Origin of the sequence: Limnohabitans sp. 2KL-3 (assembly GCF_001269405.1) — a bacterium.
Taxonomy (GTDB): domain Bacteria; phylum Pseudomonadota; class Gammaproteobacteria; order Burkholderiales; family Burkholderiaceae_C; genus Limnohabitans_A.
On record NZ_CXON01000009.1, the window covers coordinates 1 to 57,671 of the forward strand.

The following is a 57,671-nucleotide window of genomic DNA, read 5'->3' on the forward strand; positions in this document are numbered from 1 at the left end:
AAGAATTGCGCGAGCTGATTTGGCACTCCTTCCTTTACGGGGGCGGTCCGGCCGCGCTGGACGCCTACAAGGCGGTGCGCGACAAATGGCCCTTRATCGAAGCAGCGAAAAAAGCGGCAAAAAAACKGSCCACCACGSMAAAAAAAAACCCCGCCAAAACAAAACCTGCCAAAAGTCCCGCCAAGGCCTCAACCAAATCGACAGCCAAGGCCAAATCAACATCCAAGATCAAGGCTTGACCGGTTTTTTGCTTCGCCCCTTGGCGGGTGCAATACCTGCCATGGCCGACATGACCTCGGCCGTCGACGCCGTGTCTTCCAGGGCCAGCCCCTGGGCCATGGCACTGGTGTAGATCGCGGCGCAGGTCGAGAACAAAGGGGTCGGACAATCCACCGACTTGGCCATGTCGCCAATGACCTGCATGTCTTTTTGCCAGACCTCAACCTTCATGGTGGGTGGGCTGTATTGGCGTTCCAGCATCATGGGCATGCGCAAGCGCATGACGCCTGTGCCCAGCACGGGACTGTTGCCAAAGAGATCCAGGACGTCCTGAGGGTTCAGCCCCATTTTGCGGGCCAGCGTCACGGATTCTGCATAAGCCACGTTGTAAATGGCCACCAAATGGTTGGCCGCAAACTTCATCTTGGTGCCGTTGCCGTAAGGCCCCACAAAAGACACCTTGTCCGTGAACACCTGCAGCACGGGCAAGACCTTTCGGTGCGCCGTTTCTTTGCCACTGACAAAAAACGTCCAGGCCCGCTCTTTGATGCGCACGGCGGTGCCGCTGATGGGCGCGTCCAAAGTGACGATGCCCAACTTGCCCAAGGCATTGGCACACGCGTCTTTGTCCGCCATGGGCAAGGTGCTGGTCTCGATGACGATGGGCTTGTGTGCCCATTGCGACTTGGGCAGGGCCGCGATCGATTGGGTCACTTGGGCCAAGGCTTGTGAGGTGGACAAGGAGACGATCACCACGTCCGACTGGCTGGCCACATCGGCCGCACTGCCCAGGCACTGACCACCGGCACGCTTGAGGCGTGCCAAGGCTTTCGCATTGATGTCGCAGCCACACACCGTGTAACCCTGCTGCAGCAAAGCTTCGGCCATGGTGCCGCCCATGATGCCCAGACCCACAACACCCACCCGAGGCAAAGCGGGCTTGGTTTTTCCTGCCGTGGCCATGGCCTCAACCCGCCACCAAGCCAGCGGCCTGAATGCCTGCGATGCAAATCAACTCATCCTCATCACCGGTGCCGCCACTGGCGCCTGCAGATCCCAAGATCTGGCCTTGGGCATCCTTGATGAGGACAGCGCCCGGTTGTGGCAAAAACTTGCCCTCTGCCGTGGCGGCCAAGGCCACAAAAAAGTTGGGGTTGTCTTTGGCCCGTTCGGCCAAAGCACGGCTGGACGAGCCCATGCCGACAGCGCCCCAGGCTTTGCCCCGGGCGATGTCAAAGCGGAACATGCTGGCACCATCTTCACGCGCAAAAGCCACCAACTGCCCGGAGGCATCAAGCACCACAATGCCCATGGGTTTGTAGGAGGCGGCTCGCGCAGCCGCGATGGCACCTTGCAAGATGAGGTTGGCTTGGTTCAAGGACAGAGTGTTCACAGCTAATTTCCTGATCAATGTGGCAAATCAACTCAGGCTATCAGAATCGCATTGAAAGCCTGTCGTGTGTTTGACATGGCAGCCACCAGGCGGCACGTCGCGACTAAACCAGCTTTTCCACACCGCGTGACCAGCAGACCTTCTTGTGGCTGAAGGCTTCATGCTGCTCTTCGACTTTGTCCAGCTCATAAAGGTAATTGACCATCAGCCCGGCCGATTGTTGCAGCCCCTTTGAGGACAGATCGGCAGCCCAATTGATCTGGTGCAGGGTGGCTCCGTTGCTCAAGTGAAATTTACCCACGGCGTCGCCTTGAGGCTCAGGGGTTTTGTGCATCAGGTACAGGGCACACAGACGCATGAGTGGCGTTTTTTCATGCGGATCGCTGCGCTCGGGATGCCAGCCATTTTTCAATCGTTCTGCCCAGCTCAGGCTGCCAATCGACAAGCTATTTTTAGCCTCATGCCATTTGCGCTGCTGAGCCGAACTGAGCTTTTCTTCGGGCAAGGCAGCGCCCGCATCCAGCCACTGGGTGAAACCCGGAATGGGCGAGAGGGTCGAGAACATTTTCAGGGTCGGGATGTCCTCAATCAGTTTTTGAGCCACCCGTTTGATCAGGAAGTTGCCCAAAGACACGCCCCTCAAACCTGGCTGGCAATTGCTGATGGAGTAAAAAATAGCCGCTTTGAAACTTTTGGGGTCGCCCACCGGGGCCTGCTTGTTGATCAAATCCGCCACATTTTTGGCCATGTGGGACACCAAGGCCACCTCGACAAAAATCAGCGGCTCGCCTGGCAGTTGGGGGTGAAAAAATGCAAAACACCGACGATCGGGTTGCAAACGGCGGCGCAAGTCGTCCCACCCGTCAATGGCGTGAACGGACTCGTGTTCGATGATTTTTTCGAGCAACTGCGCGGGTGAATTCCATGTGATCTGGTGCAGCTCCAAAAAACCGGGGTTGAACCAGGAACTCAGCAAATGGTGCAAGTCCGCGTCGGCAGCTTCGAACGCCGGATGCTCTTTGAGGCAAGACAAGAGGTTGCGGCGCATTTTCAACAAAGTGGCCGTGCCCGAAGGCGCCCTGTTCACACGACGCAGCAACTCTTGCCGAGGGGGCTCCACCACCTGACACAGCTGGATCAAGCTGGATTCGTTGCGTTCGGAGTGGTAGCGCTGGGCTGCGGCCAAGACCAAAGCCGGATCGGGATTGAATTGGCTCGACAGGTGGTGGAAAAAATCGGTCTGGCTGCGTGGATCGAGGTGCTCGTAACTCTCAATGAGTTTCATGGCCATGCTTTGGGCGTTGGCCTCACCTCGCGCACTCAACAATTTTTTGGCCGTCAATTTGGCGGCATCGAGTTTCTTGTTTTGGATGAAGCGTTCGAGCATGGTGCCCCCTTCAGGCGCGATGTGTGTGGCGGTGCAATCCGCGAGCTGCAACCGCTGTAGCCAAGCTTACACCTTCAAACCCGTCCTGTTCGGATAATGCAGCCTTTGCATTTGCGCACCCTCGCGCCCCGACACAGCACCTTCAGGAAAGACTCACCATGAAATTGTTTCGTTACGTGCAGCATGGTCAAGCACGCGTGGGCGTCATGCCCTCGGGCACGTCCCACCAGTTCGTTGACTTGGCCATGCTCGATGCCACCGCTGCCCCCGAAATTTCCGCCTTGTTTGACCCGGTGGTGCGCGAACGCGTGGCACACAAGCTGAGCCAAACACCAGCCGATACCTTTCAGTCTTTGGCCCATGTGCAATTTGAAGTGCCGATCGCTCAACCGCCCAAAATTGTGTGCATGGGCTTGAATTACGCCGATCACGCCAAGGAAGGCGGCAACGCCCGTCCCGAATACCCCAGCTTTTTCATGCGCGTGGCCACCTCCATGACGCCGCACAACGGCCCCATCGTGCGCCCCAAAGTGTCCACCAAACTGGATTACGAAGCCGAATTGGCCGTCATCATTGGACAAAAAGCCCGCCACCTGCATGCCGACAATGCCCTGGACTGTGTGTTTGGTTACGCCTGCTTCAACGATGGCAGCCTGCGCGACTACCAACGCAAATCGGCGCAATGGACGATTGGCAAAAATTTCGATGCCACCGGAGGCTTTGGCCCTTGGATCGTCACACCCGATGAATTGCCTGTGGGTGCAGAGGGCTTGCGCATCCAAAGCCGCCTGAATGGCCAGGTCATGCAAGACGCCAACACGCGTGATTTTTTGTGGAACGTACGCGAGGCCCTGGTCATCATCACCGAATGCATGACGCTGGAGCCCGGTGACGTGATCATCACCGGCACCCCCGCTGGTGTGGGTTATGCCCGCACACCGCCTGTGTGGATGGTGCCGGGTGACGTGTGCGAGATTGAGATCGAGGGCATCGGCGTTTTGTCCAACACGATTGTTCAAGAAGTCTGAAGCGGGCCTCAGGCCTTCTGGAAGTCGCCTCGCTCCATCCACCAAGACACGGCAAAACCGGCCACCAGGCCCCAGAAGGCTGCACCAATGTTGAACAAGCCCAAGTCAGCCACTGTGACCAACAGGCTGACCAAGGCACCCAGTGAAAACTTGCCCGCTCCAAACGAGGCCACAAAAGCCCCCTGCAAGACCCGCAACATGGCCAAGCCCCCCAGCACCATGATGAATTCCTTGGGGCAGGCGAGCATCAAGTTGGTGAAGGTGGGGGCCATCAAACCAAACATCAAAGCCAAGACGCCAAACACCAAAGCACCGCTGTAATGGCGTTTTTTTTCACCGGTCGAGGTCAGCAAGCCGTTGGTGGGACCGGTCAGGCAAGTGCTGACGGCACCAAAAACCGCACTCACGGCCGCGCCCAGACCGCAGGCCACAGCAATCATGTTGACCGGCGGCTCGTGCCCCGCGTTTTTAAGCACCGCCACACCTTGACCGTTTTGCACCACCAGCACGGTGATGGTCAACGGCACCACCAACTCCAGCATGGCCGCCCATGACCAGACCGGCGCCTGAATGAGGGGCTGCGCCAGGCTCAACTGCCCCAGCGCCGAAGGGTCCAGTCTGCCCGACAAGCCCACCGCCACGGCCCCCACCAGCAAAGCGCCAATCACCGGCGGCAGACGCTTGCCCCAACTGGCCTGGGCCGAGAGCAGCAAAAACACGGCCACCATGGGGGCGGCAATGGCCACATCGCTGTGCAGCGCACGCACAATGTCGAGGCCAAATCGCAAAAACACCCCGGCCACCATGCCCATGACAATGGGCATGGGCAACACCGCCATGACCCGCTTGACCCAGCCACTCAGGCCCAGCAACAAGATCAGCACACTCGTGACGTAAAACGCCCCCATCACCTGCGGAAAACTCAGGTGTTGCAAGGCAGGCCCTACCAGCACCGTGCCTGGAATGGTCCAGCCAAATGCCAAAGGGGTGGCGTAGCGCCAGCTCATGAACAAGGTCACCCAACCGTTGACAAAAAACACACCAAACACCCAAGAGGCCAGCTCTTGTGGCGACAAACCACCCCGTGATCCGACCGACAAAATGATGGCCACCGGACCGGTGGTTGCAAAGATGAAGCCGATCAAGGCATTGCCAAAATAAGTTGCGCCAAAGTCGGCCTGAATTTGCCGCAGCGAACGCCAAGGACTCCCAGGTAATTCGAGGTGTTTGAACAAGATCAGATCCTTCCATCGTTCGCCCATTCAGAGCGGATCGGTAAATTGTCCCACCAGGCCTTCGCGGCCTTGTCACCCATGGCTCAGTTCGTCTTTTCCAAGGAAATCATCCAAAGACCATCGCGATAGACCCAATGCATGGTTTTTTGATCGATCAGCTTGACCTTTTCATCTTGGTAAATTTGGGTGAATTTGACCACCGCTGTTGAGGTGCTCATTTGAATGTCCAGATCGCGCATCTCGTGGCGGATGCTGCGTTTTTCCCTGATTCTTTGGGTTCGTGACTGCACCCAGGCGTCCCGACTGAAACCCGTTGAGGGCACAAACTCAGGGGTGTACATGTCCAAATACGCGGGGACGTCCTGCCGCTGCCATGCCTCACTCCACTGACGCAAGGTGGCTCTCAAGCCATGGGGCGGTACTTCACCATCGGCCAGTTCGCTTTTTTCATCGTCCGCACGGTTTTGCCCTTGCAATGCGGCCGATGTCAGCTCGGTCTGACCGTTTGTCACGATGACCGAGCCAGGCGGCTCCACAGGCGGCCCCCAGACGATGGGCCCGTGATCGCTTTTGGCCATCAAGTGCGTCAAGTGAAGCGCCAGCACCCAGATGCAGACGATGGAAAAAAAGTAACGGTTTCTGCGGGAAGACCCCTTCAAGGCCCGTCGTGTGAAGGGCCATGTCAGGCGCCATTGCGACCTGCCCCATTGGGGCCATGAAGTGTCAGACAACACCCATTTTTGAATGGATCCGATCGGGGAGGACATGGACAACTTCCTTGAAAACATCAAATACCAATTTTGTTGGTACTTTTTAAGCAATTGATGTTTTTATTGTATATCAAAGAAATATTAATAACAATGATTTTTTACAGTTTTAACAAATCAGAAAATCCAAGATGAAGCCCCCCTCTGCGCTCGGGCACCCAAAAAAAAACCGCCCGATGAACATCGGGCGGTTGAACTGGGCGGACCATGCCGCCGCAAAAAAAGATCAGATCACTTGCCTGGGATCTTGCCTTCCACGCCCTTGACGTAGAACATCACGCCACCCAGGAACTTGTCGTCAGCAACAGCGTCTTTGGCCAGCACTTCTTTACCGGCTTGGTCCACGATCGGGCCTTTCCAGATGGAGAAGCTGCCGTCTTTCAAACCGGCTTTGATCTCAGTGATTTTCTTTTGGGTGTCTTCTGGCACGTCAGCGGCCACGTTGACCATGTCGATCGCGCCTTCTTTCACGCCCCACCAGCTTTGGCCAGTGCTCCACTTGCCTTCCAGGGCTTCACCCACGGCTTTGACGTAGTAAGGGCCCCAGTTGATCACGGCCGAACCCAGGTGGGCCTTGGGGCCGTAGGCGGTCATGTCAGAGTCCCAGCCAAAGGCACGCTTGCCCATTTTTTCGGCAGTCTGCAACACAGCCGACGAGTCGGTGTTTTGCATCAGCACGTCCGCGCCGCCGTTGATCAGCGATGTCGCAGCTTCGGTTTCTTTCGGTGGGTTGAACCACTCGTTCACCCACACCACTTTGGTCTTGACCTTGGGGTTGACCGACTGCGCGCCCATGGTGAAGCTGTTGATGTTGCGCACCACTTCAGGGATTGGGATGGAGGCGACCACACCCAGGGTGTTGGTCTTGGTCATCTTGCCCGCGATCACGCCGGCCATGTACGCGCCTTCGTAGGTGCGGCTGTCGTAAGTGCGCAGGTTCTCGGCAGTTTTGTAGCCGGTGGCGTGCTCAAACTTCACGTCTTTGCTGTCGGCGGCCACTTTGAGCATGGGCTCCATGTAACCAAAAGTGGTCCCAAAAATCAGCTTGTTGCCTTGGCCCACCATGTCGCGGATCACGCGCTCGGCGTCAGCGCTTTCTGGCACTTTTTCAACGAAGGTGGTGACGACTTTGTCGCCGAAGGCTTTTTCGACTTCTTTGCGGCCGTTGTCGTGCGCAAAGGTCCAACCGCCGTCGCCCACAGGGCCGACGTAGGCAAACGCGATCTTCAGGGGCTCGGCCTTGGCAGGCGCAGCAGCCGGGGCTTCAGCCTTGGGGGCTTCTTCTTTTTTGCCACAGCCAACCAGTGCGGCGGCGGCCACAGCGGTCAGGGCCACCATCTTGACGATGGAGCGCTTGGAGAGGTCTGTCATGTCAGGTCCTTTGGAACAGGGTTACAGGGGTTGAAAAAACACAATTATGAACCGGGATAAAAGGGCTTACCCAGCGAGGCCGGCATGTTCACGCGAATCCAGGTCGGGTTGCGCGAAATCAATGCCAAGACCACGATGGTGGCGATGTAGGGCAGCGCCGTGAGCAACTGGCTGGGCACTTGCACGCCCACGCCCTGCAAATGGAACTGCAGCATGGTCACACCACCAAACAGGTAAGCACCCAGCAAGACCCGTGCCGGACGCCAGGTGGCAAAGGTGGTCAGCGCCAGCGCGATCCAGCCCTTACCCGCCACCATGCCCTCGACCCACAGAGGGGTATAACTCACCGAGATGTAGGCCCCGGCCAGCCCGCACAAAGCGCCACCAAGCACCACGGCCGCCAAACGGATGCGGCGCACCGGGTAGCCCAAAGCGTGGGCCGAAGCAGGCGACTCGCCCACCGCCCGCAGCACCAAACCGGTGCGGGTTTTGTACAAAAACCAGATCAGGACCAAGACCAGCGCCATCGCCCCATACACGAGTGGGTGCTGCTTGAACAAGGCCGGCCCCACCAGGGGGATGTCGGCCAAACCTGGAATGGCGTAGTTGGGGCGCTCGGGCAACTTCTCTTGCACATAGCCAATGCCCACAAAGGCCGAAAAACCCACGCCAAACAGACTCAACGCCAGCCCAGTGGCGTATTGGTTGGTGCCCAGCCAAATGACCAGCACCCCAAAAATGGCCGCCAGCACCGCGCCTGCGCCCATGCCCGCCGCAAAACCCAGCCAATCGTTGCCGGTGTGCACCACACAGGCAAAGCCTGCAATGGCGGCGCACAGCATCATGCCCTCGGCCCCCAAGTTGACCACGCCCGCTTTTTCGTTGATGAGCAAACCCAAAGCAGCCAGCGCCAACACCGTGCCCGCATTCAGGGTGGCTGCAATCAGCAATGCATACGACTCCATCACACGCCTCCTTTCTTGACCGCCACCCAGCGCAAACGGTAGGCCACCAGCGTGTCACACGCCAACAGACAAAACAGCAGCAAACCCTGGAACACACCCGTGATCGACTTGGGCAGACCCAAGCGCGACTGCGCGAGTTCGCCCCCGATGTAGAACATGCTCATCAGCACGGCCGACAGCACCATGCCCGCCGGGTGCAAGCGCCCGACAAAGGCCACGATGATGGCGGCAAAACCATAACCCGCTGGCACATAAGGCGTCAGCTGCCCGATGGGCCCCGCCACCTCCAAAGCACCGGCCAAACCCGCTGCCCCACCCGATGTGAGCAACGCCACCCACAGCGCTTTGCGCGAAGAAAAGCCCGCATAACGCGCCGCTGCTGGGGCCAGACCACCCACTTGCTGGGCAAAGCCCGCCCGCGTGCGGAACAAGAACACCCACAGCAAGCCGGCACCGACCAGCGCCAAGAGCAAGCCCACGCTCACGCGCGAACCGGCCATCAAACGCGGAATCTGCGTGACCACCTCAAAGGTTTTGGACTGCGGAAAATTGAAACCCGCCGGGTCTTTCCAAGGGCCATACACCAGATAGCTCAGCACCATGTCAGCCACGTACACCAGCATCAGGCTGACCAAAATCTCGCTGGCGTTGAAGCGGTCGCGCAGCAGCGCCGTGATGCCCGCCCACAACATGCCGCCGAGCACACCCGCCAGCAACACGGCCAACACGATCCAGCGGCCCGTGTCTTTGTCGGCCAAGAGCGCAACGCCCCCGGCGCACACCGCGCCAATGACAAACTGCCCCTCGGCCCCGATGTTCCAGACGTTGGACCGGAAGCACACCGACAAACCCAAAGCAATGACCAAGAGCGGTGTGGCCTTGACCATCAACTCGCCCAGCGCGTAGCTGGTTTTGATGGGCTCCCAAAAGAACATCTGCAGCCCGCGCACCGGGTCTTTGCCCAGCGCCATGAACAGCGCCACGCCCAGCAGCACGGTGAGCACCAGCGCCAGCAGGGGCGAGGCGTAAGTCCACAGGCGCGAGGCCTGGGGACGGGGTTCAAGCTTGAGCATGTTGCGCCTCCTGTACCTTGTCGTTCTGGGAGACAGGCCACAAGCCGCTCATCCACTCGCCAATGCGCTCCACCGTGGCATCGGCCCGCGCCACAGACGGCGACAAGCGCCCCTTGGCAATCACATGCAATCGGTCAGACAACTCGAACAATTCTTCCAACTCCTCACTCACCACCAGCACCGCACAACCTGCGTCGCGCAACGCCAAAATCTCGGCGCGAATCTGCGCCGCCGCGCCCACGTCCACACCCCAAGTGGGTTGCGAGACGATGAGCAACTTCGGGGCCGCGCTGATTTCGCGCCCCACAATGAACTTTTGCAAATTGCCGCCCGACAGCGACTGCGCGGCGGCATCGGGCCCAGAGGCCTTGACCTTGAAACGGTCGATGATGCTGCGCGCCTGATCGGCCAGCGCCCCCATGCGCACCCAGCCACCCGCGCCCACGGCCTCGCTGCGCGTGAGCAGCAGGTTTTGCGACAAGCTGAGCGAGGGCACGGCACCCCGACCCAATCGCTCTTCGGGCACAAAATGCAGGCCCATTTGCCTGCGCGGCACCGGCCCCAAAGCCGCCACCGCTTGACCAGACAGGCTCACACTGGCCACGCCACACTGCACGCCAGAGCGGGTGTCTTCACCCGACAAGGCCCACATCAATTCTTTCTGGCCATTGCCCGACACCCCGGCCAGGCCGACTACCTCGCCCGCACGCACCTGCAAGCTGATGCCGTCCAGGTCCACGCCAAACGGGTCTTGCCGCGTGAGGCTCAGGCCCTGCACCGACAACACCACCCCACCCGGCGCACGCGCCACATGCTGCAAAGCCGGGGGCTCGGCGCCAATCATCAAACGGCTGAGCGAAGCGTTCGTTTCTTCTCGCGGGTCACACACGCCCGTGAGCTTGCCGCCGCGCAGCACCGTGCAGGCACTGCACAGCGCCCGAATTTCGTGCAGCTTGTGCGAGATGTACAAAATGCTCACGCCCTGGCTGACCAGCTTGTGCAGCACCACAAACAACTTTTCAACCGCCTGCGGTGTCAGCACCGAAGTGGGCTCGTCCAAAATCAAGAGCTTGGGCTCGGTCAACAAGGCGCGGATGATCTCCACCCGCTGCATCTCGCCCACGCTCAGGGTGTGCACCGGGCGCTCGGGCTCCAGGTCCAAGCCATATTCGCTGGCCTTGGCCACAATGCGCTCGGTCACTTCGGCCAAGCTCAGCGACTTGTCCAGGCCCAGCCACACGTTTTCGGCCACGGTGAGCGTGTCAAACAGGCTGAAGTGCTGAAACACCATGCTGATGCCCAGCTTGCGGGCTTCTTGCGGGTTGCGGATATTGACCGGCTGACCGTTGAACACCACCTGGCCTTCGTCGGGTTTGACCGAGCCGTAGATGATTTTCATCAGGGTGGACTTGCCCGCGCCGTTCTCGCCCAGCACGGCATGGGCCTGGCCGGGCATCACGGTGAGCGACACGTCCTGGTTGGCCACCACGCCCGGGTAGCGCTTGGTGATGCCTTGCAAAGACAAAAGGGGTGTGGTCATGTCTGTGGGTGTTCTTGTTGGTTTTGTCGTCAGGAAGGTTCAGGCAGCTGTCGGGGGCGACAACTGCAAAGCGCTGATTTTCACCTGTTCTCGCAGCCACCGGGCCGCCTCGGCGTTGTGGCTGCGTTCGTGCCAAAGCTGGTAATAGACCATCTTGGGAAAAGGCACCGGGCATGGCAGCAAGGCCAAGCCCGAAGGCAGGTCGCCCTCGAGAAAGCGCTGGCAGTAGTGTCGCCCTGTGGTCAGCACAAGCAAACTCGATGCCACCATGCGCGGCATCAGGCCAAAGTGGGCGCAGCGTGCGGCAATGTGGCGCGACAGGTTCAGACGGTCCAGGTGTTCGTCGATCACGCCGCGCCAACCCGGATAGGCCGGCATGGGCGCAATGTGCTCGCAGGCCAACCAGTCTTCTTGCGTCCAGCCCCGGCGCACCGCCGGGTGTTTGATGCTGACCAGACACATGATGTCGTCTTCAAACAACTGGGCGCGGTGCAGCTCCTCGCTGGGCTGGGCCCAGTTGCCAATCACCACGTCGATCAGGCCTTGGCCCAGATCGTGCGCGTATTGCGCCTGCGCCGACAAGGCATGCACCTCGACCCGGCAGCCCGGCGCCAATGACTTGATGCGGGCCATGACGGACGGCAAAAACAAGGGGTCCAGCGTGTCGCTGGCGGCAATGCGAAATGTCTCTTGCGCGTGGGCCGGGTCGAAAGTCCGGGCAGGCGAAAACAGATTTTCGGCCGATTGCAAGATCTGTGTGACAGGCCCCAGCATGCGCAAGCCCACATCGGTGGGCACCATGCCGGTGCCCGAACGCACCAAAATCGGGTCGCCCGTCAGCTCGCGCAGGCGCTTGAGCGCCACCGACACAGCCGGCTGCTGCTGGCCCAGGCGCATGGCGGTTTTGGAGACACTGCGTTCGGTGAGCAAGGTGTGAAGGGTACGAATGAGTTGAAGGTCGATCTTGTCGAAAAGATGCGGCTGCTTCATATGAAAACCCAGATAGACCTTATGCCTTGGCGCACGGCAATTTCAGGGTTAACCCCGAAACTTTTGAATGCCGTACATGCTAGTAAATCGATCACACCCAAGCCTTTGTCTCTGTGTTTTTCTCAGTGAAGGTCTGCCCCGTGGTTGACCCGGGACTTTGATGGAATGCAGGCGAATGTAACACCAGCCATGGTGATGAATCCCAAGGCAAAAATGGGCGCATCTTCCAGCCCTTGAATGGCCAGGGCTTGCTGTCCTTTCCTTGAAAATCAAAGTCTCAAAAAAACCCAGCCTCAAATATTGACAAGCCCTGCGCATCGTTCGACAAACTTCCCCTTTTATGATGTGAAACATGACAGAAGACATCGACATCATCCACTCCCCACTGACACAGACCTACAGCGCAGACGGCCACAGCCTGCGCGTTCTGATTTACCGCCTCCCAGATACCCAGTGGAGCCTTGAAGTGGTGGATGAACAGGGCACCTCCACCGTGTGGGATGACCTGTTTGAAACGGACAATCAAGCGCTGCAAGAAGCCCTCATGGCCATCGAGACCGAAGGCATTGGCCACTTCATCACCAATGCCCACCACGAGGCCAAGGCCGCAGAACCGGCGTTGTTGAAAGCCCTGACACAGGCAAAATTTCAACCCACAAACCAAGAAGTGCAGGAGATGATGACGCCACTGTCCGACGCGGAACTTGAAGAGCTCAATCAGTTTTTGCTGAATGGCGTGGACAACGATGAAGCCATGACGCTGGACATTCTGGACGGGTATTTGCACGCCATCGCCATCGGGCCGCAAACCATCATGCCCAGTCAGTGGCTGCCCAAAGTCTGGGGCGAAGACAGCGCCATGATGCCGCCCATGGACAACATGGACCAACTCAACCACATCATGGGTCTGGTCATGCGGCATTACAACAGCATCATTTCTGGCTTTGAGCAAAAGCCACCGTTTGTGGTGCCCTACTGGGACATCTGCAAATACGAGACAGGCGTGTTCGAGGATACGGAAGGCTGGGCCTACGGTTTTACAGAGGGCGTGGCACTGAACCGTGCCGCTTGGAAGCCCTTGTTTGACAATCTCCAAGGCCAGCAGTGGTACAGGCCCATTGGCTTGCTGGGTGAAGACGAATTTTCTGCCGACCAGGACGAGCTGACCCAAACACCCGAGCTGAGACAAGAACTGGCCCATCAGATCGAAGACAGCTTGGTGAACATCCACGCCTTTTGGTTGCCACTGCGCAAGGCGATTCACGAGCGGGAAACGTCCCAACGCTTGCGCACCAAGGTTGGCCGCAACGAGCCCTGCCCTTGCGGCAGTGGCAAGAAGTTCAAAAAATGCTGTGGGTCAGCGGCTGAGTTACATTGACCGTTTTTCGCAGACACAAAAACCAGCTTAATCCGAACTAAATTCAGGGATAAATTCGGTCTCATTCAAGGAAGCACCATGCAATCCCGCGAACACATTCAGTCCATTTCATACCTCAAAAGCCACGCCGCGCAGATAGCGAAGACGTGGCAGCCAACGGTGCGCCTTACATCATCACGCAAAATGGCGAAGCCGCCATGGTGATTGAAGGCGTGAGGCAATACCAAGACAAAGAAGACCTGATCGCCCTGCTCAAACTGCTGGCCCTGGGCGAAAAAGACCGGCAAGCCGGACTGGGCCTGTCGGTGCAAGAGGCCCGCGCCCAACTGGCCCAGCGCCGCCAAGCTGCCCAAACCCAAGCATGACCATCGTCATGCTGCCCGATGCGCAGGCCGACCTGCTCGACTTGCAGGACTGCATGCTGGACCGCTGGACCGCTGGACGCATGATTTGTGGGCTGCCGCTGAAGAGGACATCTTTGCCCAGTTGGCGCGTGTGGACTCGGGCTTGATCACCGGCCCAGTGGTCCCCCTGCTGGGCAGCGTGGGCATCACGGACGACCGAACCGTGCTGTCCTCACACCACCGACTGCTGTACCGGCAAGTGGATGGCCACACTGATGTGTATGCCGTGGCCGGGCAAGCACAAGATTTTCAGGATCTATTGTTGCGGCGTTTGTTCAGGCGATAAGTCTGGTGGTCAGGCCAGCATTGCGTTGCAAGCACCACAAACCATGCTTGCACGCCCATATCGGGTATCTGAAATTTTGCATATGGACCAGAGGGGTTTGAACTAGCATGCAGCACGCACTGGACCATGCCCATGAACCGAATTCTTCACCCTTTTACAGAAGTCCCACTGCGCTTTTGGCACCGCGATGCGGTGGTGGAGCGCCATCACGTTCCCCCCGACCGCACCCTGCTCGACCTGCTGCGCGAGGACCTGCGCCTGACGGCCACCAAAGAGGGTTGCGCCGCGGGCGACTGTGGGGCCTGCACCGTGGTGGTGGCCGAGGCGGTGGATGGGCGTTTGCAATACCGCGCCGTCAACAGTTGCATCAAGCCTGCACAGGCCATTGATGGCATGGCCTTGTGGACGGCCGCTGATCTGGCCCAGAGCGACGGCACGCTGCACCCGGTGCAGCAAGCCATGGTGGCGTGTCACGGCTCGCAATGCGGCTTTTGCACGCCGGGTTTTGTGATGAGCCTGTTTGCGCTGTACCAGCGCACGGTGGCCCAAGGCCAAGCCGTGGACAGGCACCGCGCCCATGAGGCCTTGTCGGGCAATCTGTGCCGCTGCACCGGCTACCGGCCCATCGTGCAGGCGGCGTGCAGCTTGCAAGCCGATGCCGCGCAGGCCGTGGATGAGACGCCCATCGTGGCGGCGCTGCACCAGCTGGCGGCCACCGAAAAAACCGGCGACAACTACATGCGCCCCAGCACCTTGCACGCTTTGCTGCAAGCCCGCGCCCAGCACCCTCAAGCGCAGCTGATCGCCGGGGCCACCGATGCCGGGCTGTGGATCACCCAGGGCCTGCGCCGCATGCCGCAGATCATTGACCTGACCCGCGTGGCCGAGCTGCGCCGGGTGGAACACTACCCGCAGCACATCGCCATTGGCGCAGCCGTGAATTTGCAAGACGCGTTTGAAGCGCTGGCCGCTGACCGGCCGGTGATCGCGCCGTTTGGCGAGCGCTTTGCGGGCTGGCCGGTGCGCCAATCGGGCACGCTGGGCGGCAATGTGGCCAACGGCTCGCCGATTGGCGACAGCATGCCGCTTTTGATCGCGCTGGGTGCGCAGGTGGTGTTGATGGCCCACCGAAAGGGCCGCAACGTGCACCGCCATGTGCCGCTGGACCGGTTCTACACCGGCTACCGCCAAAGCCTGCTGGCCGCCGACGAGGTGCTGGCCTGGGTGGTGGTGCCCCGCCCAGCCCCCGGCGAATGGCTGGGCGCTTACAAGCTGTCCAAACGGCAAGAAGACGACATCTCGGCCGTGTGCTTGGCGGTGCAGCTGCATGTGCAAGATGGGCACATCACCGCAGCACGCATCGGCGCAGGCGGTGTGGCCGCCACGCCTGCACGGGCGGTGCAGACCGAGGCCACGCTGATCAGCCAGCCGTGGAACGAAGCCACATTGGCAGCGGCACAACGAGCCATTGCGCAAGAGTTTTCGCCGCTCAGCGATTTGCGTGCCAGCGCCGATTACCGCAGAACCATCTTGGGCCAACTGCTGCGCCGCGCCTGGCTGGAGAGCACGGGGCACAGCACCGTTCGCTTGGAGGCACTCGCATGAACACGCCATCCAACACCCAAAGCAGCACCCACCACTTCCACGAAAGCGCCACCGCACAGGTGCAAGGCCGCGCCAGCTACATCGACGACCTGCCTCTGATCGAAGGCACGCTGCACGCCGCGCCGCTGATGAGCCCTGTGGCCAATGCGCAGCTGATCGACATGGACCTAGAGGCGGTGTTGGCCGCGCCCGGCGTGGCAGGGGTGGTCACCACGCAAGACATTCCCGGTGACCCACTGCTGGCGACCTTTGTGCACGACGAAACCATTTTTGCCGGGCCGCATCTCAAGCATGTGGGCCAAGTCATGGGTCTGGTGGTGGGCCACAGCCACACGCAAGCACGGCAAGCCGCCCGGCACATGCGGCTGCAAACCACACAAGCCACGCCCTTGCTCCATGCCCGAGAGGCCCTGCAAGCGGGCAGCTTTGTGTTGCCCCAAGTCACGGTGCAGCGCGGCGATGCGGCGCAGGCCTTGGCCCAAGCGCCACACTGCTTGCAAGGCTCGCTGGAGATCGGTGGGCAAGAACACTTTTATTTGGAAAGCCAAATCGCTTACGCCATTCCGCAAGACAACGGTCAATGGCTGATCCACAGCGGCACGCAGCACCCCGGCGAGGTGCAGCACTGGGTGGCGCACGCGCTGCACATCCCGCTGTCGCAGGTGCGGGTGGTGTGCCGGCGCATGGGCGGCGGCTTTGGCGGCAAAGAAACGCAGGCCGGGCATTTGGCGGTGTGGGCGGCGCTGGCCGCACACAAGTTTGGGCGGCCGGTGAAGATGCGGCTGGACCGGGGTGACGACATCCTGATCACCGGCAAGCGCCACCCTTTCAGCCACGACTGGCAAGTGGGCTTTGATGCGAGTGGCCGCGTGCTGGGTTTGGATTCGCTGCAGTTGGTCCACTGCGGCCACAGCGCCGACCTGAGCGGCCCGGTGGCCGATCGTGCGATCTTTCACACCGACAACGCTTACTTTTTGAGCGACCTGAATATCACTTCGCAGCGCTGCAAAACGCACACCCAAAGCCACACCGCGTTCCGCGGTTTTGGCGGGCCGCAGGGCGTGCTGCTGATCGAAACCGTGCTGGGCGACATCGCCCGCCACCTCGGCGTGGACGCGCTCGATGTGCGCTTGGCCAACCTGTACGGTATGGGCGAACGAGACACCACGCCCTACGGCATGAAGGTCGAAGACAACATCCTGCACCCGCTGATGACACAACTGGCCGAGCGCTGCAACTACCGTGCGCGGCGGCAAAGCATCACCGACTGGAACGCCCAGCACAGCGTGATCAAAAAAGGCCTGGCGCTCACGCCGGTCAAGTTCGGCATCAGCTTCACCGCCACGCAGTTCAACCAGGCCGGGGCGGTGGTTTCGGTCTACACCGACGGCAGCGTGCGCGTGAACCACGGCGGCACCGAAATGGGCCAGGGCCTGCACACCAAGGTGTGCGGCCTGGTGGCCCGTGTTTTGGGCTTGCCCGCCGCCCAAGTGCAAGCCAGCGCCAGCGACACCGACCAGGTGGCCAACGCCAGTGCCACGGCAGCGTCCAGCGGCACCGACCTCAATGGCCGCGCCGCCGAAAACGCCGCCTTGCAGGTGCGCCAGAACATCGCCGCCTGTATCGCCAAAGCCGATGCCTGCTCGGCAGACGAGGTGCGTTTTGAAAACGGCCAAGTCATCACACCCCTGCGCCAGCGCAGCTTCACCGAGGCCGTGCAACACGCCTATGGCCAGCGCGTGCAGCTGTGGAGCGACGGCTTTTACGCCACGCCCAAAATCCACTACGACCGCAGCACCCTGACCGGCAGGCCGTTCTATTACTTTGCCTATGGGGCAGCGTGCAGCGAAGTGGCCATCGACACGCTGACGGGCGAATACCGCGTGCTGCGCACCGACATCCTGCACGACGTGGGCCATTCGCTGCACCCCGAGATCGACATCGGCCAGATCGAAGGCGGCTTCGCCCAAGGCCTGGGCTGGCTCACCACCGAAGAGCTGGTCTGGAACGCTAAGGGCGAGCTGCTCACCAAGGGTGCCAGCACCTACAAAATCCCCACCGCCGCCGACATGCCCGCGCAGCTGAACATCGACCTGTGGCACGAAGCCAACCGTGAAGACAACGTGGGCGGCAGCAAGGCCGTGGGCGAGCCGCCCTTCATGCTCGCCATCAGTGTTTTCGAAGCGCTGCGCGACGCGATCGGTGCCACCCGCCCTGGCCACGCCCCCATCCGCCTCGACACCCCCGCCACCCCCGAGCGCGTGCTGGGCGCTATCCTTGCCCCATGACGACGCTTTTGAACGAGGGGTCAGATCCCAATGATGCAGGAGACATTACCCCGTAGGTCGGCACCTTCAGGTCCGACGTTCGTGGGCTTGGCACCGGTCCATGTCGGGGCTAAAGCCACCGACCTACAAGAGACCGTCCTCGGAGGTCGGAGCTTCAGCTCCAACATTTGTGGCCTGAGCGCAGCTCCCTGTCGAGGCCGTGGCTTCGATCTTCAACAACTTTGACCGTTTGATTCCAGCTTATTAAACCCATGACCTCCCCTTCCTTTTTCCAAGGCTGGCGCGCTGGCCTGCTGTGGTTTCCTGACCCGACCCAGCCGCAAGCCCAGCACGAAACCGACGGCCTGCTGGTGACCGCCCGCGAAGCCGACGGCATCGTGCGCATCCAGGCCATCGGTCCCTACCGCGATCTCGCCCCGCAATTCCCCGACCTGCCTGTGACCCACTGGCCAGGCCTGTGCATCGCACCGGGCTTTGTCGATTTGCACATCCATTACCCGCAAACCGATGTGATCGGCTCGCCCGCCGACGGCCTGCTGCCCTGGCTGGAGCACTACACCTTCCCGCACGAAAAGCATTTTTCAGAGCCGGCCTACACGCACGAAGTGACCGCGTTTTTCATGGACGAGCTGATGCGCCACGGTGTGACCACCGCGCTGTGCTTTGCCACCGCCCACCCCGAGTCGGTCGACGTGTTCATGGCCGAGGCGCAAAAGCGCCACCTGCGCATGATCACCGGCAAAGTGCTGCAAGACCGCCACAGCCCCGACGGCCTGCGCGACACCGACACCGCCTTGAGCCTGCGCCAAACGGAAGACCTGATTCGCCGCTGGCACGGCGTGGACCGCCTGGGCTACGCCATCACACCGCGCTTTGCCCCCACCAGCACACAGGCTCAACTGCACGGCGCGGGCGAGATCGCGCAGCAGTTCCCCGATGTGTGGATTCAGTCGCATGTGGCAGAAAACCTGGATGAAATCCGCTGGGTGCACGAACTCTTTCCCGAAGCCCGCAGTTATCTGGATGTGTACGACCGCGCAGGCCTGCTGCGCCAGCGCTCGGTGTACGCACATTGCATTTACCTCGACGATGCCGACCGCAGACGCATGGCCGAAGTGGGCGCAACCGCCGCCGTCAGCCCCACCAGCAACCTGTTTTTGGGCAGCGGTTTTTTTGACTACCCCGCCTCGAACGCAGCCGGTCTGCGTTACGGCCTGGCCAGCGATGTGGGCGGCGGCACCAGCTTCAGCCCCTTTCACACCATGCACGCGGCCTACACCGTCGCCAGGCAAAGTGTGGGCCGTCCGGGCATCAGCCTGGCACCCGAACACCTGTGGTGGCAACACACGGCAGGTGCCGCCGCCGCGCTGGACCTGAACGGAAAAGTGGGCAACCTGCTGCCCGGCTGCGAAGCCGACTTTGTGGTGCTCAACCCCCAAGCCACGCCCCTGCTGGCCCGGCGCACCGCGCAAACCGAGACCTTGGCCGAATGGCTGTTTGCGATGATCGTGTTGGGCGATGAGCGCTTGATTGCGCACACGGTGGTGCAGGGCCAGCCCGTGAACATCGGGTAGGTCGGTGGCTTCAGCCCCGACATGAGTCTTCGCCGACACACGCCATGTCGGAGCTGAAGCTACCGACCTACAGGGAACCATGCATTTTCAGGTCGGCGGCAATAGCGCCGACATGGGCCTGCGCCGAAGCAGACAAGCGTCGAACCTGACGGTGCAGACCTACGGGGACATGTATTTGTAGGTCGGTGGCTTCAGCCCCGACAGAGGACCTGCGCCGAAGCGCGCAACGTCGGAGCTGAAGCCACCGACCTACAGGGAGCCACCGACCTGCAAAAAACCATGCAAGAGCTGATCGACAATACGGCATGACCGAAAACAACGATCACCCCATCATCGACCCCTACGCATCCCAGCGCGCCTCCGTGCGCCGGGGGATTGCGCAATTTCAGGAACGCCTGCAGGCCGCAGGCCACGACTTCCGGGAGCCGCCCCCAGAGCCCACCTCGTGCTGCGGGCGGGGCTGCAACGGTTGTGTGTGGGAAAGCTACGACGCCGCGTTGATGTTCTGGTACGAGGATGCAGGGGCCTTGCTGGCTTGACGGTCGGCAGGTGCTCTGGCCACAGCAGACGCGCACTTCGAACGTCAAGGGCTTCGCCCTCAGGCCGTCAATTGGTATGCATTCCCGCTGAACGCACTTTGTTCACCGTTGACCACAGGTCTTGCAAAACGGCCTCCAGTTCCGACCCAGCCGCAGGCTGCTCAGACAGCGCCTGCAAGATGGGCTTGCCTTCGTCGTCGGTCACGCGCGAATGCACACGCCACAGCGCTGCACGCGCAGCCAAGCCACCCAAACGCCCGAAGGTGCCACTTGATGCGTTCACTTTGTGGCCATGACGGTGCCCAGCCAGGTGTTGGGCATGATGAGCTGGGGAGACCAGGCCACCGCTTGCAAAAAACCATGCAAACGCGGGTAATCGCTGCAAATTTTGCGCAGCTACTTTTCTTGTTGGCTGCCAAAAGTGGGCGACACATCCATCATGCCCATGGAAGGAGAGGACGTCTTTTTCGCAGCCTTTTTGGCGGGGGGCAGGTTAGGACGCCTGGGCAGGCTTGGGGTCTGGCAACTGCAGACCTTGCGCCCAAGCCAGTGCCCCGGTACTCACCCACAAGTGACGGGATTCGATTCGAAAATGCCAAGCCGCTTCCTCGCTGCCCAACAAATACCCCCGCTCGTCCGTAGACGGTGGGGCATCCATGACCTTGGGCAGCAAGGCCTTGAAGTAAAGGGGGTGCGCTTGGTGGGCATCGCGCAAAACAACCTCGGCTTCAGGCTTGCGGTCCAGGTTGAACAAAGCCAAGGCACGGCGATGTTCAGCAGGCGGCATGTCCTGCGGGTAACTCGCCATCACGTTCAAGGCGTGCTGGTAGTCGCCCCTCTCCATGTACAAAGTTGCCAGCGTGGTGCGCCAGCCATGGTTGTCGTGGGGGTTCAGAGCCAGACCCAAAGTCAGGTATTGAATGGCCGATTCTTCGTCGATGTGCATCTGCGCCAGCTCCACGGCGATGGCCAAGCAGCGCAATAAGGGGCGATGCGCCTGGACTGCCCAGTGCAGCTGCGCATCCCCCGCCAGACTTTGCAGCACAGCCACAGCGTGATCAGCCAAACGTTGTGCTGCGTCCAGCACGGGGGCTGGCGATTCGTCGTCGCACAGCGCATAGGCCGTCATCAACACATCGTCCAGCACCTCTGCGCTGAACCAGGCTTGTGGGTACTTTTGCAAAAATTGCTGGGCTTCTGGCAAGGACTCGATCAAGTTGTCCACATCGCCGTTGAACCAGGTCATTTCCGGCTTGACCACCGCGAATGTTCGTTGCCAGCGCCGGTTCAGGTCGGCCATTTTTTTGACGGGCTCCACCCAAGCGACATTCACACGCGCGTCGCCCTCTCCTTGCGGTGAGCGTTTGACTGTGTACAGGCTGTGCAAGGTTTGGACATCCAGCTGCTCGGGCACCGCATTCGCCAAATCGATCAGCGACTCCTCAAAGGGGTCGTCAACCTCATCAAAAGCCGCATCGCGCAAGAAACCCATGCCTTCCTCGGCCATGCCCACCAGCACCTCGGCCAAATCATCCATGCCCACCTTGCGCGCACGGGCAGCGAGCAAGGGGGCTCGCAAACGGGCCTCTTCTTGCCGCCCCTGAGTCATCAGCAAACTCAACTCCAGGTGCCACAGCTGCGGGTCATTGGGGTTGAAGCGGCTGGTCTCCTGAAACAGCTGCCAAGCCTTGTCCATCTCACCTTGATCGGCCAGGATGCTCACCAGACGAGTGCGAGCCGCAGTGGCCAGCGCCTTGTTGGGGTGCTGCGCCATGCGGTCGATCAAGTCCCGCCGCTCAAGCTCTTGACCGTGCTGTTGCAAGGCATCCACAAAGGCGTCAAAGGCGACTTCGTGGCGCTCGTTCAGCGATTTCAGGTCGGCAAACCATGGGCTCAAAATACGGATGGTGCGGTCTTGCTCGCCTGCATCGTTCCAAGCCATGGCGGCATGCCCCAAGGCCACGGCTGGCACCTCTTTGAGCTTGTCCCCCATCAACCATTGGGGGTCCGCATAGTCCAGCGCCAGCATTTGCAAGGTCTCGAGTTCCAGGGGAAAAGGCATGTGCTCAAACTCGGCGCAGCATTGCTTGAATTTGAGCCCTGAGCCGCAATGGCAGGGGGCATTGCGATCGCTTTTGGGCAAACCACGGGCACGCCAGCGCTGAGGTGGATACGGCAGTTGGCCCCACAGTTGGCGGGCCACATGTCGCAAGCTGCGCGCCACATCCGAAGCAGCGACCGGTGGCATCGCGTTCATGGCTTGTGCGTCTGTCATTTGAGCCTGAACAAACCAGTCGCAAAAATCATTCAGGGGTTCGCCCTCCATCAAGCGAGCGATGGCGATGTGGATGTTGTCTTGAATCATGGTCGGAGGACTCCGTGGTGGTTCTGCGCATTTCACGCCAAAAAAAACAGTTTATCTGCCTAGGACAGCCGTTTCGGTTCTGAAAATTGGGATCGGAATTCGGTGGGGCGTCATGACCTGTTTTTTATACAGCCATCTGTTTCATGAAAACAGCCTTCACTTCAGCTCCATGCAAGGCAACTGCATAAACTGACCTGTCCAACCCCAAGGAGACTCTCCATGAAAATCGAAACCCTGGCCGTGCACGCCGGCCAAATGCCCGACCCGACCACCAAAGCCGTGGCCACGCCCATCTACCAAACGGTGGCCTATGCGTTTGACAGCGCTCAACATGGCGCTGACCTGTTTGACCTGAAAGTGCCCGGAAACATCTACACCCGCATCATGAACCCGACACAAGACGTGTTGGAAAAGCGGGTCGCCGCCCTCGAAGGCGGCATCGCCGCGCTGGCCGTGGCCTCGGGCATGGCCGCCATCACCTACGCCATCCAGACCGTGGCCGAAAGCGGCGACAACATCGTCTCGGCCAGCACCTTGTATGGCGGAACCTACAACCTGTTTGCCCACACCTTGCCGCAAATGGGCATCACGGTGCGCTTTGCCGATCCGCGCCAGCCCGAGAGCTTTGCCGCCCTGATCGATGAGCGCACCAAGGCCGTCTTTTGCGAATCGGTGGGCAACCCGCTGGGCAACGTGACCGATTTCGCCAAACTCGCCGACATCGCCCACGCCCATGGCGTGCCGCTGATCGTGGACAACACGGTGCCCAGCCCCTACCTGTGCCGCCCGATCGAGCACGGGGCCGACATCGTGGTGCATTCGCTCACCAAATACCTGGGTGGCCACGGCAACAGCGTCGGCGGTGCGATTGTCGATTCGGGCAAATTCCCTTGGGCTGAACACAAAGTCCGCTTCAAACGGCTGAACGAACCCGATGTGTCTTACCACGGCGTGGTCTATACCGAAGCACTGGGCCCGGCGGCGTTCATTGGCCGTGCCCGTGTGGTGCCACTGCGCAACATGGGCGCAGCCATTTCACCCATGAATGCTTTTTTGATTTTGCAAGGCATCGAAACCCTGGCGCTGCGCATGGACCGCATCTGCGACAACGCGCTCTCAGTGGCCACTCACCTGCAAAAACACCCCAAAGTGGCTTGGGTCAACTATGCCGGTCTGCCCGATCACCCTGAGCATGCGCTGGTGCAAAAGTACATGAACGGCAAAGCCTCGGGCATCGTCTCCTTTGGCCTGAAGAGCCAAGACGCCGATCCTCGCGCCGCAGGCGCACGCTTCCTGGACGCGCTGCAACTGTTCACCCGATTGGTCAACATTGGCGACGCCCGTTCGCTGGCCACACACCCGGCGTCGACCACACACCGCCAACTGGACGCGGCGGAACTGGCCAAGGCGGGCGTGAGCGAAGACATGGTGCGTTTGTCGGTGGGCATTGAGCACATCGACGACCTGATGGCCGACTTGGAGCAAGCGCTGGCCGCTTGCTGAAGCCTGGCGACTGTCGGCCAAAACCGGGGTGATCAGTGTGGGCGCGATGCCCAGTCGATGGGGAGTGGTCGGCGGGGCTTTTCGCGACGAGGGCGTCGCTCCTACAAGGGAATGCACAAGGGGATGCCTGTGTTTGTGACAACTCTTTTGCTTGTGGGAGCCCCGCCCTCGGGGCGATTCTTTTCGGAAAGCCGGTTCGATGGGCGGTAAGCACCTTAAAACCAAGCTTTTGCTCACAACTCAGACCTTGGACATGGCGGTTTGAATGTCCTGCTCGCTTGCAGGCCGCACCAGCCGCCCTACTTCCTGCCCATCGCGCAACAGCACCAACGTGGGCCAGAGCTTGACCCGGTAGTGGCGCCCCAGCGCACGGCCCGGTCCGTCTTCGATTTTGAGGTGCTGCCACGGCGTTGGGGTGGCCAGGGCCTGTGCCATCAAGGGCTGGGCAGCGCGGCAGTGGCCGCACCATTCGGTGCCAAATTCCAGCAGAGTCAAGCCGGGCAGTGCCTGCACCTCGGCCAGGTTGGGCGCTTCAATGGCGCTCAGGTAGGGTTTGAAACTGCTCATGAATTCACCTCGGGGGTACTGAACAAACGAGACACCGTGCTGCGCAGCCATTGCAGGCAGGGGTCTTTGTCAAAGCGGGCGCTCCAGTGCATGGACACCGTGAAGTCGCGCAGGGGCAAATCGGGCTCGATCAGGGCCAGCGCCCCGGTCTCGGCAAAGCCTTGCGCAAAATTGCGTGGCATCAAAACCGCCAGATCGCTGCTGCGCACAATGCCGGGCAGCGACAAAAAGTGGCTCACCGTCAGGCGCAGGCGGTGCTGCCAATGCATCAGCTCCAAAATGCGCAGCGTGTCCGAATGGGTGCGCACGGCAGCAAACTCCAGCTCGGCCAACAGCGCTGGGGCCAAAGCACCAGGGGAGGCTGATGAGTCCGCACAGACCAAGGGGTCTGTCATCGGAGCATTCATGCGCCCCCAGCGCAGGGCCACAGGGTGCTCTTTGCGCATGAGCAGCACATAACGGTCGCTCAGCAATGGCTGCTGCAAGGTCTGCACCACCTCGGGCAAAAAACCGATGGCCAAGTCCAGCTGCCCGTTGTCCAAGGCTGCGCCGATCCGAGCGTGTGGCAGCGGCAAAGCCTCCAGGCGCATGCCCGGTGCCAAGCCTTGCAAGGCCAGCACCAGTTCTGGCAAAAAACGCGCCTCACCAATGTCGCTCAGGTGCAGCCGCAGCACCCGGGTCGAGCGTTGTGGGTCAAACAGTTGAGAAGCGTTGAGCGCCTGCTCAATCGTGGCCAGTGCACTTTGAACCCCCTGAGCCAGCCGGTCGGCACGGGGTGTGGACCGCACACCCGAGCCACTGCGCTCAAACAGGGCGTCCCCCAACACTGCCCGCAAACGCGCCAGCCCTTGACTGGCCGCAGGCTGCGACATGCCCAACTGTTGGGCAGCCAGGCTCACGCTGCGCGTGCGCCAGACCGCATCGAACAAACGCAGAAGGTTCAGGTCCAAATCTTTGATATTCATGAAATGCATACCGCCTAGACCTGATATTTTGCACGGATACGAGCCCTGTTGGGCGTTGAGTGCTTTGGCGGAGTGGCCCCTCGCGCCTCAGTGAGCGTCTGTCGCGCGGGTAACGCGGGCGCACCCCAATGGACCACATACTGATTGGCCATTCCCTTGGAGTCACTCGATGAGCTTTTTGAAAACCGACAAAATGGCCGCCCGCAAAGACAAGCATGTGGGCTGGATCACCTTCAACAACCCCGCCCGACACAATGCCGTGTCACTGGAAATGTGGCAGGGACTGGCGGACATTGCCCACGAATTTGCCCGCGATGACGACATCCGCGTGGTGGTGGTGCACGGCGCTGGCGAAAAAGCCTTTGTCTCGGGTGCAGACATTTCAGAATTTGCCGAACAACGCGACTCCGCCGAAGCCACCCAGCGCTACGACGCGGTGGCTCAAGAAGGCATGCAGGCCCTGAAAAACCTCAACAAACCCACCTTGGCCATGATCCAAGGCTATTGCATTGGCGGTGGCGTGGGTGTGGCGCTGAACTGCGACATCCGGATTGCCGCGGACCATTCGCGTTTTGCCGTGCCTGCCGCCAAACTGGGGCTGGGCTACGAATTCGACGGTGTGCGCAAACTGGTGGACGTGGTGGGGCCGTCCTTTGCGCAAGAAATCTTTTTTACTGCACGGCAGTTCAGTGCACCCGAGGCCCTGACCATGGGGCTGATCAACCGCATGGTGCCCCAGGAAGATTTGTTGGCTTATGTGACCCAATATGCCGACACCATCGCGGCCAACGCGCCCATGACCGTGGCTTCAATCAAAACCATTGTGGGTGAAATCGTCAAAGACCCGTCTTTGCGCAATGTGGCCCTGTGCGACCAATTGGTGGCGCAGTGCTTCAACAGCGCCGACTTCACCGAAGGTCGCACCGCCTTCATGGAAAAACGCAAACCGGTGTTCACCGGCCGCTGAAACGTCCACGCTGATCCAAGAAAGTCCTCACCATGAAACTCCCTTTGTCTGGCCTGCGTGTCCTGGATTTGACCAACGTCTTGGCTGGCCCTTACTGCAGCATGGTCCTGGCGGACATGGGGGCCGAGGTCATCAAACTCGAAAACGCCGACAAAGGCGATACATCGCGTCAGTTTGAGCCCAAAGTCAATGGCGAGTCCTATTGTTTTGCGGTGCTCAACCGCAACAAACAAAGCATCGCCCTGAACCTGAAAGACCCAGCGGGCCTGAAGATCGCCCAACAGCTGGCTGCCCAGGCAGACATCGTGATGGAAAACTTCCGCCCCGGTGTGGTCAAGCGCATGGGGCTGGACTACGAGCGCATTCGCGCACACAACCCCGGCGTGATTTACGCCTCCATGTCGGGCTTTGGCCAGACCGGGCCGTATGGCCAAAAAGGCGGCTTTGACATCATTGCCCAGGGCATGTCCGGCATCATGATGATGACCGGTGAGCCGGGCGGGCGTCCGGCCAAAGTGGGCATTGCCATGAACGACATTGCCAGTGGTGTGACGGCCCTGTCGGGCATTTTGGGGGCCCTGATTGGCAAGCTGCGTTTTGGCGAAGGTCAGTACATCGAGACCTCGCTGCTGGAAGCAGGGCTGGCCTGGACCCCTTGGGAATTCGGGGCTTACTTTGGCTCAGGTGAAATCCCCACCGCCACCGGCACCCGCCACAGGCGTTCGGCCCCCTACCAGGCCTACCGCACCTGCGATGGTTATGTCACGGTGGGTGCGGGCACCCAAAAAATGTGGGTCAATTTTTGTGAAAAAGTCATCGGCCAACCCGACTGGCTTGAGCGCCCCGAATACCTGACCCAGGCGCTGCGCGTCAAAAACGTGGACGCACTCGAACGCGACATTGAATCGGTGACAACACAAGCCACGACGGCGCACTGGGTGGCCCTGCTGGATGCGGTGGGCATACCGGGCGGGCCTGTTTTTGGCTACGAGCAAGCCCTGCACGACCCGCATGTGCTGGCCCGGCAAATGGTGCACGACCTGGATCACCCCATCATTGGCCCCATGAAGACCTTGGGTTTGCCCATCAAATCAAGTGGGGCCTTGGGCAGCATTCGGCAGCCGGCCCCCTGGCTGGGTCAGCACTCCAGGTCGGTGCTCGGCCAACTGGGTTATTCGGCCCAAGACATGGAAGCCCTGTTCGCCCAGGGCACCGTGTTTGACCAGTACCCGGACAAGGCCCGCCCCGCAGCATAAGGGCCGGCCCCGGGCCCCACTTCAGGGCCTGCGGCGCTCAACTGTCCATGGTGATCTTGGCGCGGCGGATCACATCGCCCCACTTCAGGTTGTCCAGGCGCATTTGCTCGCTGATCTGGGCCAGTGGCATGCGGCCCACTTCTTCCACCCCCGTCTTGCGCAAAGCCTGCAGCACCTCGGGGTCATCCATGGTGGCGCGAAACGCTGAACGCAAGCGCTCCAGCGCCTCGGCAGGCACCCCCGCGTTGGTCACAAAACAGTTCCAGGGTTTTTCATCAAAGCCCTCAAAACCTTGCTCGGCAATGGTGGGGACATCGGGCATGGTGCTTGAACGTTTGCCAGACGACACGGCCAAAGCACGCATGCGGCCTGTTTGGATGTGCGGCATGGCCGGCCCCAGGGTGGAGACGGCCAAATCCACCTGACCGCCCAACAAATCGGCGATGTACTGGGCCGCCCCCTTGTAGGGTACATGGTTCATGGAGATGCCCGCACGCTGCTTGAAAATCTCGGCAATCAAATGGTGCGGTGAGCCCACCCCCGCGCTGGCGCAATTGAGTTTGTTGGGATTGGCTTTGGCAAAGGCGATCAGCTCTTGCAAATTGCGAACCGGCACCGAAGGGTGGGCCACCAACACAAACGGCAAATCGCCCAAATGGACCAAGGGCGTGAAGGCCTTGAGCGGGTCATACGACACTTTGCGCATGTTGGGCACATAGGCAAAGGCGGTGCTGTCAATCAAATGGACGGTGTAACCATCGGCGGGCGCTTTGGCGGCAGCATCTGCACCAATCGTGGTGCTGGCACCGGGCTTGTAATCCATCACGATGGGCTGCCCCAACAATTTCTCCGCCTTGCCCGCCACAATCCTGGCCCACTGATCGGCACCGCCCCCTGCGGGATAAGGCACGATCATTTTGATCGGCTTTTCAGGAAATGGCCCGGCCCACGCTCGGCCCATCACACCCAGCGAAGCGGCACCCAGGCCGGCCCATTGAATCCACTGTCGTCTGCTGCTCATGTCTCGACTCCTGTTGGTTGGGGGGGATGCCGCATGGTGGCGTCTTGCCTGCGGCTCGGCTGTAACCAAGATGACTGGCCACTGCACATGCGTTTGATGCATGAACTTTATTCAACGCATTGAATGAACTGATATGTAAGATGGTCTGGCCCTTCGAACGCGGGCACAACAACGCAAGGAGCGTGCTTTGGAAGTTTCATTTCACGAAGAAATCAAGGCCCTGCGCATGGGCGAGGGCGAGGTCTTTCATGGCGAGGGCATCCTGGCCATCACCAAGGGCCTGCTGCAGTCGGGCGTGAGTTATGTGGGCGGCTACCAAGGTGCCCCGGTCTCGCACTTGCTCGATGTGATGGTGCAGGCCAAGCCCTATATGGACGAGCTGGGCGTGCATGTGGAGGCGTGTTCCAACGAAGCGTCTGCTGCGGCCATGCTGGGCGCGTCCATCCATTACCCGATTCGCGGTGCGGTGACCTGGAAGTCGATTGTGGGCACCAACGTGGCGGCTGACGCGCTGTCCAATTTGTCCTCGCCCGGCGTGACCGGCGGCGTGCTGATCGTGGTGGGCGAAGACTACGGCGAAGGCGCGAGCGTCATTCAAGAGCGCACACACGCCTATGCGCTGAAGTCGGGCATGTGCCTGCTGGACCCCCGGCCCGAGCTGGGCCAGATGGTCAACATGGTGGAGCACGGTTTCAGGCTGTCCGAAGCGTCCAACATGCCAGTGATGATGGAGCTGCGCATCCGCGCCTGTCATGTGCGCGGCCAGTTTGTGGCCAAGGACAACCAAGCCCCCAAGCTGTCCAAAAAACACCTGATCGACGAACCCGCAGGCTTCAACTACATGCGGCTGGCGCACCCGCCTGTGACCTTTGCGCAAGAAAAACGCAAAGTCGAGCACCGCTTCCCCGCCGCCCGCCAATACATTGCCGAGCAGCGCCTGAACGAGCACTTTGAAGGCACAACACATCGCCACCTGGGCCTGATCGTGCAAGGGGGTCTGTACAACACGCTGATCCGCGCTTTGCAACAGTTCGACTTGGCCGATGCCTTTGGGGTGACCAGCCTGTCGGTGCTGGTGCTGAACGTGACGTATCCGCTGGTGCCTGACGAGCTGGTGAATTTCTGCAAAGACAAATCGGCCGTGCTGCTGCTCGAAGAAGGCCAGCCCGAATACATCGAGCAAGAACTCGCGCTGATGCTGCGCCGCCTCGATCTGCAAACCCCGCTGCACGGCAAAGACATGCTGCCCTCGGGTGGTGAATACACCGCCGAGGTCATGGCCCAGGGCCTGCTGAAATTCATGGACCGCCACCAAGCCGACGCCGTGCCCGAGGCCACGCGCCAATGGCTGGCCACCAATGGCGAACGCCGCCAGCAAGTGCAAGCCCTGCTGGGCACCCCGTTGCCTGCGCGGCCACCCAGCATGTGCATTGGCTGCCCCGAACGGCCCGTGTTCTCGGCCCTCAAGCTGGCCCAACAAGATGTCGGCCCGGTGCACATTTCAGGCGACATCGGCTGTCATGCCCTGGCCACTTTTGAGCCGTTTTCGGTAGGCCACTCCATCCTGGGTTACGGCATGAGCCTGGCCAGTCGGGCGGGCGTCTCGCCGCTCATGAAGCGGCGCGTCTTGTCGGTTATGGGCGACGGCGGTTTTTGGCACAACGGCCTGCTCACGGGCGTGCAAAGTGCGCTGTTCAATGGCGACGATGCGGTACTGCTGATCTTCAAAAACGGCTACACCTCGGCCACGGGCACGCAGGACATCATTAACACGCCCACCGACATCGCCAAAGAACTGGCGGGCGACAAACGCCAGAGCATGGTGCACACCAACCAGACCATCGAGTCCACGCTCAAAGGCCTGGGCGTGCAATGGCTGCGCACGGTCCACACCTACGAGGTGAGCCATATGCAGGCCACGCTGACTGAAGCCTTCACCACCGAGTTTCAGGGCCTGAAAGTCATCGTGGCCGAAGGCGAATGCCAGCTGGAGCGCCAGCGCCGCATCAAGCCTTGGCTGGCCTCGTTGCTGTCCAAAGGCGAGCGGGTGGAACGCGTGAAGTACGGCGTGGACGAAGACGTGTGCAACGGCGACCACGCCTGCATTCGCCTCTCGGGCTGCCCGACGCTCACGCTCAAAGACAACCCCGACCCGCTGAAAGTCGACCCAGTGGCCACCGTGATCGACGGCTGTGTGGGCTGCGGCTTGTGCGGCGAAAACGCGCACGCGGCCACGCTATGCCCTTCGTTTTACCGGGCCGAAGTGGTGCAAAACCCCAAGTGGCACGAGCGCCTCTGGGCCCGCTGGCAAGGCCTGGCCACACGTTGGCTGCAACCCGCTTGAACCGCCCATTTCAGAGAGACACCATGACCCAACCGATTTCCATTTTGCTGTGCGCCCTGGGTGGCGAAGGTGGCGGCGTGCTGGCCGACTGGCTGGTCGACGTGGCCCGCCACTCAGGCCACCCGGCACAAGCCACCTCCATTCCCGGCGTGGCGCAACGCACCGGGGCCACCACCTATTACCTGGAAATTTACCCCCTGCCCCACAGCCAGCTGCAAGGCCGCTTGCCGGTGTTGGGCCTGAACCCGCTGCCTGGGCGGCTCGATGCGCTGGTGTCGTCCGAGTTGCTGGAGACCGCACGCCAAATTGGCAACGGCCTGGCTTCAAGCGACCGCACACTGGTGATCAGCGCCTCATCGCGGGCACTCACCACCGCCGAGAAAATGACCATGGGCGATGGCCGCCGCCCCGAAGGCCCCCTGCTCGATGTGGTGGCTGCGCACAGCCAACGCCACCATGTGATGGACATGGCCAGCCTGTGCCAGCAAAGCGGCACCATGGTCAGCGCGGTCATGCTGGGTGCCATTGCGGGCAGTGGCTTGCTGCCTTTCGCACGGACGCATTACGAAGCCGTGTTGGCGGGCCCCAGCAACTCGGCCAAGGCCAGCTTGCGTGGCTTTGCATTGGCCTTTGATGTGGTCACGCGCCAGCGCGAACAAGCACAGTATGTCGAGCATGTGATGAAACCTGCAGCACTTGCGCCCTCTGCATCTGAATCTTCATCGGCGGCTTTGCCTTCAGATGTGGCCGTCAAGTTTCCAGCAGAGTTGCACCCCCTCATGGGCTTGGCGCACCAGCGCTTGGTGGAATACCAAGGCCCCGCTTATGCCCGTTTGTATGTGCAACGCCTCGAACGATTGCTCAGTGCAGAAGCCAGTTCAAAAGACGCCACCCGCCCCGTGACACTTGAAGCCACCCGCTGGTTGGCCCTGTGGATGGCGTTTGACGACATCATCCGTGTGGCCGACCTCAAAAGCCGCGCCAGCCGCTGGGACCGCGTCACACAAGAAGTCAAAGCCAAAGAGGGCGATGTGCTCAAGGTCTACGACCACTTCAAACCCGGCGTGCCCGAGCTGGCTGCCTTGTTGCCGCAAGGGCTGGCCAACCGGCTGCTGCGCTGGGACCGCGCCCGCGTAGCCAATGGCCAAGCACCTTGGTCCATGCCACTTAAGGTGGCGCGGCACGCGCTGTGGGGCATGGCCAGCTTGCGCTTCCTGGCCAGCCTGCGCGTGTTGCGTCCCTTGGGCAGCCGCTATCAGGCCGAGCAAGCACTGATCGAAGAGTGGCTGGGCGGCATTGAAAGCGCCACACGCCAGTCGCCCGCGCTGGGCTTGGAGCTGGCGCGTTGCGGCCAACTCATCAAAGGCTACGGCAGCACCAACGAACGCGGCAAGGACAACCTGCTGCACATCCTGCGCCATGTGTGCGGCCCAGCCTCCAAAGTGCCCGTGGCCGAGCAAGCTGAGGCCGTGGCCCGGATCCGGCAAGCGGCCCTGCAAGACGAAGCCGGTCAAGCGCTTGATCAGGCTTTGCTGCAACATGGTGCGCCAGCCCGCCCGGTCAAGGAACAACCCGTTCTGTGGATGAAGAATCCGAGACTGCAAAAATCCTGACCTCATCAACGACACTGACCCCATCCAAAAACAAGGAGACAAGCATGCCAAAAACCCAATTCTTCTCACGCCGCGCCATCGGCACCGCCCTGCTCGCCATCGCGGCCGGCCCTGCCCTGTGCCTGAGCGCCGCCGCGCAAAGCTGGCCCACCAAGCCCATCAAAATCGTGGTGAACTTTCCACCGGGTGGCGCAGCTGACCAGATTGCCCGTGCCATTGGCGTGCCCTTGGGCGAGGCGCTGGGCCAGCCTGTGGTGGTCGAAAACCGGGGCGGTGCCAACGGCAACCTCGGCGGTGAAATGGTCGCCAAATCACCCGCCGACGGCTACACCCTGCTCATGAGCTCGGGCGGCATGGTGTCGGTCAACCCGCACATCTATGCCCGCATGCCCTTTGACCCCGCCAAAGACCTGGTGCCCGTGGCCTCGGCCGCCCGCGTGCTGGTGTTTCTGGTCGCCAAACCCAACTTTCCGGCCAACACCATCCAAGAATTTCTGGCCCATGTGAAGGCCAACCCCGGCCGCTTGTCGTATGGCTCGGCAGGCAACGGCAGCTCACCCCACTTGGCTGGCGAAATGATGAAAAGCCAGGCGGGCCTGTTTGCCGTGCATGTGCCCTACCGGGGTGCTGCGCCCGCGCTTCAAGACGTTTTGGCCGGTCAATTGGACTTTTACTTTGACCCGGGCATTGGCCTGGGCCAGGTGCGGGCAGGCAAGCTCAAGCTGCTGGCCGTGGGCAGCATGAAGCGCTCTCCCCTGTTCCCGAACGTACCCACATTGGACGAAGCAGGCCTGAAAGGTTTTGATGCCGACTCGGTGTTCGGCTTTTACGCGCCTGCGGGCACGCCCGCCGATGTGGTCAACCGTGTCAACCGTGAGATCAACCGCATTTTGGGCACCCAAGCTTTGAAAGACCGCATCCAGAACCTGGGCGGTGAGGCCCTACCCTTGACCCCCGCCGAGTTCGGTGCCCGCGCTGCGGACGATTCCAAACGCTTTGGCGCGATCATCCGCGAACGCAAGATCAGCGGAGATTAAAAAAAGCTCAAACCCCGGCCAACTCGCGCAGCGCCTGCGGGTTGGGCAGGCCCAGCACACGACCGCCGCCACTGATCAGCTGGCGTTCGCGCAAATGGCGCAAAACCCGCGAAAAGGTTTCGGGCGCGATGCCCAACTGGGCGGCGATGGTGCGTTTGCGTTCGGTCAGCTTCACGGCCAGACCGCCCGAAGGGTCAGTGGGTTCGGCATGGCGCAGCAGCCATTCGGCACATCGTGCATCGGCGTCTTTGGCCACGCGGCTGACCGCGAGTTCAGTTTGTTGGCGCTGTGACCGCGCCATGTCCATGAGCAGGTTTTGCGAGGCCTCGGGCAAGGCATGCACTTGTGCCACAAAATCGGAAACGCTCACGTACTGCAAGCTCACCTGAGTTTCGGCGACGGCATCCACCACATGTGGAAGGTCCAACAAGCCCGAAGCGGCTTCAAGCCAAAAAGGCCCTTCCACCACGCCCAACTGATGCGCCATTTGGCCGTCCATCACCACCCCCAAGACCACACGCCCTTGCATGACATGCACGATGCGGTCCACCCGGTCCCCGCGACGCAGCAATGCGGTACCGGCCCCATGGGTGACGATGGGCTCGGACAAAATGTGCAAAGAAGTATCCAACATGATGACCCTGAATGTGCCAGAGCGGGCGGTGTTTGGCTTTGACACACATCAAATCAGCGCGATTGACCCCGCAGGAATTCCAGCGGCCAAACCTCTTGGGTCATGGCAGCGGGCCGACTTTGTCCGTCATGGCTGTGGCCCAGCCGCCGACAACCCTTCCCCGGCGAGATGGATCACAGCCCTGCCAGGGACACGCTCACCGACGCAGACGAAGGACTGGTGCCTGCGCTGTTGCTGGCGCTGACCGAGCAGACGTAAGAAGCACCTCGGGTCAGCCCCGTGACGGTGACAGGGCTGCTGGCAGACTCGCCAAACCACAGAACGACGGGACTGGTGGCCGCAGCACCCAGGGGCACTTCAAGGGCTTCGGCGCAGGTGGCTTTGTAGCCGGTGATGGCAGCACCCCCGTCAGATGCGGGGGGTGTGACATCCAAACGAACACGGCCGCTGGCACGGTCTGGCGTGGCGGCGTACACGGTGGGTGCACCAGGAACACCCACGGTTGCCTGGCCTGAGCCCCCACCACCACAGGCAGACAAAACCATCACCACACAGCTTGCGCCCATGATTTGAGCGCCACGACGAAAAACTTGAAAGATCATGAAAACCCTGACTTGTATCCCTGACACACGTTTAAAAAAAACGACCAAGGAATTCTAAATAGGATTGACTTTTGATCTGTTTTTGTATTTTTAAGAAAACAATCATAAGCCGTCATTGAAGCATTAACCAAGCAAACCTAGCCCATCAGCGCCTCAACCCATCGACCTGCATCACAGCACCAGCATGGCCCTGAAGTCATTCACATTGGTGTGTGTGGGTCCGGTGATGACCAGATCGCCCAAGGGTTCAAAGAAACCATAGGCATCGTTGCGCTGCAGGTGCTCGTCCACCTTGTGGCCCAGCGCCAGGGCGCGGGCCAGCGTGTCGGGGCCCACTTGCGCCCCGGCGTTGTCTTCAATGCCGTCAATACCGTCGGTGTCGGCCGCCAGCGCCCACACGCCGTTTTGACCTTGCAAGGCCTCTGCCAGCCCCATGCAAAACTCGCCCGCCCGGCCACCGCGCCCTTTGGGCGTGTCAGCGGTCTGAGGTTTGATCGTCACGGTGGTTTCGCCCCCGCTCAGAATCACGCAGGGTTTTTGGAAAGGCCCAAGGCCTTTTGCCGCCGCGCGGGCCAGCGCCGCGTGCACCTTGCCTACTTCGCGCGACTCGCCCTCAATCTCGTCGCTCAGAATGTAGGCGTTCAGCCCCATGGCACGAGCAGCGGCAGCTGCGGCCTCCAGCGACTGCTGGGGCGTGGCGATCATGTGCACACTGTGCCCCGCAAACACCGGCGAGCCGGGCTTGGGTGTTTCCCAAACACCCGACTGCAAAGCCTGCAGCACCGAGTCGGGCACGTTGATGGCGTAGCGTTGCAAAATGGCCAGCGCGTCGGCGCAACTGGTGGCATCGGGCACGGTGGGGCCGCTGGCGATGATGGACGGGTCATCGCCCGGCACGTCGCTGATGGTGAGCGTGACCACCCGCGCAGGGCTACAGGCCGCCGCCAGACGCCCGCCTTTGATGCGCGAGAGGTGCTTGCGCAAGCAGTTCATCTCGGAAATATTGGCCCCACTGGCCAGCAGCTGGCGGTTGATGTCTTGCTTGAGCTGCAAATCGATGCCCTCGGCAGGCAGGGTCAGCAGCGACGAGCCGCCGCCCGAGATCAGGCACAGCACCAGGTCGTCGGCCGTCAAGCCTTGCGTCAATTCCAAAATGCGCTCGGCGGCTTGCAAACCCGCTGCATCAGGCACGGGGTGCGCGGCCTCCAACACCTCGATGCGCTCGGGCAATCCCGCCGGGCGAGGTGGTGTGTGGCCATAGCGCGTGACCACCAGGCCCGACAGCGGCGCATCTGCTGGCCACAGGGCCTCCACCGCCTGCGCCATCGCACCCCCGGCTTTGCCAGCACCGAGCACCAGGGTGCGGCCCTTCGCAGGATCTGGGGGGGTGGGCAAATGGGCGGCGGTGTTGTGCAGGGGCAAGGCGCGTTGCACGGCCACGTCGTAGAGGTGGCGCAAACAAAACAAAGGCGATTCGTTGGCGTCGGGCAGCGCAACTGGGCCAGCGCCGCGCGTGTTGGAGTCTGTCGGTTCAATCATGCAACAATGTTAACGTCCTTGGCCGCGATGTCGTGCCCTGTCATGATTTCCAAACTGCGGCACAAGGCCGAGTGATCCAGTCCGGCCAGGCCGTGTGCAGCGCATACCTGCATGAGTTGTGCTGCGCTGGCCGTGTGCGGCAAGGACAGCCCCATCTCTCGGGCGGCTTGCAGAGCCAGGCCCAGGTCTTTTTGGTGCAGGGCGATCCGAAAACCCGGCTGAAAACTGCGCTTGACCATGCGTTCACCGTGCACTTCCAAAATTCGACTGGCGGCAAAGCCACCCATCAGGGCCTGGCGTACCTTGGCGGGATCAGCCCCAGCCTTGCTGGCAAACAAAAGCGCTTCAGCCACCGCCTCGATGTTGAGCGCCACGATGATCTGGTTGGCCACTTTGGTGGTCTGCCCGTCACCGTGTCCACCCACATGGGTGATGTTCTTGCCCAAGCTTTCAAACAGGGGACGGGCACGCTCAAAGCTGTGCGCAAGCCCCCCCACCATGATGGTCAAACTGGCGGCTTTGGCCCCCACCTCGCCCCCCGAGACCGGCGCATCCAGGTGCTCAGCGCCCAGCGCGTGAATGCGCTTGGCCATAACTTGGGTAGCCATCGGACTGATGGAGCTCATGTCGATCACCAATTTGGGCCGGCCATCGCTGCCCTGTGCTGTCCCCTTTAGCCCCGCTGCCACTCCGCGCTCACCCAGCAACACGTCCTGCACGTTAGGCGTATCGGGCAGCATGGTGATGATCACATCGGCCCGCTTGGCCACCTCTTCGGCGCTGGTACACACGGTGGCGCCACCGTCCACCAGGTCTTGGGGCAGCTTGCTGCGTGTTTGCACAAACATCATGTGCCCCGCTTTAAGCAAATTCAGGGCCATGGGCGCACCCATGATGCCCAGGCCAATAAAGCCGACTTTCAGGCCACTTTTTGTCATCTTGTTTCCTTGTTTAAATCGGTTGACATCTCAAGTCATGGCTGAGCAAACAGCGCCGCTGGGCGTACCTTGGCGTACAGGCAGCCAACCCAGACCAGCTTCGGTGCCGCCCGGCTGGGGGTTACGGGGTTTGTATTCACAGCCGACCCAGCCGCTGTAGCCGATCTCGTCAAGCCAGTTGAAGAGGTGTTGGTAATTGATCTCGCCCGTGCCCGGCTCGTGTCGCCCGGGGGTGTCGGCGATCTGCACGTGGGCAATGCGGGACAGGTGCTTATGCAAGCTCGCTGACAATTCACCTTCCATGCGCTGCGCGTGGTAGATGTCGTATTGCAGGTACAGGTTGTCCGAGCCCACCTCGTCCATGATCTGCAAGGCCTGCGCCGTGCGGTTGACAAAAAAGCCGGGAATGTCGAAGGTGTTGATCGGCTCCATCAAGAGCCGCACGCCTTTGCGGCCCAGCGTGGCCGCGGCCTGGCGCAAATTGCGCACCAGCGTGGCCTGGGCCTGGTCAGTGTCCACACCTACCGGCAAGATGCCCGCCAGGCAGTTGATCTGCGGCGTGCCCAGCACCCGGGCATAGTCCAGCGCCTGGTTCAGCCCTTCGCAAAACTCCACCACCCGATCGGGGTGGCACGCGATGCCGCGCTCGCCCGACGCCCAATGGCCCGCAGGCAGGTTGTGCAGCACCAGTTTCAGGCCACTGTCCTGGAGGGCTTTGGCCACCTCTTCGGCCGGGTGGTCGTAGGGGAACAAAAACTCCACCCCCTCAAAACCGGCGCGGGCCGCACGGTCAAAGCGGTCCAGAAAAGGCAGTTCGGTGAAAAGCATCGACAAGTTGGCTGAAAAACGGGGCACGGACAATCTCCTGAATAAATCAAAACGGCTCCTGCAGCATCCATGGGCGCGGGAGGATCAAGGCACGCGGATCAGGCACGGCTCATTCGAGCAGACCCGCTAACTCCAGGCCCTTCAAACCTTCGGGGTGGCGGCAGTCCACCGCTTCGAATTCGTTGATGCGGTCGATCTCAGTGCCCATGGCCACATTGGTCACTTTTTCCAGAATCACCTCCACCACCACCGGCACCCGGAACTGCCGCGCCATGGCTTGGGCCTGCACCAAGGCATCGCCAATTTTTTCGGGATCGGTCACACGCAGTGCCTTGCAACCCAGACCCTGCACCACCGCATGGTGGTCCACGCCAAAGCCCTTCAAGGCCGGGTCGTCCACGTTCTGGTTGTCAAACGCCAACTGCACGCAGTAGTCCATGTCGAACTGGCGCTGCGCCTGCCGGATCAAACCCAAATAGCTGTTGTTGACCAACACATGCACATAAGGCAGGCCAAATTGCGCCCCCACGGCCAACTCTTCGATCAAGAACTGGAAGTCGTAGTCACCCGACAGGCCCACCACCGTGCGGGTGGGGTCCGAGGCCACCACGCCCAGCGCCGCCGGAATCGTCCAGCCCAAAGGCCCGGCCTGACCGCAGTTGATCCATTGGCGCGGCCCGAACACCTTCAGAAACTGCGCCCCGGCGATCTGCGACAGGCCAATGGTGCTGACGTACACCGCGTCACGCCCAAAGGCCTTGTTCATCTCTTCGTACACCCGCATCGGTTTGATCGGAATCTCCGTGTAATGGGTCTTGCGCAACATCAGGTGTTTGCGTTCGGCACAGCGCTCAGCCCAGTCGGCGTAATCACGCAAGGTGCCCGCCGCACGCCGCTCACGCGCCGCCTGCACAAACAATTGCAGCGCCGCCTTGGCGTCCGAGACGATGCCGTAATCAGGCATGAACACACGGCCAATCTGGGTGGGCTCGATGTCCACATGCACAAAGCGGCGGCCCTGGGTGTAGACATCCACCGAGCCGGTGTGCCGGTTGGCCCAGCGGTTGCCGATGCCCAGCACAAAGTCGCTGGCCAGCATCGTGGCGTTGCCATAACGGTGGCTGGTTTGCAGCCCACACATGCCCGCCATCAAGGGGTGGTCATCGGGGATGCTGCCCCAGCCCATGAGCGTGGGGATGACCGGCACGCCCGTGATCTCGGCCAGCTCGACCAGCAAGTCGCTGGCGTCGGCGTTGATGATGCCGCCACCGGCCACGATCAAGGGCTTGTCGGCGCTCATCAGCATGTCCAGCGCTTTGTGGATCTGGGCCAAGCTGGCGGCGGGTTTGTACACCGGCAGCGGCGTGTAAGTGTCGATGTCGAACTCGATCTCAGCCAGTTGCACATCGATGGGCAAATCGATCAGCACAGGGCCGGGGCGACCCGAGCGCATGAGGTGAAAGGCTTGCTGGAAAGTCCAAGGCACCTGCGCCGGCTCGCGCACCGTCACCGCCCACTTGGTCACCGGCTTGGCAATGCTCTCGATGTCCACGGCCTGAAAGTCTTCTTTGTACAAACGCGCTCGGGGGGCCTGACCGGTGATGCACAAGATCGGAATGCTGTCGGCCATGGCCGAATACAGGCCCGTGATCATGTCGGTCCCGGCCGGTCCTGAAGTGCCAATGCACACACCGATTTGGCCGGCACGGGCTCGGGTGTAACCCTCGGCCATGTGCGAGGCCCCCTCAACGTGCCTTGCCAACACATGGGAAATCTGCCCACGCTTGCGCAAGGCGGCGTACAAGGGATTGATGGCGGCCCCCGGCACACCAAAGGCCTGTGAAATGCCTTCTTTTTCCATCACACAAAGTGCGGCTTCGACAGCGGTCATGCGGGTCATCGGGTTTCCTTTTGCAAAGTTGAATCAAACTGGGCTTGATGCTATTGATCGACAAAGCGTTTGGGAATTGCATTGCAGATACTTTCATTCGATACTCTGCGTATCGGATTAACCGGAGTTCGCGATGGACCGCTTCAAGGAAATAGACGCTTTTGTGCAGGTGATGGCCCACGGCAGCCTGGCCGCTGCAGCACTGGCCGAGGGTGTGACGCCGGTCATGATGGGGCGGCGTCTGGACGCGCTGGAGCAACGCTTGGGCACGCAACTGGTGATCCGCACCACCCGCCGCCTGACGCTGACCGACCAGGGTGCCAGCTACCTGGACGAATGCCATCAGCTACTGGCACGCTGGGAAGAGGCCGAGAAAGCCGTGTCCTCGCAACACCAACGCGCCAGTGGCCACCTGATTGTTTCGGCACCTGCAGCGTTCGGTCGTTTGCATGTGGCACCACACGCGAGCGCCTTCCTCAAAGCCAACCCGCAGGTGCAAATTTCTTTCAACCTGACCGACCGCGTGGTCGATCTGGTGCGCGAAGGCTACGACCTTGGCCTGCGAATCGGCGGGCAGATTGACCCGAACTTTGTGGCCATCCACTTGGCCAACAACCAGCGCGTCGTATGCGGCACACCTGCTTATTTCAAAAAACGCGGCAAGCCCAAGACCCTGGAAGATCTGCGCCAGCACAACTGCCTGGCTTTCAATCTACAAGGTGGGCAGCAACGCGGGTGGTACTTTCACAAAGATGGCAAAACCGTGACCGTCAAGGTGGAGGGCAACTTGGACTGCAATGATGGTGAATTGCTGCACCGCTGGGTCAGCGAAGGCTTGGGTCTGGGCTGGCGCTCCACTTGGGAAATCCAGAAACAACTGCAAAGCGGCGAACTGGTCAAGGTGCTGGACGAATTTGCATTGCCCGCCTACGACATCCTCGCCGTCTATCCGCAGCAAAAACACCTGCCTGCCAAGGTGCGATTTTTCATCGAGCACCTCAAGAAAACATATGCCCAGCCAGGATATTGGCTCAAGCCCTGATTCGCCACCTGCTCGCTTCTGGTTCAACGCCTGCTGCAATGTGGCAAGCATTGAACTGCATGGGTCTGCGAAAAATCAATCCGCGTAAACGCCCGCCGCCTTGATCACAGGCGCCCACTTGGCAACCTCAGCCAGCACAAAGGCCTTGTGCCCTGCCGGATCGTTGCGGGCGTCGTTGATGACCGAGGCACCACCAGCGTCTTGCTTGCGGATGAAATCCGGGTCTTTGACGGCCACCTTCAGGGCGTCATTGAGCTTTTTGAGCACCGCAGCGGGCGTGCCCTTGGGGGCATACAGGCCTTGCCAGATCGTGACGGTGAAATCCTTGAGACCGGCTTCACGCATGGTGGGCATGTCCTTGAGCACGGGCGAGGACAAACGCGCTGGCGTGGTCACGGCAAATGACTTGACCTTCTTGCCCTCGATCTGCGGGATCGTGGTCGTGGTCTGGTCGCACATCAAATCCACCTGGCCGCCGATCAGGTCGGTCATGGCGGGGGCTGTGCCTTTGTAGGGCACCGAGGTCATGTCCACCTTGAGCGTGGACTGGAACAACATGCCGCACAGGTGCGAGGCTGAACCGGGGCCTGCGTTGGCGATGTTGATCTTGCCCTTGTTGCCCTGAATCCAGGTGACCAACTCACCCATGGTGTTGACGGGCAAACTGGGGCGGCCAATCAGGTTCATCGGGTTTTCGCTGACCAAACCGATGTACTCAAAGTCTTTTTCCACGTTGTAAGGCAAGTTGCGGAAAAAAGTCGGCAAGGTCGCTTGCGCAATGTGCGTGAACAAGAGCGTGTAGCCGTCGGCAGAGGCCTTGGCCACTTTGTTGGCCCCAATCGAGCCTGAAGCACCGGCCGAGTTGTCGATCACGATGCTGTGCCCGCCCATGGCCTTGCTCATGGCCTGGGCCAGGTCGCGTGCGGCTTTGTCGGTCGGCCCGCCTGCGGCATAAGGCAGCACGAAGGTGATGGACTTGTTCGATGCGGGGTAGTCTTGTGCGAAGGCGTTCGCAGACAAGAGCAAGGCACAAGCTACGGACACGGGCAAAAATGGGAAGCGCATGGTCAAACCTTTCAAAGAGAGGGGGATCAAGATTCATTGATCAGGAAAAGGACAGACTGCATCCAGCCCTGCATCATGACTTCAAGCCAGGGCTTTGCATACAGCCTGGGTGACATCGGCGGTCAGGGCTTTCCCGCCCAAGTCACCGGTGTGCAGGGCCGGATTGGCCGTCACGCTTTCGATGACCGCCATCAGGCGCTGGGCGGCGGCCGGCTCGCCAATGTGCTCGAGCAGCATGACCACCGACCAGAAAGTGCCCACAGGGTTGGCCAAGCCCTTGCCCATGATGTCAAAGGCCGAGCCGTGGATGGGCTCGAACATACTGGGGTAACGGCGCTCGGGGTCGATGTTGCCCGTGGGCGCAATGCCCAAGCTGCCCGCCAGCGCAGCGGCCAGATCGCTCAGGATGTCGGCATGCAAATTGGTGGCGACCAGGGTGTCCAGTGTGGCCGGGCGGTTGACCATGCGGGCGGTCGCTGCATCGACCAGTTCTTTGTCCCACTTCACATCGGGAAACTCTTTGGAGACCTGTACAGCGATCTCGTCCCACATGACCATGGCGTGGCGCTGCGCGTTGCTTTTGGTCACCACCGTCAGCAGCTTGCGGGGGCGTGACTGCGCCAGCTTGAAGGCGTAGCGCAAGATGCGCTCCACACCTGCGCGGGTCATGATGGACACGTCGGTGGCCGCCTCAATCGGGTGGCCTTGGTGCACACGGCCGCCCACGCCCGAATATTCGCCCTCGGAGTTTTCGCGCACGATGACCCAGTCCAGGTCTTGGGGTGTGCAGCGCTTGAGCGGTGCATCGATGCCGGGCAGGATGCGCGTGGGGCGCACGTTGGCGTATTGGTCAAAGCCCTGGCAAATTTTCAGGCGCAGGCCCCACAGCGTGATGTGGTCCGGAATGTCCGGGTCACCGGCCGAGCCAAACAAAATCGCGTCTTTGTCACGCAAGGCGTCCAGGCCATCGGCGGGCATCATCACGCCGTGCTGGCGGTAGTAGTCGCCACCCCAGCCAAAGTTTTCAAACTCGAAAGCAAACGTGCCACAGGCTTGCGCCAAGGCCTGCATGACTTGCTGGCCTGCGGGGATGACTTCTTTGCCAATGCCGTCTCCGGGGATGGTGGCGATGCGGTAGGTTTTCATGTGAATGCGGGAGGGGTGTTGAAAGGTGCAGACATTCTGGAGCCGGAACAGATCAACAAACACCCTAAAATTCAAGCCATTGTTAACCTGATATCAACAATGGAACCACGCCTGCAAGCGGCCGATCTCGGCTTTTTTTCTGCACTGGCCATGGCGGGCAGCCTGAGCGCCGCTGCGCGTGAGCTGCGCATCACCACGGCCGCCGTGAGCAAGCGCCTGTCGCACATGGAGTCGCGCCTGGGTGTTCCACTGGTCAACCGCACCACCCGCCGCATGAGCCTGACGGTGGAAGGCGAAACCATGCTGCGCCACGCCCGCAACATCCTGGCCGAGATGGCCGATCTGGAACAGCAGTTGGGCACCAGCCGCTCCACGCCCAGCGGCCTGCTGCGCATCAACGCCACGCTGGGCTTTGGGCGCAGCCACATCGGCCCGCTGATCAGCCGCTTTGCCCGGCAATACCCGCAAGTCGATGCACAGCTGCAGCTGTCGGTGGACCCGCCAGCGCTCACCGACGACGCGTTTGACGTGTGCATCCGCTTTGGCCCGCCGCCCGACACCCGCGTCATTGCACGCAAGATCGCCGACAACCAGCGCCTGCTGTGTGCATCGCCCGCCTACCTCCAGGCGCATGGCGAGCCCAAAACTCCGGCCGAGCTGGCCCGGCACAACTTCATCAGCATCCGCCAAGGGGGCGAAGCCTATGGCGTGGTCAAACTCACACGCGGCAAACAAGGCCCCACCGAGACCATCAAAACCCGCGGCAACCTGACCACCAACGACGGCAGCATCGCGGTGCAATGGGCGCTCGATGGCCACGGCCTCTTGCTGCGGGCCGAATGGGACATCCGCCAGCACCTGGCCAAGGGCCAGCTGGTGCAAGTGCTGCCGCAGCACCACACACCCGATGCCGACATTTATGCGGTCTACCCCGCGCAGCACAAATCGGCGGCGCGGGTGCGGGCGTTTGTGGACTTTGTGGCCGAGGCGTTCAGGCCCGCCAGGCCTTGAGGGATCAAGGCCTGATTTTTTCTGGACGCAGTTTTTGTGTCCATGTCGCTTCACTCAAGTCGGAGGCTTCATCGATTTGGCCACCAAGGCAGGCATTGTTTGAGCGATTGAATTTGCCCAGCTTCATCATGCAGGCGGTAGCCGGTTTGTTGCCCCAGCACTTGCTGCCATTCGGGACTTTGCAACACTTGCCGTAAAGCGATCACGGCCGGGTTGTTCAAGGCCGATTTCAGGCACACGAGCCAGTAGTTCTCTTGGGTCAGGGGCACAAAATCCAGTTTTTGGGCTTGTGCAGCGGATGCAATGCCCAGCCCCAAATCAGCGTGACCCGAGGCGATGCGGGTGGCCACGGCAGAGTGTGAGGGCTCCTCGTTGTCGTAGCCAGTGGGCAAGCTTGCAGGCTTGTGGGTTTGCAGCCATTGGTCCAAAAGCAGACGGGTGCCGGTGCCCAGTGTCCGGTTGACCAAACGCAGGTCTGCCCGCGTCAGGTCGTGCCAGCCCGAGATGTTCTTGGGGTTTCCTGGGGCCACCATCCAGCCTTGCTCACGGGTGGCAAATCCGATCAGTTTGTGGTGCCCTGTTTTCAGCAAAGGCTTGTATGTGCGGGCCGTCAAGGTGCTGGCATCGGGTTGCAAAGGGGCATGAAACCCTGCGACGGTGCAGCGGCCTTCGTTCAAAGCGCGGATTGCATCCACGCTGCCACAAAAGCGCATGTCCAAGTGCAGGGATTGCCGGGCACTGTGTTCCCTGAGTTTGACCAGCGCATCGTCGTGGCTGGCATAGACCGTCAACAAATGGCTGCCAGGGTCAAAAGCCACGGCAAAGGTTTTTTCCAGTTCGGCCTGCAAAGCGCTGATCTGGGGGACCAGCCTGGCTTGGGCTTGGCGCTCGGCCCACAGCAGCTTGTCGGCAAATTCCGTCAGGCGGGCGGCTTGGCCTTTTTCCCAAAGAATCAATGGCTGGCCGAGCACTTGTTCCCAGCGCTTGAGTTCGCCCCAGACATGGCGATAGGACAAATCCAAAACGCGGGCAGCGCCCGCAATGGAGCCGGTTGCCCGCACGGCTTGCAGCATGTCCATCAAAGGATTGCGCAGGGGGCTGATTTGGTCACGCTGCTGCGCCTGCGCTTGATGCGGGGTCCAGCTGTAAGAGAGGTTGATGTGTTGCACGGGCAGAAGTGTGCCTCATTGCGAACGGTGACAGTCCATCGCGTGCCCGGGCTGTATGCAACGCATTTCATAGCGGATATCCCTGAGCCAAAAATGAGCTTTTGGCCCTTAGGATGACTGCACAAACAAGAACACCTTGTCAGACCATTTCCAGACGGTTGTGCTGTGGCTCGCCTCCCTGCGGTCCTGCTTTGCGGGTCGTGAGCACAACGGTTGAAGATCGGCCTGAAACTGAATGCACGCCAAGGACTTGGGTCCTCGGGATCTGGGGTGTTTGTGCGTTGAAATGAAAAGTGAAACCCTCAAAAAGGAGACAGGAATGCAGGTTCAACTCAAGGTCAACGGCAAGGCCGTTGCGGTGGAGGCAGCGCCCCATACTTTGCTGGTGCAAGCATTGCGCGAGCATCTCAAACTCACGGGCACACATGTGGGCTGCGACACGGCCCAATGTGGTGCCTGTACCGTTCTCATGAATGGCCGGGCCGTCAAGTCCTGCAACATGCTGTTGGCGCAAGCTGCTGGCTCCGAGGTCGAAACCATCGAAGGCCTTGCGGCGGCCGATGGCACCATGCACCCCATGCAAGCAGCCTTCAAGGAGTGCCATGGATTGCAATGCGGTTTTTGCACCCCAGGCATGGTCATGAGTGCACTGGATTTGTGCAAACGTCAACCAAATGCGGGTGAACACGAAGTCCGTGAGGCGCTGGAAGGCAATATTTGCCGCTGCACCGGTTATCAAAACATTGTCAAGTCCGTGCTGCAGGGTGCAGCGGCCATGAAATCTTAAGGAGATCGAACATGGGTGCTTCCGATTTCGCCAACCTGCCCCACATTGGGGAATCCCTCCGCCGCAAAGAGGACTACCGTTTCCTGACCGGGGCGGGCCAGTACACCGACGACATCGTGCTGGCCAATATGGCCCAGTGCTACTTTGTCCGTTCGCCCCACGCACACGCCAAAATCCGCAGCATCGATAAATCGGCGGCTCTGGCAGCGCCGGGTGTCATCGGTATTTTGGATGGCCAGGACGTGGCCGCTGACAAGATCAATGGTTTGCCTTGCGGCTGGTTGATCACCAGCACCAACGGCGAACCCATGAAAGAGCCGCCACACCCCATTTTGGCCTTCGAAAAAGTGCGTTATGTGGGCGACCACGTCGCCATGGTCGTGGCAGAAACCTACGAACAAGCCCGCAATGCCGCCGAATTGGTGGTGGTGGATTACGAACCCTTGGCTGCGGTGGTGGATGTGCGTGATGCGCAAGCCCCGGGTGCGCCAGTGATTCACGACATTGCCTCCAACAACCAGTGCTACAAATGGGCCATTGGTGACAAGGCGACCGTCGATGCCACATTTGCCAATGCTGCGCATGTGACCAAGCTTGACTTGGTCAACAACCGTTTGGCCCCCAACCCCATGGAGCCGCGTGCGGCCATCGGGCACTACAACCGGGCCGGTGACGATTACACCCTGTATGTCTCCAACCAGAACCCGCACGTCGAGCGATTGCTTTTGACGGCATTTGTGATGGGCCTGCCCGAACACAAAGTTCGTGTGATTGCGCCCGATGTGGGCGGCGGTTTTGGTGCCAAGATTTATCTGTACGCAGAAGATGTGTGCCTGACTTGGGCCTCCAAAAAGCTCAACCGCCCCATCAAGTGGAACTGCGACCGTTCTGAAGCGTTCCTGTCTGACGCCCATGGCCGTGACCACGTCAGCCATGCAGAGTTGGCCATGGACAAGGATGGCAAGTTCTTGGGTTTCCGCGTCCACACCGATGCCAACCTGGGCGCGTACCTGTCGACGTTCTCAACGGCCGTTCCGACCATCCTTTACGCCACATTGCTGGCCGGTCAGTACAAAACGCCACAGGTCTATGTGGAGGTCGACGCATGGTTCACCAACACAGCGCCCGTGGATGCCTACCGAGGCGCTGGTCGACCCGAGGCGACCTACTTGCTGGAGCGCATCGTGTCTCGCGCGGCTTGGGAAATGGGTCTGTCTCAAGACGAAATTCGCCGTCGCAACTTCATCACCGAGTTCCCCTACCAGACACCGGTTGCCTTGCAGTACGACACCGGTGACTTCCACGCCTGCATGAAACAAGCCAATGAATTGGCCGATGTGGCGGGCCTTGAGCAACGCAAAGCGCAATCCAAAGCCAAAGGCTTGTTGCGTGGTTTGGGTTATTCCAGCTACATCGAGGCTTGCGGCCTGGCCCCTTCCAATGTGGCTGGTGCTCTGGGTGCGCGTGCAGGCTTGTTTGAGTGCGGTGAAGTGCGTGTGCATCCCACGGGCAGCGTGACCGTTTTCACCGGTTCGCACAGCCACGGCCAAGGCCACGAAACCACGTTTGCACAGGTGGTGGCCGCTCGCTTGGGCCTCTCGCCCGAGCAAGTGGACATCGTGCACGGAGACACGGGCCGGGTGCCCTTTGGCATGGGCACTTATGGTTCGCGCTCCATCTCGGTGGGCGGTGCAGCCATCATGCGGGCGTTGGACAAAATTGAGGCCAAAGCCAAGAAAATTGCGGCGCACCTGATGGAAGCCAGCGATGCCGATGTGGACTTTGCCGGTGGTGAATTCAAGGTCAAGGGCACGGACAAAATGGTCACATTTGGCCAAGTGGCCCTGACCGCCTATGTGCCCCACAACTACCCGCTGGACAAGTTGGAGCCCGGTCTCAATGAAACAGCCTTCTATGACCCGACCAACTTCACCTTCCCGGCCGGCACCTACATTTGCGAGGTCGAAGTCGATCCGGCCACAGGCCAAGTTCGTGTGGACCGGTTCACTGCGGTGGATGACTTTGGCACCATCATCAACCCGATGATTGTGGAAGGCCAGGTCCACGGTGGCTTGGTTCAGGGCATCGGTCAAGCGCTGCTGGAGCACTGCGTGTACGACCGCGAAACCGGGCAACTGGTCACAGGTTCGTTCATGGACTACGCCATGCCCCGCGCCGACGATTTCCCTTCCTTCACGATTGGCCATGTGTGCACGCCTTGCACCACCAACCCTTTGGGCACCAAAGGTTGCGGTGAAGCCGGTGCCATCGGCTCGCCGCCTGCGGTGATGAACGCTGTGCTCGACGCCTTGGCCCCCCTGGGCGTGAAAGACCTGGACATGCCCGCCAGCCCGAACCGGGTATGGACCGCCATTCAACAAGCCAAAGCCTGAGGAACCACAACATGTACGCATTCGCATACGAACGTCCCGCCGCATTGGCAGACGCACTGGCCAAAATCTCTGCCGGAGGTCAAGCTCTGGCAGGGGGCCAAACCCTGATCGCCTCCCTCAAGCAGCGCCTGGCCCAGCCCGGCAGTTTGGTTGACTTGGCAGGTGTCGGTGAACTGAGCGGGATCAAAAAAGAAGGCAACACATTGGTCATTGGTGCCATGACACGCCATGAGTTTGTGGCCGACAGCGCCGAAGTGAAAGCCTCGATCCCGGGATTGGCCGCACTGGCGGGCCAAATCGGTGACCGCCAAGTCCGTGCCATGGGCACCATGGGCGGATCGGTGGCCAACAACGACCCCGCAGCTTGCTACCCCAGCGCCGTTTTGGCATTGGGTGCCACAGTGCAAACGAACAAGCGAAAAATCGCGGCTGACGATTTCTTTCAGGGCATGTACACCACGGCGCTGGAAGAAGGTGAATTGATCACCGCGATTCATTTCCCTGTGCCCCAAAAAGCGGCCTATGCCAAGTTCCGCCAAGCAGCTTCGCGCTTTGCCCTGGTGGGCGTGTTTGTGGCACAAACCGATCAAGGCGTTCGCGTGGCCATCACCGGTGCGGGCAATGGCGTGTTTCGCCATGCTGGCTTGGAAGCGGCCTTGTCGAAAAGCTTCACGGCCGAGGCTGTCGAAGGTGTGTCGATTGATGCGAATGAACTCAATGGCGACTTGCATGCCAGCGCTGCGTTCCGTGCCCAATTGATCAAGGTGCAAACACAGCGGGCGGTGCAACAAGCCAATGCGTGAAACCATTCACGATTTTGTGAGCATCGATGCATTGACCCACGCCCTGGAGGGTGTGGGTTATCACGCGCCTCGTCGTCTGGCGACATCGGTCTTTTTGGCCATGAAGCTCAAAAGGCCTTTGTTGCTCGAAGGCGAACCCGGTGTTGGCAAAACAGAATTGGCCAAAGCACTGGCCAAGGTGTTGGGGCGGCCCATGCTGCGCCTGCAGTGTTACGACGGCATGGAGCAGCGCGAAGCCTTGTACGAGTGGAACCATACAGCGCAGCTGCTGCACATGCGTGCGGCGCAAGCCACCCACACCGTGGCCGAAATCGAGCAAGAGGTCTATCAAGAGCGCTACCTGATTCGTCGGCCTTTGTTGCAGGCCCTGCAAGCGCCGGCTCCGGGTGCCGTTTTGCTGATCGATGAGGTCGACCGTGCCGATGAACCGTTTGAGGCCTTCTTGCTGGAATACCTTGGCGAATACCAAGTGAGCATTCCAGAGCTGGGCACGATCAAGGCCCAAGTGGCACCGATCACCATCCTCACCAGCAACCGCACGCGCGACCTGAACGATGCCGTGAAACGGCGTTGTCTTTACCAGTGGTTGGATTACCCTGAGCGTGAACGGGAACTGGCCATTGTGCAAAGTCAAGTGCCTGAGGCCGCACCGATGTTGACCGAAGCCGTCACACAATTTGTGTCTCGGCTGCGTGCGATGCCATTTGCCAATGCATTCCAGCGCTCCCCGGGCATCGCCGAGAGTGTGGAATGGGCCAAGGCACTGGTGGCACTGGACACGCTGGAGCTTGACCCGGAAGTGATCCAGGACACGGCCGGTATCTTGTTCAAGCAGCGTGAGGATGTGGCAGCTTTGATCCCCATGATCGACGAGCTTTTGCGACCTGAGCCGCAGTCGGCTTGATGCCATGAAACTGGGTGACGCCCGAAGTGGCAAACTGCCTCAGAACATCGTGGGCTTGGGTCGGGCCTTGCGGCGAGCGGGTGTGCCCATTGACAGCCAAGGCATGGCGCTGGCCATTGAAGCGGCCAGCATCGTGGGTCTTGAACGAAAAGACGATCTGCACGCAGCACTTGGCACGGTTTTGATCCATCGTCAGCAGGACATGGAGGTCTTTGACCAGTTGTTTTCGGCCTTATTCAGAAACCCCGAACTGGCCCAGCAACTGTTGGCGCAAATGTTGCCCAAGGTGCGTCAAGGTCAGCCCCCATCACGCAAAGCCAGGGTGCAAGAAGCCTTGGCTGCCACCTCCAAAAAAGAAGGCGGCCCACGCCAAGAAAGTGAAATCCAACTGGATGCGGCCATGACCGCCAGTGACCGCCATCGCCTGCAGCATGCCGATTTCGCGACACTGAACGCCAGTGAGTTCCGCCTGATTGAACGCTTGGTTCGCGACATTCCCTTGTCTTTGGCACCGGTGCCCGGTCGCCGCACACGCGCTGGCACACGCGGCCAACGCCCCCATTGGCCTGCCGCCATGCAGCAAGCAGGTCGCTCAGAGGGAGAATTGTTGTGGCTGCCTCAACGGGCGCGTCGCCCGCAGGTTTTGCCCTTGCTGGTGCTGGTCGACATCTCGGGATCGATGGAACGCTATGCCCGATTGCTTTTGGCCTTCTTGCACCAGGCCACCCGGGCCCACCCGCGCTCTGTTTTTGCCTTTGGCACTGACCTGTCTGACCTGCGTCCTGCTTTCAAGCACAAAGACACCGATCGCATGCTGGAGGAGGCCAACACACGGATCTCTGATTTCGCCGGTGGCACCCGCTTGGGCGCGTCCTTGACCACTTTGCGCGAGCGTCATGCGCGGTGTCTGGTCGGGCGCAGAACCATGGTGCTGCTCATCAGCGATGGCTTGGACACAGGCGCACCGGAACAATTGCAGTCTGAAGTGCAGTGGCTCAAAAGGCATTGCCGCCAACTGTTTTGGCTCAATCCCCTCTTGCGCTTTGATGGCTACGCGCCGCTGGCCAGCGGTGCACAAGTCTTGCATCAACACGCAGATGGCATGCTGGCTGTTCACAATCTCAGCAAACTTGAAGACCTTGCACAAGCCATCAGCAAGCTCATGAAACGTTCAAGCCATTCCCCCATTTCATTTGACAGGAGAAACTCATCATGGACATGACTGGACAACGCACCTTACAAGTGACGCAGCAGCAAGCCTGGGAGGCGCTGAATGACCCCGACATACTGAAGGCCTGCATTCCCGGCTGTCAAAGATTCGAGCCCTCGGGTGATCAAAAATTCGCCGTCGCAGCAGGCATCAAAATGGGTCCGGTCTCGGCCATGTTCAATGGCAGTGTCCAGCTCACGGACATCGTGGCCCCCCAAAGTTACAAACTCAACTTCGATGCCCAAGGTGGGGTGGCCGGTTTTGGCAAAGGGGAGTCTTCCGTCGAAATCAAGCCACTGGAAAAGGGCTGCGAATTGCATTACACCGTGCACTCCTCGGTGGGTGGAAAAATCGCACAGTTGGGCCAACGCTTGATCGATGGCGTGGCCAAAAACATGGCCGAAGACTTTTTCAAACGGTTTGAAGCTGAACTCGAAAAACGCTACCCGCCCGCCGAAGAACCGGTTCCCCAAGAATCTGCGCCTGCACAGACATCCGCTGGCGTGCCTGTTTGGATGTGGGCTGCGGGCGCAGCTGTTGCCCTGGCCGTGGTGGTCATGGTGACCCGCTGATTGACAGCCCCAGACGATGGAAAATCTCGACCTCATGGTGTTGAACCAGCTGTTGGGCTGGCGTGCAAAGGGCCAAAAAGCCTTGTTGGCCACTGTGGTGCGAACATGGGGCTCTTCACCTCGCCCCGTGGGCTCCATCATGGCGCTTTGTGAAACCGGGTCCGTGGTGGGCTCGGTTTCTGGTGGTTGCATCGAAGACGATCTGATTTATCGCTACAAGCGCATCAGTCAGCCGACCGCTGCCCATCCCTCAGAAAATCTGACACATGACATCCCAGACAGTCCCCCTGAGCGGGTGACCTACGGTGTCAGCGCTGATGAAGCGCACCGTTTTGGTTTGCCCTGTGGCGGAACGCTAGAGCTTGTGCTCGAATTCAATCCCGAAGTGGCTGAACTCCAACAACTGGTGGACATGCTCACCCAAGGTCAAATGGTGCATCGGCGCACCGACATGTCAACCGGAAAGGTGACCTTGTTGCGGGCGTTGCAACCCCAAGCGTTGAGCGACGATGGCAAGAACCTTTGCAATTGTTTCGGCCCTGAATACCGCATGTTGCTGATTGGTGCCGGTCAATTGACGGAATACTTGGCGACGATGGCCTTGTTTTGCGGCTTTGCAGTGACGGTCTGTGATCCCCGCGAAGAGTACCGCAGTGGCTGGCAGGTGGCCGGGGTGACTCTGCTGTCTGACATGCCCGACGATGTGGTCAAAGCCTTCCACGTCGACAAACGCACTTGCGTGATTGCTTTGACACACGACCCCAAACTGGATGATCTGGCCTTGTTGGAAGCTTTGAGCTGCGATGCACTGTACGTTGGCGCGATTGGCTCTCGACGCAACGATGAGGCCAGGCGCTCACGCATGGTTGAACACTTTGATCAAACTCAGGAAAGTCTTGCGCCACTACGCGGACCGATTGGCATTTTCATTGGCAGCAAAACACCGCCTGAAATTGCAGTCAGCGTGATGGCGGAAGTGCTGGCCGTGAAAAATGCGGTGCCACTGCCACGCGATATGCAGGTGGGGCCCGCCAAAGAACAACTGCTGCCCAGCCCTCGATCAGAAGCTGTTTGCTTTTTGCCTGAAACATAGCCTGGTGTTTTGATTTCTTCCTTTCCTGACGAATTCAAAACATCACCCTGCAAGCCCGATCACCACCGCATTGGGCTCTAGAGCGGCCATCGCGTTTTGCCGAAGTTTGAGGGGTGACTCGGCATCAGCGAACCCCACCAGGACCAATCCTGGCGTGAGTTGCAATGAGACCTCTAGCCCTGCAGCACCCGTTCCTCGGCGCACCACTTTGCCACGCAGCAGATTGACTTCGCCAGCGCCCACGATGGTGGGTGCCACCGTCACGGCAGTGGCCTTGAACATGGCCAACACCTTCTGCCCGGGTTGAAGACTCAGCAGTTGCAGACTCTCCAGCGTGATTTTCGACGTCAATCCTTGCCCATCGGGCAGTTCCAGAACGACGGTTGCTGCGCCTCTTGACGCACGTATGTCCTGAACCTGACACGGCATCTGGTTGCGCATGCTGGTTCGAAGGCCCATGCCAGCGATACCGCGCAGATTCAGTCCCAAGCCGTCGGCAGAGCGAACAAATTGTGCGAGCGCATTTTCGCGAGCCGAACTCAGCAGGTCAGCGGCCTCCAACACCTGAAGGCCGGCAGGCGTGAGTTTGGCACCTCCCCCGCCCGAACCGCCCACGGCTTTCTCCACCAGAGGAACCCCGGCCAGATTACTCAGCGTCTCAAGGGCTTGCCAAGCCGCTTTGTAGCTCACGCCATTGGCTCGTGCAGCCTCAGAAATGGACCCCGCATGGTGCATGGATCTCAACACTTCCAGGCGCTTGTCTACAGCAGGGGCTCCCAGGACGTCGTCAAATTGAATTTTTGGAGCAGACATGCTCAGTCCCTCAAGGTGATGGCACCGCTATTCATATGTAGAATAACGAAACGCAATTGATTTCATATTTTCCCATAGCGAAGGGCATCATGAAAAAACAAGAATGGGGGCGACTCGTGATCGCCCTGATCGCAATGGTCATCCCTGTGACCCTTCTGGCCGCCGAAGCCAGTGTGGCGGTCGCGGCGAACTTTACGGCCCCCATGAAGCGGATCGCGCAAGACTTTGAGCGTGACACAGGCCACAAGCTGACATTGGCATTTGGGGCCACAGGCCTGTTCTACACGCAAATCCGGAATGGTGCGCCGTTTTCGATCCTGCTGTCGGCCGACGACACGACGCCTCTCAAACTGGAGAAGGAAGGGCTGGGGGTGCCAGGCGCGCGGTTCACCTATGCCATTGGCAAGTTGGTCTTGTGGAGCAAAAAGCCGGGATTCGTCGATGCCCATGGGGAGGTGCTTCGCAGCGGGCGGTTCGACAAAATCGCCATCTCCAACCCCAAACTTGCTCCTTATGGCGCAGCGGCCATCGCGGCACTGGACAAGATGGGCTTGCGCGAGCGCATCGCACCCAAGATCGCAGAGGGGTCCAACATCACCCAGACCTTCCAATTCGTCTCGTCTGAGAATGCGCAACTGGGATTCATCGCCCTGTCTCAGGTTTACGAAAACGGCAGGATCAAGGAAGGCTCTGGGTGGGTGGTGCCATCTTCCATGCATGCCCCGATCCAGCAGGATGCTGTTTTGCTGAACCCAGGCAAGGACAATGCCGCTGCCGCCGCACTCCTCCAATACCTCCAGGGTGATCAGGCCAAGGCGGTCATCCGTTCATTCGGGTACGAACTTCAATCATCCATGAAGCCCTCAAGCCAATGAACGGTGCCCTCACCCCTGAAGCTTGGCAGGCCATCGGTTTGACGCTCAAACTGGCAGCGCTGTCCTCGGCTTTGCTGATGTTGATCGCCACGCCACTGGCCTGGTGGTTGTCCCAGACACCGTCGCGCTGGCGCTCCCCGATCAGCGCCTTGGTCATGCTCCCCTTGGTGTTGCCGCCTACCGTGCTGGGGTTTTACATCTTGGTGCTGCTGGGTCCACACGGTTGGGTGGGACAGCTCACACAAGCGGTGGGTTGGGGCCTTCTGTCATTTTCATTCACCGGACTGCTGATCGGCTCGATCATCTTTTCTCTGCCCTTTGCGGTGCAGCCCATTCAGTCTGCATTTGAAGCCATGGGCACAAGACCCATGGAGGTTGCAGCCACACTGCGGGCCAGACCCATCGACGCCTTTTTTTCAGTGGCGCTGCCATTGGCCAAGCCCGGTCTGTTGACCGCGACTGTGCTGAGCTTTGCGCACACGGTTGGCGAGTTTGGGGTGGTGCTGATGATCGGCGGCAACATTCCGGGGCAAACCCGCGTGGTGTCCACACAAATCTACGGCCATGTTGAAGCGATGGAATATGCCCAAGCTCATGGCTTGGCTGCGGGCATGGTCGTCTTTTCATTTGCCGTTTTGATCACATTGGCGCGACTGAAAAGACGCAGTGACAAAGTCCTGTCATGACCACTTCACCCCAGCTTCGCATCCAAGTTCAGCTCGACCGCAGCGACTTCGCACTGAAGGTGGACCTCACCCTGCCAGTCAACGGCATCACGGTCTTGTTTGGGCCGTCTGGTTCAGGCAAAACCACCCTGTTGCGCTGTGTGGCCGGTTTGGAGAAGGCCCAGGGTCTCATCTCATTCGGCCATGAAATATGGCAAGACAGTGAAAAACGACTTTTCAAGCCCACCTGGCAGCGTCAAATGGGTTATGTCTTTCAGGAAGCCAGCCTTTTTGAACACCTGAATGTCAAGCAAAACCTGCACTTTGGTCTGCGCAGGGCTGGTAAAACCAAACAAACGCAGGTTCTTGACGCGGCATTGGAGCTGCTGGGCATTGGCCACCTGCTCGAGCGTGGCGTCACCACGCTGTCAGGCGGTGAGCGTCAGCGTGTGGCAATCGCCAGGGCCTTGGCCACACAACCTCAGCTGCTCTTGCTGGACGAACCGCTGGCCTCACTGGATGTCGCTCGGCGCAAAGAAGTCTTGCCCTGGCTGGAGAGGTTGCACGCAGAACTGAAGATCCCGATGCTGTATGTCACCCACTCGGTGGACGAACTCGCTCGCTTGGCCGATCAAGTGGTCATGCTCGATGGTGGCAACGTCCGATCTTGCGCACCGATGACCGAAGCCATGGTGTCGCAGGACATGGCCCTGGCCATCGGCGAAGAGGCGGGTATGGTGACCTTGGGCCGGGTCATGGAGCGCAACCCAGAGGACCACATGGCACAAATTCAATGGGATGGCGGAATCCTTTGGGTGCGCGACCAGGGCGTTGCAGTGGGTCAAACCGTTCGTGTCCGCATCCTGGCCCGCGATGTCAGCCTTGCACTTTCCAATCACGAGGACTCCACCATACAAAACCGTCTGCAGGGCCTCATCGAATCGATAGATTCAGACGCCCATCCTTCGCAAGTTGTCGTGCGCGTGCGTTGCGGTCAAGCATTGATTCTTGGACGTGTCACACGCAGATCGCTGCGCCATCTGGCGCTTCGACAAGGTGCTTCGGTTTGGTGCCAGGTGAAATCCGTCGCACTCATTGTCTGAGGCAAAGTCGGGTTCAACCCACACAACGCCGACTCGATGGATGGCCACTGTGTGGTGCACTCCAAGGCGCAAACATGACAGCCATGAAACTCTGAACAAGGCAAAGTAGCACCTGACCCTCTCACCGATGCCCACGACCAAGACACGCCATGAACGACACCGCCCTCCTCCCACCTGCCCTAGAAGCCATCCGTGCGCACGAAGCCGAGATGGTGGACATCCGCCACCAAATTCATGCCAATCCCGAGCTGGGATTTCAAGAAAACGACACCAGTGATCTGGTGGCCGCACGGCTGGAACGCTGGGGCTGGGAGGTGCACCGGGGTTTGGGCGGCACGGGCGTGGTCGGCACCTTGCGTGCGGGCACCAGCACACGCCGCATCGGCCTGCGTGCCGACATGGACGCCCTGCCGATTGCCGAAACCTCGGGCAAGGCCTGGGCCAGCAAGGTGTTTGGCAAGATGCACGCCTGTGGCCATGACGGACACACCGCCATGCTGCTGTCTGCGGCACGCCATCTGGCGGCCACACGACACTTCGACGGCATCGTGCACGCCGTGTTCCAGCCCGCCGAAGAGGGCCTGGGCGGTGCCCGCAAGATGCTCGAAGACGGTTTTCTGGACTTGTTTCCTTGCGACGCCATGTTTGGCATGCACAACGGCCCCGGCATTCCGGAAGGCCAGTTCATGGCCGTGCCCGGTTGTGCCATGGCCAGCGCAGACACCTGCATCATCACCGTCAAGGGGGTGGGCGGCCATGCAGCCTTTCCGCACAACGCGGTCGACCCCATCCTCGTGGGCTCGGCCCTGGTCATGGCCTTGCAAAGTGTGGTCTCGCGCAACGTGCCGCCCCTGCAAACCGGCATCATTTCGCTGGGGGCATTTTTGGCAGGCGACGCGCCCAACGTG

The 57,671-nt window shown here is 60.5% G+C and carries 52 protein-coding genes (1 of these 52 running past the window's edge); 27 read left to right on the forward strand and 25 right to left on the reverse strand.

Annotated elements, in window-relative coordinates:
- Positions 1-228: 228 nt before the first annotated feature.
- The 3 genes from AMM41_RS12405 to AMM41_RS12415 form a co-directional block, all read right to left on the reverse strand.
- A complete protein-coding gene (locus AMM41_RS12405; protein ID WP_089958664.1) occupies positions 229-1,182 on the reverse strand; it encodes an NAD(P)-dependent oxidoreductase in 954 nt (317 codons plus the stop codon).
- A 4-nt stretch (positions 1,183-1,186) separates the two neighbouring features.
- A complete protein-coding gene (locus tag AMM41_RS12410) occupies positions 1,187-1,612 on the reverse strand; it encodes a GlcG/HbpS family heme-binding protein (RefSeq protein WP_089958668.1) in 426 nt (141 codons plus the stop codon).
- A 103-nt stretch (positions 1,613-1,715) separates the two neighbouring features.
- A complete protein-coding gene (locus AMM41_RS12415) occupies positions 1,716-2,999 on the reverse strand; it encodes a malonyl-CoA decarboxylase (protein ID WP_089959090.1) in 1,284 nt (427 codons plus the stop codon).
- Between the two features lie 158 nt (positions 3,000-3,157).
- Between AMM41_RS12415 and AMM41_RS12420 the strand changes: the two genes are divergently transcribed.
- Entirely contained in the window at positions 3,158-4,027 is an 870-nt protein-coding gene (locus AMM41_RS12420; protein ID WP_089958673.1) for a fumarylacetoacetate hydrolase family protein, read from the forward strand.
- 8 nt (positions 4,028-4,035) lie between these two features.
- On the opposite strand, the gene AMM41_RS12425 is transcribed toward AMM41_RS12420, so the two are convergent.
- From AMM41_RS12425 to AMM41_RS12455, 7 genes are all read right to left on the reverse strand, one after another.
- Positions 4,036-5,262, reverse strand: coding sequence for a benzoate/H(+) symporter BenE family transporter (locus tag AMM41_RS12425; protein ID WP_228769255.1), 1,227 nt, complete (start codon positions 5,260-5,262; stop codon positions 4,036-4,038).
- Between the two features lie 83 nt (positions 5,263-5,345).
- A complete protein-coding gene (locus tag AMM41_RS12430; protein WP_228769256.1) occupies positions 5,346-5,840 on the reverse strand; it encodes a nuclear transport factor 2 family protein in 495 nt (164 codons plus the stop codon).
- Between the two features lie 420 nt (positions 5,841-6,260).
- A complete protein-coding gene (locus tag AMM41_RS12435; protein WP_089958687.1) occupies positions 6,261-7,400 on the reverse strand; it encodes a BMP family ABC transporter substrate-binding protein in 1,140 nt (379 codons plus the stop codon).
- Between the two features lie 44 nt (positions 7,401-7,444).
- Positions 7,445-8,365 carry an ABC transporter permease gene (locus tag AMM41_RS12440; protein WP_089958690.1) on the reverse strand — a complete coding sequence of 307 codons (921 nt, stop codon included), beginning with the start codon at positions 8,363-8,365 and terminating at the stop codon, positions 7,445-7,447.
- Positions 8,365-9,438, reverse strand: a complete 1,074-nt coding sequence (locus tag AMM41_RS12445) for an ABC transporter permease (RefSeq protein ID WP_089958694.1) — start codon at positions 9,436-9,438, stop codon at positions 8,365-8,367. The genes AMM41_RS12440 and AMM41_RS12445 overlap by 1 nt, the downstream gene beginning before the upstream one ends.
- Complete coding sequence (locus AMM41_RS12450) at positions 9,425-10,978, reverse strand: ABC transporter ATP-binding protein (RefSeq protein ID WP_089958698.1); 1,554 nt, start codon at positions 10,976-10,978, stop codon at positions 9,425-9,427. The genes AMM41_RS12445 and AMM41_RS12450 overlap by 14 nt, the downstream gene beginning before the upstream one ends.
- A 39-nt stretch (positions 10,979-11,017) precedes the next feature.
- Positions 11,018-11,968, reverse strand: a complete 951-nt coding sequence (locus tag AMM41_RS12455; RefSeq protein WP_089958702.1) for a LysR family transcriptional regulator — start codon at positions 11,966-11,968, stop codon at positions 11,018-11,020.
- 352 nt (positions 11,969-12,320) lie between these two features.
- On the opposite strand from AMM41_RS12455, the gene AMM41_RS12460 reads away from it, so the two are divergent.
- The 7 genes from AMM41_RS12460 to AMM41_RS12490 all read left to right on the forward strand — a co-directional run bounded on the left by AMM41_RS12460 (position 12,321) and on the right by AMM41_RS12490 (position 20,042).
- Positions 12,321-13,346, forward strand: a complete 1,026-nt coding sequence (locus AMM41_RS12460; RefSeq protein WP_089958705.1) for a UPF0149 family protein — start codon at positions 12,321-12,323, stop codon at positions 13,344-13,346.
- Between the two features lie 146 nt (positions 13,347-13,492).
- The gene (locus AMM41_RS12465; protein WP_228769257.1) at positions 13,493-13,711 is read left to right on the forward strand and encodes a type II toxin-antitoxin system Phd/YefM family antitoxin; all 219 of its coding nucleotides are present in this window, start codon (positions 13,493-13,495) and stop codon (positions 13,709-13,711) included.
- Positions 13,712-13,796: 85 nt separating this feature from the next.
- Complete coding sequence (locus AMM41_RS12470) at positions 13,797-14,036, forward strand: hypothetical protein (RefSeq protein ID WP_089958709.1); 240 nt, start codon at positions 13,797-13,799, stop codon at positions 14,034-14,036.
- 132 nt (positions 14,037-14,168) lie between these two features.
- Positions 14,169-15,641, forward strand: a complete 1,473-nt coding sequence (xdhA, locus tag AMM41_RS12475; RefSeq protein ID WP_089959094.1) for a xanthine dehydrogenase small subunit — start codon at positions 14,169-14,171, stop codon at positions 15,639-15,641.
- Positions 15,638-17,929 carry a xanthine dehydrogenase molybdopterin binding subunit gene (gene xdhB / locus AMM41_RS12480; RefSeq protein ID WP_089958713.1) on the forward strand — a complete coding sequence of 764 codons (2,292 nt, stop codon included), beginning with the start codon at positions 15,638-15,640 and terminating at the stop codon, positions 17,927-17,929. The genes xdhA and xdhB overlap by 4 nt, the downstream gene beginning before the upstream one ends.
- Positions 17,930-18,180: 251 nt before the next feature.
- Positions 18,181-19,503 carry a guanine deaminase gene (guaD, locus tag AMM41_RS12485; RefSeq protein WP_089958716.1) on the forward strand — a complete coding sequence of 441 codons (1,323 nt, stop codon included), beginning with the start codon at positions 18,181-18,183 and terminating at the stop codon, positions 19,501-19,503.
- Positions 19,504-19,808: 305 nt separating this feature from the next.
- Positions 19,809-20,042, forward strand: a complete 234-nt coding sequence (locus tag AMM41_RS12490) for an oxidoreductase-like domain-containing protein (protein ID WP_089958720.1) — start codon at positions 19,809-19,811, stop codon at positions 20,040-20,042.
- A gap of 67 nt (positions 20,043-20,109) precedes the next feature.
- On the opposite strand, the gene AMM41_RS12495 is transcribed toward AMM41_RS12490, so the two are convergent.
- On the reverse strand, positions 20,110-20,325 hold the full coding sequence (locus AMM41_RS12495) for a hypothetical protein (protein WP_194944774.1): 216 nt from the start codon (positions 20,323-20,325) through the stop codon (positions 20,110-20,112).
- Positions 20,326-20,535: 210 nt separating this feature from the next.
- Positions 20,536-22,407 carry an SEC-C metal-binding domain-containing protein gene (locus tag AMM41_RS12500; RefSeq protein ID WP_089958728.1) on the reverse strand — a complete coding sequence of 624 codons (1,872 nt, stop codon included), beginning with the start codon at positions 22,405-22,407 and terminating at the stop codon, positions 20,536-20,538.
- Between the two features lie 219 nt (positions 22,408-22,626).
- Here AMM41_RS12500 and AMM41_RS12505 point away from each other — a divergent pair, with 219 nt between their 5' ends.
- Positions 22,627-23,910: an O-acetylhomoserine aminocarboxypropyltransferase/cysteine synthase family protein gene (locus tag AMM41_RS12505; protein WP_089958731.1), complete on the forward strand. Its 1,284-nt coding sequence runs from the start codon at positions 22,627-22,629 to the stop codon at positions 23,908-23,910.
- A gap of 240 nt (positions 23,911-24,150) precedes the next feature.
- Here the strand turns inward: AMM41_RS12505 and AMM41_RS12510 are convergent, their stop codons facing one another.
- Positions 24,151-24,477, reverse strand: a complete 327-nt coding sequence (locus AMM41_RS12510) for a thioredoxin family protein (RefSeq protein WP_089958735.1) — start codon at positions 24,475-24,477, stop codon at positions 24,151-24,153.
- Positions 24,474-25,442: a LysR family transcriptional regulator gene (locus tag AMM41_RS12515; RefSeq protein WP_194944775.1), complete on the reverse strand. Its 969-nt coding sequence runs from the start codon at positions 25,440-25,442 to the stop codon at positions 24,474-24,476. Before AMM41_RS12515 ends, AMM41_RS12510 begins: the two co-directional genes overlap by 4 nt.
- A 169-nt stretch (positions 25,443-25,611) precedes the next feature.
- On the opposite strand from AMM41_RS12515, the gene AMM41_RS12520 reads away from it, so the two are divergent.
- Positions 25,612-26,409 (forward strand): enoyl-CoA hydratase, encoded by a 798-nt coding sequence (locus AMM41_RS12520; protein ID WP_089958743.1) that lies wholly within the window; start codon positions 25,612-25,614, stop codon positions 26,407-26,409.
- A gap of 32 nt (positions 26,410-26,441) precedes the next feature.
- Positions 26,442-27,665: a CaiB/BaiF CoA transferase family protein gene (locus AMM41_RS12525; RefSeq protein ID WP_089958746.1), complete on the forward strand. Its 1,224-nt coding sequence runs from the start codon at positions 26,442-26,444 to the stop codon at positions 27,663-27,665.
- 37 nt (positions 27,666-27,702) lie between these two features.
- On the opposite strand, the gene AMM41_RS12530 is transcribed toward AMM41_RS12525, so the two are convergent.
- Positions 27,703-28,686, reverse strand: coding sequence for a Bug family tripartite tricarboxylate transporter substrate binding protein (locus tag AMM41_RS12530; protein WP_194944776.1), 984 nt, complete (start codon positions 28,684-28,686; stop codon positions 27,703-27,705).
- 187 nt (positions 28,687-28,873) lie between these two features.
- Between AMM41_RS12530 and AMM41_RS12535 the strand changes: the two genes are divergently transcribed.
- Genes AMM41_RS12535 through AMM41_RS12545 form a run of 3 tightly spaced genes read left to right on the forward strand, consistent with a single transcriptional unit; the run spans position 28,874 to position 33,680 of the window.
- A complete protein-coding gene (locus AMM41_RS12535; protein ID WP_089958752.1) occupies positions 28,874-31,030 on the forward strand; it encodes a thiamine pyrophosphate-dependent enzyme in 2,157 nt (718 codons plus the stop codon).
- A 23-nt stretch (positions 31,031-31,053) separates the two neighbouring features.
- Positions 31,054-32,643: an indolepyruvate oxidoreductase subunit beta family protein gene (locus tag AMM41_RS12540; protein WP_089958756.1), complete on the forward strand. Its 1,590-nt coding sequence runs from the start codon at positions 31,054-31,056 to the stop codon at positions 32,641-32,643.
- A 44-nt stretch (positions 32,644-32,687) separates the two neighbouring features.
- A complete protein-coding gene (locus AMM41_RS12545) occupies positions 32,688-33,680 on the forward strand; it encodes a Bug family tripartite tricarboxylate transporter substrate binding protein (RefSeq protein WP_089958759.1) in 993 nt (330 codons plus the stop codon).
- Positions 33,681-33,687: 7 nt separating this feature from the next.
- On the opposite strand, the gene AMM41_RS12550 is transcribed toward AMM41_RS12545, so the two are convergent.
- The 6 genes from AMM41_RS12550 to gcl all read right to left on the reverse strand — a co-directional run bounded on the left by AMM41_RS12550 (position 33,688) and on the right by gcl (position 40,121).
- Positions 33,688-34,314 (reverse strand): Crp/Fnr family transcriptional regulator, encoded by a 627-nt coding sequence (locus AMM41_RS12550; protein ID WP_089958763.1) that lies wholly within the window; start codon positions 34,312-34,314, stop codon positions 33,688-33,690.
- A gap of 173 nt (positions 34,315-34,487) precedes the next feature.
- Complete coding sequence (locus tag AMM41_RS12555; RefSeq protein WP_089958766.1) at positions 34,488-34,916, reverse strand: fibronectin type III domain-containing protein; 429 nt, start codon at positions 34,914-34,916, stop codon at positions 34,488-34,490.
- A gap of 171 nt (positions 34,917-35,087) precedes the next feature.
- On the reverse strand, positions 35,088-36,455 hold the full coding sequence (locus AMM41_RS12560; protein ID WP_228769258.1) for a glycerate kinase type-2 family protein: 1,368 nt from the start codon (positions 36,453-36,455) through the stop codon (positions 35,088-35,090).
- The gene (locus AMM41_RS12565) at positions 36,452-37,393 is read right to left on the reverse strand and encodes a 2-hydroxy-3-oxopropionate reductase (protein ID WP_089958770.1); all 942 of its coding nucleotides are present in this window, start codon (positions 37,391-37,393) and stop codon (positions 36,452-36,454) included. Before AMM41_RS12565 ends, AMM41_RS12560 begins: the two co-directional genes overlap by 4 nt.
- Positions 37,394-37,423: 30 nt before the next feature.
- Entirely contained in the window at positions 37,424-38,248 is an 825-nt protein-coding gene (gene hyi, locus AMM41_RS12570; protein WP_089959101.1) for a hydroxypyruvate isomerase, read from the reverse strand.
- A gap of 82 nt (positions 38,249-38,330) precedes the next feature.
- Entirely contained in the window at positions 38,331-40,121 is a 1,791-nt protein-coding gene (gene gcl / locus AMM41_RS12575; RefSeq protein ID WP_089958774.1) for a glyoxylate carboligase, read from the reverse strand.
- 124 nt (positions 40,122-40,245) lie between these two features.
- On the opposite strand from gcl, the gene AMM41_RS12580 reads away from it, so the two are divergent.
- Positions 40,246-41,154, forward strand: coding sequence for a LysR family transcriptional regulator (locus tag AMM41_RS12580; RefSeq protein ID WP_089958778.1), 909 nt, complete (start codon positions 40,246-40,248; stop codon positions 41,152-41,154).
- A gap of 75 nt (positions 41,155-41,229) precedes the next feature.
- On the opposite strand, the gene AMM41_RS12585 is transcribed toward AMM41_RS12580, so the two are convergent.
- Positions 41,230-42,219 (reverse strand): Bug family tripartite tricarboxylate transporter substrate binding protein, encoded by a 990-nt coding sequence (locus AMM41_RS12585; RefSeq protein ID WP_089959105.1) that lies wholly within the window; start codon positions 42,217-42,219, stop codon positions 41,230-41,232.
- Between the two features lie 81 nt (positions 42,220-42,300).
- Positions 42,301-43,365, reverse strand: a complete 1,065-nt coding sequence (locus AMM41_RS12590; RefSeq protein WP_089958781.1) for a tartrate dehydrogenase — start codon at positions 43,363-43,365, stop codon at positions 42,301-42,303.
- Between the two features lie 99 nt (positions 43,366-43,464).
- On the opposite strand from AMM41_RS12590, the gene AMM41_RS12595 reads away from it, so the two are divergent.
- Positions 43,465-44,376 (forward strand): LysR family transcriptional regulator, encoded by a 912-nt coding sequence (locus AMM41_RS12595; RefSeq protein WP_089959110.1) that lies wholly within the window; start codon positions 43,465-43,467, stop codon positions 44,374-44,376.
- 68 nt (positions 44,377-44,444) lie between these two features.
- Here the strand turns inward: AMM41_RS12595 and AMM41_RS12600 are convergent, their stop codons facing one another.
- Complete coding sequence (locus tag AMM41_RS12600) at positions 44,445-45,536, reverse strand: substrate-binding domain-containing protein (RefSeq protein WP_228769265.1); 1,092 nt, start codon at positions 45,534-45,536, stop codon at positions 44,445-44,447.
- 328 nt (positions 45,537-45,864) lie between these two features.
- On the opposite strand from AMM41_RS12600, the gene AMM41_RS12605 reads away from it, so the two are divergent.
- From AMM41_RS12605 to AMM41_RS12635, 7 genes are read left to right on the forward strand one after another with little or no spacing between them, the layout of a single operon-like run.
- On the forward strand, positions 45,865-46,332 hold the full coding sequence (locus AMM41_RS12605; RefSeq protein WP_089959120.1) for a (2Fe-2S)-binding protein: 468 nt from the start codon (positions 45,865-45,867) through the stop codon (positions 46,330-46,332).
- Positions 46,333-46,343: 11 nt separating this feature from the next.
- Positions 46,344-48,725, forward strand: a complete 2,382-nt coding sequence (locus AMM41_RS12610; protein WP_089958788.1) for a xanthine dehydrogenase family protein molybdopterin-binding subunit — start codon at positions 46,344-46,346, stop codon at positions 48,723-48,725.
- Between the two features lie 11 nt (positions 48,726-48,736).
- Positions 48,737-49,528 (forward strand): FAD binding domain-containing protein, encoded by a 792-nt coding sequence (locus tag AMM41_RS12615; RefSeq protein WP_089958791.1) that lies wholly within the window; start codon positions 48,737-48,739, stop codon positions 49,526-49,528.
- Positions 49,521-50,432 carry an AAA family ATPase gene (locus tag AMM41_RS12620; protein WP_089958794.1) on the forward strand — a complete coding sequence of 304 codons (912 nt, stop codon included), beginning with the start codon at positions 49,521-49,523 and terminating at the stop codon, positions 50,430-50,432. The genes AMM41_RS12615 and AMM41_RS12620 overlap by 8 nt, the downstream gene beginning before the upstream one ends.
- Before the next feature lie 4 nt (positions 50,433-50,436).
- Positions 50,437-51,654: a vWA domain-containing protein gene (locus AMM41_RS12625; RefSeq protein ID WP_089958799.1), complete on the forward strand. Its 1,218-nt coding sequence runs from the start codon at positions 50,437-50,439 to the stop codon at positions 51,652-51,654.
- Positions 51,645-52,214, forward strand: a complete 570-nt coding sequence (locus AMM41_RS12630) for a CoxG family protein (RefSeq protein WP_089958804.1) — start codon at positions 51,645-51,647, stop codon at positions 52,212-52,214. The genes AMM41_RS12625 and AMM41_RS12630 overlap by 10 nt, the downstream gene beginning before the upstream one ends.
- 16 nt (positions 52,215-52,230) lie before the next feature.
- The gene (locus AMM41_RS12635; RefSeq protein WP_089958807.1) at positions 52,231-53,307 is read left to right on the forward strand and encodes an XdhC family protein; all 1,077 of its coding nucleotides are present in this window, start codon (positions 52,231-52,233) and stop codon (positions 53,305-53,307) included.
- 42 nt (positions 53,308-53,349) lie between these two features.
- Here AMM41_RS12635 and AMM41_RS12640 read toward each other — a convergent pair whose 3' ends face one another.
- Positions 53,350-54,120 carry a TOBE domain-containing protein gene (locus AMM41_RS12640; protein WP_089958811.1) on the reverse strand — a complete coding sequence of 257 codons (771 nt, stop codon included), beginning with the start codon at positions 54,118-54,120 and terminating at the stop codon, positions 53,350-53,352.
- Between the two features lie 134 nt (positions 54,121-54,254).
- Between AMM41_RS12640 and modA the strand changes: the two genes are divergently transcribed.
- The 4 genes from modA to AMM41_RS12660 all read left to right on the forward strand — a co-directional run.
- Entirely contained in the window at positions 54,255-54,995 is a 741-nt protein-coding gene (gene modA / locus AMM41_RS12645) for a molybdate ABC transporter substrate-binding protein (RefSeq protein WP_228769266.1), read from the forward strand.
- The gene (gene modB, locus AMM41_RS12650; RefSeq protein ID WP_089958820.1) at positions 54,992-55,681 is read left to right on the forward strand and encodes a molybdate ABC transporter permease subunit; all 690 of its coding nucleotides are present in this window, start codon (positions 54,992-54,994) and stop codon (positions 55,679-55,681) included. The genes modA and modB overlap by 4 nt, the downstream gene beginning before the upstream one ends.
- Positions 55,678-56,763 carry a molybdenum ABC transporter ATP-binding protein gene (gene modC / locus AMM41_RS12655; protein ID WP_089958824.1) on the forward strand — a complete coding sequence of 362 codons (1,086 nt, stop codon included), beginning with the start codon at positions 55,678-55,680 and terminating at the stop codon, positions 56,761-56,763. Before modB ends, modC begins: the two co-directional genes overlap by 4 nt.
- Positions 56,764-56,912: 149 nt before the next feature.
- On the forward strand, positions 56,913-57,671 hold the 5' portion of the coding sequence (locus AMM41_RS12660; RefSeq protein WP_089958828.1) for a M20 aminoacylase family protein. 435 nt of this gene lie beyond the right edge of the window; the window shows 759 of its 1,194 coding nt (coding positions 1-759); its start codon is at positions 56,913-56,915; its stop codon lies off the right edge, out of view.

Bases quoted from the DNA above. Each gene is read 5' to 3' on its own strand.
- AMM41_RS12405 (WP_089958664.1), bottom strand. From the start codon at position 1,182: ATGGCCACGGCAGGAAAAACCAAGCCCGCTTTGCCTCGGGTGGGTGTT.
- AMM41_RS12415 (WP_089959090.1), bottom strand. From the start codon at position 2,999: ATGCTCGAACGCTTCATCCAAAACAAGAAACTCGATGCCGCCAAATTG.
- AMM41_RS12420 (WP_089958673.1), top strand. From the start codon at position 3,158: ATGAAATTGTTTCGTTACGTGCAGCATGGTCAAGCACGCGTGGGCGTC.
- AMM41_RS12430 (WP_228769256.1), bottom strand. From the start codon at position 5,840: ATGGCCAAAAGCGATCACGGGCCCATCGTCTGGGGGCCGCCTGTGGAG.
- AMM41_RS12435 (WP_089958687.1), bottom strand. From the start codon at position 7,400: ATGACAGACCTCTCCAAGCGCTCCATCGTCAAGATGGTGGCCCTGACC.
- AMM41_RS12440 (WP_089958690.1), bottom strand. From the start codon at position 8,365: ATGGAGTCGTATGCATTGCTGATTGCAGCCACCCTGAATGCGGGCACG.
- AMM41_RS12445 (WP_089958694.1), bottom strand. From the start codon at position 9,438: ATGCTCAAGCTTGAACCCCGTCCCCAGGCCTCGCGCCTGTGGACTTAC.
- AMM41_RS12450 (WP_089958698.1), bottom strand. From the start codon at position 10,978: ATGACCACACCCCTTTTGTCTTTGCAAGGCATCACCAAGCGCTACCCG.
- AMM41_RS12455 (WP_089958702.1), bottom strand. From the start codon at position 11,968: ATGAAGCAGCCGCATCTTTTCGACAAGATCGACCTTCAACTCATTCGT.
- AMM41_RS12460 (WP_089958705.1), top strand. From the start codon at position 12,321: ATGACAGAAGACATCGACATCATCCACTCCCCACTGACACAGACCTAC.
- xdhA (WP_089959094.1), top strand. From the start codon at position 14,169: ATGAACCGAATTCTTCACCCTTTTACAGAAGTCCCACTGCGCTTTTGG.
- xdhB (WP_089958713.1), top strand. From the start codon at position 15,638: ATGAACACGCCATCCAACACCCAAAGCAGCACCCACCACTTCCACGAA.
- guaD (WP_089958716.1), top strand. From the start codon at position 18,181: ATGACCTCCCCTTCCTTTTTCCAAGGCTGGCGCGCTGGCCTGCTGTGG.
- AMM41_RS12490 (WP_089958720.1), top strand. From the start codon at position 19,809: ATGACCGAAAACAACGATCACCCCATCATCGACCCCTACGCATCCCAG.
- AMM41_RS12500 (WP_089958728.1), bottom strand. From the start codon at position 22,407: ATGATTCAAGACAACATCCACATCGCCATCGCTCGCTTGATGGAGGGC.
- AMM41_RS12505 (WP_089958731.1), top strand. From the start codon at position 22,627: ATGAAAATCGAAACCCTGGCCGTGCACGCCGGCCAAATGCCCGACCCG.
- AMM41_RS12510 (WP_089958735.1), bottom strand. From the start codon at position 24,477: ATGAGCAGTTTCAAACCCTACCTGAGCGCCATTGAAGCGCCCAACCTG.
- AMM41_RS12515 (WP_194944775.1), bottom strand. From the start codon at position 25,442: ATGAATATCAAAGATTTGGACCTGAACCTTCTGCGTTTGTTCGATGCG.
- AMM41_RS12520 (WP_089958743.1), top strand. From the start codon at position 25,612: ATGAGCTTTTTGAAAACCGACAAAATGGCCGCCCGCAAAGACAAGCAT.
- AMM41_RS12525 (WP_089958746.1), top strand. From the start codon at position 26,442: ATGAAACTCCCTTTGTCTGGCCTGCGTGTCCTGGATTTGACCAACGTC.
- AMM41_RS12530 (WP_194944776.1), bottom strand. From the start codon at position 28,686: ATGAGCAGCAGACGACAGTGGATTCAATGGGCCGGCCTGGGTGCCGCT.
- AMM41_RS12540 (WP_089958756.1), top strand. From the start codon at position 31,054: ATGACCCAACCGATTTCCATTTTGCTGTGCGCCCTGGGTGGCGAAGGT.
- AMM41_RS12545 (WP_089958759.1), top strand. From the start codon at position 32,688: ATGCCAAAAACCCAATTCTTCTCACGCCGCGCCATCGGCACCGCCCTG.
- AMM41_RS12550 (WP_089958763.1), bottom strand. From the start codon at position 34,314: ATGTTGGATACTTCTTTGCACATTTTGTCCGAGCCCATCGTCACCCAT.
- AMM41_RS12555 (WP_089958766.1), bottom strand. From the start codon at position 34,916: ATGATCTTTCAAGTTTTTCGTCGTGGCGCTCAAATCATGGGCGCAAGC.
- AMM41_RS12560 (WP_228769258.1), bottom strand. From the start codon at position 36,455: ATGATTGAACCGACAGACTCCAACACGCGCGGCGCTGGCCCAGTTGCG.
- AMM41_RS12565 (WP_089958770.1), bottom strand. From the start codon at position 37,393: ATGACAAAAAGTGGCCTGAAAGTCGGCTTTATTGGCCTGGGCATCATG.
- gcl (WP_089958774.1), bottom strand. From the start codon at position 40,121: ATGACCCGCATGACCGCTGTCGAAGCCGCACTTTGTGTGATGGAAAAA.
- AMM41_RS12580 (WP_089958778.1), top strand. From the start codon at position 40,246: ATGGACCGCTTCAAGGAAATAGACGCTTTTGTGCAGGTGATGGCCCAC.
- AMM41_RS12585 (WP_089959105.1), bottom strand. From the start codon at position 42,219: ATGCGCTTCCCATTTTTGCCCGTGTCCGTAGCTTGTGCCTTGCTCTTG.
- AMM41_RS12590 (WP_089958781.1), bottom strand. From the start codon at position 43,365: ATGAAAACCTACCGCATCGCCACCATCCCCGGAGACGGCATTGGCAAA.
- AMM41_RS12595 (WP_089959110.1), top strand. From the start codon at position 43,465: ATGGAACCACGCCTGCAAGCGGCCGATCTCGGCTTTTTTTCTGCACTG.
- AMM41_RS12605 (WP_089959120.1), top strand. From the start codon at position 45,865: ATGCAGGTTCAACTCAAGGTCAACGGCAAGGCCGTTGCGGTGGAGGCA.
- AMM41_RS12610 (WP_089958788.1), top strand. From the start codon at position 46,344: ATGGGTGCTTCCGATTTCGCCAACCTGCCCCACATTGGGGAATCCCTC.
- AMM41_RS12615 (WP_089958791.1), top strand. From the start codon at position 48,737: ATGTACGCATTCGCATACGAACGTCCCGCCGCATTGGCAGACGCACTG.
- AMM41_RS12620 (WP_089958794.1), top strand. From the start codon at position 49,521: ATGCGTGAAACCATTCACGATTTTGTGAGCATCGATGCATTGACCCAC.
- AMM41_RS12625 (WP_089958799.1), top strand. From the start codon at position 50,437: ATGAAACTGGGTGACGCCCGAAGTGGCAAACTGCCTCAGAACATCGTG.
- AMM41_RS12630 (WP_089958804.1), top strand. From the start codon at position 51,645: ATGGACATGACTGGACAACGCACCTTACAAGTGACGCAGCAGCAAGCC.
- AMM41_RS12635 (WP_089958807.1), top strand. From the start codon at position 52,231: ATGGAAAATCTCGACCTCATGGTGTTGAACCAGCTGTTGGGCTGGCGT.
- AMM41_RS12640 (WP_089958811.1), bottom strand. From the start codon at position 54,120: ATGTCTGCTCCAAAAATTCAATTTGACGACGTCCTGGGAGCCCCTGCT.
- modA (WP_228769266.1), top strand. From the start codon at position 54,255: ATGGTCATCCCTGTGACCCTTCTGGCCGCCGAAGCCAGTGTGGCGGTC.
- modB (WP_089958820.1), top strand. From the start codon at position 54,992: ATGAACGGTGCCCTCACCCCTGAAGCTTGGCAGGCCATCGGTTTGACG.
- modC (WP_089958824.1), top strand. From the start codon at position 55,678: ATGACCACTTCACCCCAGCTTCGCATCCAAGTTCAGCTCGACCGCAGC.